This window comes from Edaphobacter sp. HDX4, assembly GCF_036877565.1.
Classification (GTDB): Bacteria; Acidobacteriota; Terriglobia; order Terriglobales; family Acidobacteriaceae; genus Edaphobacter.
Genome location: NZ_JAEDXW010000003.1, coordinates 230,686 through 288,356, shown reverse-complemented (window position 1 = coordinate 288,356; position 57,671 = coordinate 230,686). Strand labels below are relative to the sequence as shown.

At 57.6% G+C, this 57,671-nt stretch carries 49 protein-coding genes and 2 pseudogenes (2 of these 51 only partly in view); 25 read left to right on the top strand and 26 right to left on the bottom strand.

Annotation, left to right across the window (positions count from 1 at the left end; all coding sequences use genetic code 11):
• The 5 genes from JAO29_RS23430 to JAO29_RS05395 all read left to right on the top strand — a co-directional run.
• Positions 1-169, top strand: partial view of an ATP-binding protein gene (locus tag JAO29_RS23430; protein ID WP_442886313.1) — the 3' end only. It extends 713 nt beyond the left edge of the window; 169 of the gene's 882 nt are visible here — the last part of the coding sequence; its start codon lies beyond the left edge, outside the window; its stop codon occupies positions 167-169.
• Positions 170-249: 80 nt separating this feature from the next.
• Positions 250-1,803: a sigma-54-dependent transcriptional regulator gene (locus JAO29_RS05410; protein WP_334267164.1), complete on the top strand. Its 1,554-nt coding sequence runs from the start codon at positions 250-252 to the stop codon at positions 1,801-1,803.
• A 141-nt stretch (positions 1,804-1,944) separates the two neighbouring features.
• Complete coding sequence (locus tag JAO29_RS05405; protein WP_334267163.1) at positions 1,945-4,275, top strand: DUF1800 family protein; 2,331 nt, start codon at positions 1,945-1,947, stop codon at positions 4,273-4,275.
• Between the two features lie 9 nt (positions 4,276-4,284).
• Positions 4,285-5,631 (top strand): DUF1501 domain-containing protein, encoded by a 1,347-nt coding sequence (locus tag JAO29_RS05400; protein ID WP_334267162.1) that lies wholly within the window; start codon positions 4,285-4,287, stop codon positions 5,629-5,631.
• 871 nt (positions 5,632-6,502) lie between these two features.
• Positions 6,503-7,972 carry a pyocin knob domain-containing protein gene (locus JAO29_RS05395; protein WP_334267161.1) on the top strand — a complete coding sequence of 490 codons (1,470 nt, stop codon included), beginning with the start codon at positions 6,503-6,505 and terminating at the stop codon, positions 7,970-7,972.
• On the opposite strand, the gene JAO29_RS05390 is transcribed toward JAO29_RS05395, so the two are convergent.
• Both JAO29_RS05390 and JAO29_RS05385 read right to left on the bottom strand, forming a co-directional pair.
• Complete coding sequence (locus tag JAO29_RS05390; protein WP_334267160.1) at positions 7,932-11,360, bottom strand: TonB-dependent receptor; 3,429 nt, start codon at positions 11,358-11,360, stop codon at positions 7,932-7,934. The genes JAO29_RS05395 and JAO29_RS05390 overlap by 41 nt on opposite strands.
• A 293-nt stretch (positions 11,361-11,653) precedes the next feature.
• Positions 11,654-12,016 (bottom strand): DUF2237 family protein, encoded by a 363-nt coding sequence (locus JAO29_RS05385; RefSeq protein WP_334267159.1) that lies wholly within the window; start codon positions 12,014-12,016, stop codon positions 11,654-11,656.
• 194 nt (positions 12,017-12,210) lie between these two features.
• On the opposite strand from JAO29_RS05385, the gene JAO29_RS05380 reads away from it, so the two are divergent.
• The 3 genes from JAO29_RS05380 to JAO29_RS05370 all read left to right on the top strand — a co-directional run bounded on the left by JAO29_RS05380 (position 12,211) and on the right by JAO29_RS05370 (position 14,335).
• Positions 12,211-13,317, top strand: coding sequence for a Gfo/Idh/MocA family protein (locus tag JAO29_RS05380; protein ID WP_334267158.1), 1,107 nt, complete (start codon positions 12,211-12,213; stop codon positions 13,315-13,317).
• On the top strand, positions 13,314-13,946 hold the full coding sequence (locus JAO29_RS05375) for an NAD-dependent epimerase/dehydratase family protein (RefSeq protein WP_334267157.1): 633 nt from the start codon (positions 13,314-13,316) through the stop codon (positions 13,944-13,946). Before JAO29_RS05380 ends, JAO29_RS05375 begins: the two co-directional genes overlap by 4 nt.
• A 74-nt stretch (positions 13,947-14,020) precedes the next feature.
• Complete coding sequence (locus JAO29_RS05370; protein ID WP_334267156.1) at positions 14,021-14,335, top strand: hypothetical protein; 315 nt, start codon at positions 14,021-14,023, stop codon at positions 14,333-14,335.
• Positions 14,336-14,377: 42 nt separating this feature from the next.
• Here the strand turns inward: JAO29_RS05370 and rocD are convergent, their stop codons facing one another.
• From rocD to JAO29_RS05330, 8 genes are all read right to left on the bottom strand, one after another.
• On the bottom strand, positions 14,378-15,631 hold the full coding sequence (gene rocD / locus JAO29_RS05365) for an ornithine--oxo-acid transaminase (protein ID WP_334267155.1): 1,254 nt from the start codon (positions 15,629-15,631) through the stop codon (positions 14,378-14,380).
• A 111-nt stretch (positions 15,632-15,742) separates the two neighbouring features.
• Positions 15,743-16,930, bottom strand: a complete 1,188-nt coding sequence (locus JAO29_RS05360; RefSeq protein WP_334267154.1) for an acyltransferase family protein — start codon at positions 16,928-16,930, stop codon at positions 15,743-15,745.
• 128 nt (positions 16,931-17,058) lie between these two features.
• Positions 17,059-18,696, bottom strand: coding sequence for an ABC-F family ATP-binding cassette domain-containing protein (locus tag JAO29_RS05355; protein WP_334267153.1), 1,638 nt, complete (start codon positions 18,694-18,696; stop codon positions 17,059-17,061).
• 393 nt (positions 18,697-19,089) lie between these two features.
• Positions 19,090-20,607, bottom strand: a complete 1,518-nt coding sequence (locus tag JAO29_RS05350; RefSeq protein WP_334267152.1) for a DEAD/DEAH box helicase — start codon at positions 20,605-20,607, stop codon at positions 19,090-19,092.
• A gap of 500 nt (positions 20,608-21,107) precedes the next feature.
• Positions 21,108-21,584: a peptide-methionine (S)-S-oxide reductase MsrA gene (gene msrA, locus JAO29_RS05345; protein ID WP_334267151.1), complete on the bottom strand. Its 477-nt coding sequence runs from the start codon at positions 21,582-21,584 to the stop codon at positions 21,108-21,110.
• Positions 21,585-21,847: 263 nt separating this feature from the next.
• On the bottom strand, positions 21,848-22,747 hold the full coding sequence (locus tag JAO29_RS05340; RefSeq protein ID WP_334267150.1) for a pseudouridine synthase: 900 nt from the start codon (positions 22,745-22,747) through the stop codon (positions 21,848-21,850).
• A 67-nt stretch (positions 22,748-22,814) separates the two neighbouring features.
• The gene (gene scpB, locus JAO29_RS05335; RefSeq protein WP_334267149.1) at positions 22,815-23,903 is read right to left on the bottom strand and encodes an SMC-Scp complex subunit ScpB; all 1,089 of its coding nucleotides are present in this window, start codon (positions 23,901-23,903) and stop codon (positions 22,815-22,817) included.
• A gap of 138 nt (positions 23,904-24,041) precedes the next feature.
• The gene (locus tag JAO29_RS05330; RefSeq protein ID WP_334267148.1) at positions 24,042-25,646 is read right to left on the bottom strand and encodes an inorganic phosphate transporter; all 1,605 of its coding nucleotides are present in this window, start codon (positions 25,644-25,646) and stop codon (positions 24,042-24,044) included.
• A 258-nt stretch (positions 25,647-25,904) separates the two neighbouring features.
• On the opposite strand from JAO29_RS05330, the gene JAO29_RS05325 reads away from it, so the two are divergent.
• The gene (locus JAO29_RS05325; protein WP_334267147.1) at positions 25,905-26,915 is read left to right on the top strand and encodes a choice-of-anchor A family protein; all 1,011 of its coding nucleotides are present in this window, start codon (positions 25,905-25,907) and stop codon (positions 26,913-26,915) included.
• Between the two features lie 115 nt (positions 26,916-27,030).
• Here JAO29_RS05325 and JAO29_RS05320 read toward each other — a convergent pair whose 3' ends face one another.
• From JAO29_RS05320 to JAO29_RS05290, 7 genes are all read right to left on the bottom strand, one after another.
• Positions 27,031-28,020 carry a segregation and condensation protein A gene (locus tag JAO29_RS05320; RefSeq protein ID WP_334267146.1) on the bottom strand — a complete coding sequence of 330 codons (990 nt, stop codon included), beginning with the start codon at positions 28,018-28,020 and terminating at the stop codon, positions 27,031-27,033.
• On the bottom strand, positions 28,017-29,147 hold the full coding sequence (gene trpS, locus JAO29_RS05315; protein WP_442886312.1) for a tryptophan--tRNA ligase: 1,131 nt from the start codon (positions 29,145-29,147) through the stop codon (positions 28,017-28,019). The genes JAO29_RS05320 and trpS overlap by 4 nt, the downstream gene beginning before the upstream one ends.
• 83 nt (positions 29,148-29,230) lie before the next feature.
• On the bottom strand, positions 29,231-29,932 hold the full coding sequence (locus tag JAO29_RS05310; RefSeq protein ID WP_334267144.1) for a site-2 protease family protein: 702 nt from the start codon (positions 29,930-29,932) through the stop codon (positions 29,231-29,233).
• 67 nt (positions 29,933-29,999) lie between these two features.
• The gene (locus tag JAO29_RS05305) at positions 30,000-30,683 is read right to left on the bottom strand and encodes a DUF4396 domain-containing protein (RefSeq protein WP_334267143.1); all 684 of its coding nucleotides are present in this window, start codon (positions 30,681-30,683) and stop codon (positions 30,000-30,002) included.
• A 63-nt stretch (positions 30,684-30,746) separates the two neighbouring features.
• Positions 30,747-31,541, bottom strand: coding sequence for an acyltransferase (locus JAO29_RS05300; protein WP_334267142.1), 795 nt, complete (start codon positions 31,539-31,541; stop codon positions 30,747-30,749).
• A gap of 48 nt (positions 31,542-31,589) precedes the next feature.
• Positions 31,590-32,318: an SIMPL domain-containing protein gene (locus JAO29_RS05295; RefSeq protein WP_334267141.1), complete on the bottom strand. Its 729-nt coding sequence runs from the start codon at positions 32,316-32,318 to the stop codon at positions 31,590-31,592.
• A 2-nt stretch (positions 32,319-32,320) separates the two neighbouring features.
• Complete coding sequence (locus JAO29_RS05290; RefSeq protein WP_334267140.1) at positions 32,321-32,497, bottom strand: hypothetical protein; 177 nt, start codon at positions 32,495-32,497, stop codon at positions 32,321-32,323.
• A 143-nt stretch (positions 32,498-32,640) separates the two neighbouring features.
• Between JAO29_RS05290 and JAO29_RS05285 the strand changes: the two genes are divergently transcribed.
• The 7 genes from JAO29_RS05285 to JAO29_RS05255 all read left to right on the top strand — a co-directional run bounded on the left by JAO29_RS05285 (position 32,641) and on the right by JAO29_RS05255 (position 39,746).
• Positions 32,641-32,913 carry a hypothetical protein gene (locus JAO29_RS05285; RefSeq protein ID WP_334267139.1) on the top strand — a complete coding sequence of 91 codons (273 nt, stop codon included), beginning with the start codon at positions 32,641-32,643 and terminating at the stop codon, positions 32,911-32,913.
• A gap of 238 nt (positions 32,914-33,151) precedes the next feature.
• Positions 33,152-33,436, top strand: a complete 285-nt coding sequence (locus tag JAO29_RS05280; protein ID WP_334267138.1) for a hypothetical protein — start codon at positions 33,152-33,154, stop codon at positions 33,434-33,436.
• Positions 33,437-33,518: 82 nt separating this feature from the next.
• The gene (locus tag JAO29_RS05275; protein WP_334267137.1) at positions 33,519-35,546 is read left to right on the top strand and encodes a (Fe-S)-binding protein; all 2,028 of its coding nucleotides are present in this window, start codon (positions 33,519-33,521) and stop codon (positions 35,544-35,546) included.
• A complete protein-coding gene (locus JAO29_RS05270) occupies positions 35,543-36,310 on the top strand; it encodes an electron transfer flavoprotein subunit beta/FixA family protein (RefSeq protein WP_334267136.1) in 768 nt (255 codons plus the stop codon). The genes JAO29_RS05275 and JAO29_RS05270 overlap by 4 nt, the downstream gene beginning before the upstream one ends.
• Positions 36,307-37,296 carry an electron transfer flavoprotein subunit alpha/FixB family protein gene (locus JAO29_RS05265; RefSeq protein WP_334267135.1) on the top strand — a complete coding sequence of 330 codons (990 nt, stop codon included), beginning with the start codon at positions 36,307-36,309 and terminating at the stop codon, positions 37,294-37,296. The genes JAO29_RS05270 and JAO29_RS05265 overlap by 4 nt, the downstream gene beginning before the upstream one ends.
• Positions 37,297-37,461: 165 nt before the next feature.
• Positions 37,462-38,556: a GTP 3',8-cyclase MoaA gene (gene moaA / locus JAO29_RS05260; protein WP_334267134.1), complete on the top strand. Its 1,095-nt coding sequence runs from the start codon at positions 37,462-37,464 to the stop codon at positions 38,554-38,556.
• A gap of 83 nt (positions 38,557-38,639) precedes the next feature.
• The gene (locus JAO29_RS05255; RefSeq protein ID WP_334267133.1) at positions 38,640-39,746 is read left to right on the top strand and encodes a sensor domain-containing diguanylate cyclase; all 1,107 of its coding nucleotides are present in this window, start codon (positions 38,640-38,642) and stop codon (positions 39,744-39,746) included.
• A 2-nt stretch (positions 39,747-39,748) separates the two neighbouring features.
• On the opposite strand, the gene JAO29_RS05250 is transcribed toward JAO29_RS05255, so the two are convergent.
• Positions 39,749-40,945 carry a hypothetical protein gene (locus JAO29_RS05250; protein ID WP_334267132.1) on the bottom strand — a complete coding sequence of 399 codons (1,197 nt, stop codon included), beginning with the start codon at positions 40,943-40,945 and terminating at the stop codon, positions 39,749-39,751.
• On the opposite strand from JAO29_RS05250, the gene JAO29_RS05245 reads away from it, so the two are divergent.
• From JAO29_RS05245 to JAO29_RS05225, 5 genes and pseudogenes are all read left to right on the top strand, one after another.
• A complete protein-coding gene (locus JAO29_RS05245) occupies positions 40,944-41,297 on the top strand; it encodes a hypothetical protein (protein ID WP_334267131.1) in 354 nt (117 codons plus the stop codon). The genes JAO29_RS05250 and JAO29_RS05245 overlap by 2 nt on opposite strands.
• Positions 41,298-41,416: 119 nt before the next feature.
• Positions 41,417-41,674, top strand: a pseudogene (locus JAO29_RS05240) (carboxypeptidase-like regulatory domain-containing protein); the annotation flags it as partial.
• A pseudogene (locus JAO29_RS05235) lies at positions 41,653-42,033 on the top strand (hypothetical protein); the annotation flags it as partial. The pseudogenes JAO29_RS05240 and JAO29_RS05235, both read left to right, overlap by 22 nt.
• 21 nt (positions 42,034-42,054) lie before the next feature.
• Positions 42,055-44,136, top strand: a complete 2,082-nt coding sequence (locus JAO29_RS05230) for a hypothetical protein (protein WP_334267130.1) — start codon at positions 42,055-42,057, stop codon at positions 44,134-44,136.
• Between the two features lie 82 nt (positions 44,137-44,218).
• Positions 44,219-44,665 (top strand): MerC domain-containing protein, encoded by a 447-nt coding sequence (locus JAO29_RS05225; RefSeq protein ID WP_334267129.1) that lies wholly within the window; start codon positions 44,219-44,221, stop codon positions 44,663-44,665.
• Between the two features lie 40 nt (positions 44,666-44,705).
• Here the strand turns inward: JAO29_RS05225 and pqqE are convergent, their stop codons facing one another.
• From pqqE to tsaD, 7 genes are all read right to left on the bottom strand, one after another.
• On the bottom strand, positions 44,706-45,791 hold the full coding sequence (gene pqqE / locus JAO29_RS05220) for a pyrroloquinoline quinone biosynthesis protein PqqE (RefSeq protein WP_334267128.1): 1,086 nt from the start codon (positions 45,789-45,791) through the stop codon (positions 44,706-44,708).
• A 1-nt stretch (position 45,792) separates the two neighbouring features.
• Positions 45,793-46,053: a pyrroloquinoline quinone biosynthesis peptide chaperone PqqD gene (gene pqqD / locus JAO29_RS05215; RefSeq protein WP_334267127.1), complete on the bottom strand. Its 261-nt coding sequence runs from the start codon at positions 46,051-46,053 to the stop codon at positions 45,793-45,795.
• Between the two features lie 20 nt (positions 46,054-46,073).
• On the bottom strand, positions 46,074-46,829 hold the full coding sequence (gene pqqC, locus JAO29_RS05210; protein WP_334267126.1) for a pyrroloquinoline-quinone synthase PqqC: 756 nt from the start codon (positions 46,827-46,829) through the stop codon (positions 46,074-46,076).
• Positions 46,826-47,737 (bottom strand): pyrroloquinoline quinone biosynthesis protein PqqB, encoded by a 912-nt coding sequence (pqqB, locus tag JAO29_RS05205; protein ID WP_334267125.1) that lies wholly within the window; start codon positions 47,735-47,737, stop codon positions 46,826-46,828. Before pqqB ends, pqqC begins: the two co-directional genes overlap by 4 nt.
• Positions 47,738-47,740: 3 nt before the next feature.
• Positions 47,741-47,821, bottom strand: a complete 81-nt coding sequence (gene pqqA, locus JAO29_RS23425; protein WP_442886318.1) for a pyrroloquinoline quinone precursor peptide PqqA — start codon at positions 47,819-47,821, stop codon at positions 47,741-47,743.
• A 142-nt stretch (positions 47,822-47,963) separates the two neighbouring features.
• A complete protein-coding gene (gene cysS, locus JAO29_RS05200) occupies positions 47,964-49,436 on the bottom strand; it encodes a cysteine--tRNA ligase (protein WP_334267209.1) in 1,473 nt (490 codons plus the stop codon).
• Positions 49,437-49,558: 122 nt separating this feature from the next.
• A complete protein-coding gene (gene tsaD, locus JAO29_RS05195; protein WP_334267124.1) occupies positions 49,559-50,767 on the bottom strand; it encodes a tRNA (adenosine(37)-N6)-threonylcarbamoyltransferase complex transferase subunit TsaD in 1,209 nt (402 codons plus the stop codon).
• Positions 50,768-50,789: 22 nt separating this feature from the next.
• Between tsaD and JAO29_RS05190 the strand changes: the two genes are divergently transcribed.
• Genes JAO29_RS05190 through JAO29_RS05180 form a run of 3 tightly spaced genes read left to right on the top strand, consistent with a single transcriptional unit; the run spans position 50,790 to position 54,815 of the window.
• The gene (locus JAO29_RS05190) at positions 50,790-52,175 is read left to right on the top strand and encodes a CCA tRNA nucleotidyltransferase (RefSeq protein ID WP_334267123.1); all 1,386 of its coding nucleotides are present in this window, start codon (positions 50,790-50,792) and stop codon (positions 52,173-52,175) included.
• 46 nt (positions 52,176-52,221) lie between these two features.
• Complete coding sequence (pelA, locus tag JAO29_RS05185; protein ID WP_334267122.1) at positions 52,222-53,541, top strand: pectate lyase; 1,320 nt, start codon at positions 52,222-52,224, stop codon at positions 53,539-53,541.
• Positions 53,538-54,815, top strand: coding sequence for a flavin monoamine oxidase family protein (locus JAO29_RS05180; protein ID WP_334267121.1), 1,278 nt, complete (start codon positions 53,538-53,540; stop codon positions 54,813-54,815). Before pelA ends, JAO29_RS05180 begins: the two co-directional genes overlap by 4 nt.
• Here the strand turns inward: JAO29_RS05180 and JAO29_RS05175 are convergent.
• Complete coding sequence (locus tag JAO29_RS05175) at positions 54,804-55,715, bottom strand: DUF72 domain-containing protein (RefSeq protein WP_334267120.1); 912 nt, start codon at positions 55,713-55,715, stop codon at positions 54,804-54,806. The two genes, JAO29_RS05180 and JAO29_RS05175, sit on opposite strands and share 12 nt — an antisense overlap.
• 105 nt (positions 55,716-55,820) lie before the next feature.
• Between JAO29_RS05175 and fdhF the strand changes: the two genes are divergently transcribed.
• A protein-coding gene (gene fdhF, locus JAO29_RS05170; RefSeq protein ID WP_334267119.1) for a formate dehydrogenase subunit alpha crosses the window boundary here: on the top strand, positions 55,821-57,671 show its 5' portion. Its footprint extends 1,188 nt past the window's final position; only the first 1,851 of its 3,039 coding nucleotides appear in the window; it begins with the start codon at positions 55,821-55,823; its stop codon lies beyond the right edge, outside the window.

The window sequence follows — 57,671 nt, the reverse complement described above, 5'->3', positions numbered from 1 at the left end:
TGTTGTTCAAGCTGCGCCGATATCCAACAGGGAAGGAAGAGGTCTTGGACTGCAGATCGTTCGCGAGTTGGTTGCAAAATCCGGAGGTCTCCTCGCAATTCAGAGCTATCCCGGTCGTGGCACGACGGTTTCAGTTAAGTGGTTTACTGCACGTGTGGAAGCAGCATAGCAGCCATCCGTTAGACCGTTATCGCGTGGAGAGCGGGATAAGCTTGAGTTTAGATAGCAGAATACGAGGAACGCTAGGGAATGCACACGATTGATGCTGAAGATCTGGAGTTAGATATCAATACACTCTCGAAGGTCTTTTTCGATGTCCAAGCGAAAGGTATTGCACCAGCGGAGCGTGAACAAATAAAAAGGCCACTCACAGAAGGAGAAAGGCTGCACGTCTTAGTCGTCGATGACGACCCCCAGGTCCGTAGAGCTTGTCATCAGATATTGAAAACCAAAGGTGCTCAAGTATCTGACGCTGGGACCCTAAAGGAGGCTGAACTGCTACTGCAAAAGCAGAGTGTCGATCTTCTCTTGTTAGATCTGAAGCTCCCGGATGGCGGGGGACTGACCCTCCTCGAAAAAACGAAGGTGCTTTTTCCGAATACCGCAGTAGTGGTCATGACAGCCTTCGCGACGGTTTCGTCTGCGGTAGAAGCGATGCGGATAGGCGCACGCGATTATTTAACGAAACCATTTGCTTTGCAAGAGTTGACCACCGTGCTAGAGCGGGCGGGCCAGCGGGCGCATTTTGATCAACAAAGCAGGTTACTGCGAGAGAAACTGGGTTCGCGGAATGAACCGAATGCTCTCATAGGTAACTCAGTAGAGATGGGGAAGCTCCATCGCATTATTTCCAGAGTTACTTTTTCAACACATCCAGTCTTGATTGTCGGTGAAAGTGGAACGGGTAAAGAGGCGGTAGCGCGAGCGATCCACTTCAATGGACCAAATGCGGCGAAACCCTTTGTCTGTGTGGAGTGCCGCCCAGCAACTCAAAACATCATCGATGAAGACCTATTCGGTCGCACGGAAACCACAATTGCGGGTAGAAGTGTCGGAAAACCCGGACTGCTGGCGTCGTCGGAAGGAGGCACTTTATTCATTGATGAAATCAGCGAGCTTTCGATGCAATCACAGGCAAAACTTGTGCGTGCTCTACAGGAAAAAGAAATTAACTTAGCGGGCGCCACTGCACCCTTCACCGTACGTGTGCTCGCGGCAACCAGTTGTGATCTATCTGCAATGGTAGAACTAGGCAGATTTAGAAGAGATCTTTTTTTTCGTTTGAATGTAGTCAATCTTAGAATTCCACCTCTACGCGAGCGAAGAGAGGATATCGCATTGCTTGCAACGCACTTCTTAGCAAAGGCTGAGCAACAAACGAAAGTGCAGCGCACCCTTTCCGATGACACGTTGAATGCAATGTTTGGATACGAATGGCCCGGCAACATACGAGAGCTGGCGGGTGCGATTGAGCGAGCCTGTGCGCTGTCTGAAGAGCCGGTACTGGACTTGGGTTATATGCCATCACCGCTCCAGGAGTTCAGGCTGTCGCGAACCGCAAAGGAGCAAATCGAATCCGAACCGAACGAGATCCAAAGTAGAGAGAACGAAAAAAAAAGCACAAACGAAGATGAGATCATCACCATCTCGGAGCTGGAGAAACAAGCAATTCTCGGGACTATTCACCGGCTCAACGGCGACAAGCTGTTAGCTGCTAAATTGTTGGGCATCGGGAAGACCACTCTGTACCGAAAGCTCCGGGAATATGGAATAGAAGGATTAATTGAAAACTCGGCCGTCTGAGCACGATTTGTTACGTCGCCTTTACAACTGTACGTATCATTCCTCTCGCTGGAGAACAGGCCTCCGGGGTAGCACGTCCGTAATCAAAACGCCACAAGGAAGCACTACTACTTCCATATAGCACAGTCGATATGTCCCTACATGTGGACTCATATCGGCAAAGTTGCAGCGAAGATCCGGCGGGAAAAAAAGCACATCGGTTCGGCATCGCTTTGTATTGTCCTACACGCTGCGTTTTCGGCGATATTGAGCGGATGCGCTGGCGGCAGTGCGTCTCATTCCTCTTCCCTTACCGTTTCGGCGAGTAGCGAAACAGTGCGTGCGGGCGACACGATCTCTTTTTCTGCACAAGGGGAAAGTTCCGGGGCAGGACAATGGAAAGTTCTTGGAGCGGTGACAAACGGCACCATTGACGGAAGCGGATTGTTTCACGCACCTGATGCGGTGCCACGGCCCGCGACAATCACCGTAAGCTATTCAGTGGGAGACAGGACAGCGACTCACGCTATCCAAGTTATCAATCCGACCCCAGCCATAACCGGTGTCTCACCCAATACCCTCAGGATGGCATTTAGTAACGTCGGCATCACGGGCCACAAATTCGTTGCGGGCGCGCAGGTATTCGTCAATGGATTGGCCGTACCAACTACCTTCGTCAATTCTGCCAGTCTTCAGGCTACAATCGCTATTTCGAGCTCGTCATCGCAGCTCAGCCTAACGGTGAAGAACCCCGAACCGGGGTCCAGCACGAGTCCCCCTATCCTATTACCTGCCGCTCCCCAGTCGGTAACGATCTCTCCATCTGTAGTCACCGGGGGGGCTGTAGCACTGACTATTTCGGGGATTGGATTCTCAGCTGATCTAGCGGCAACTCTCGATGATCGGCCTCTCGTTTTAGCCTCCTCTTCTGATTCCACTGTCGCTGCAACAGGTTATCTTCCTCCATGGCACACAGGGACATCAATCGCCAGAATTTATTCCAAAAGCACAGGAATCGAAGTTGCAACGATCCAACTTCCAATCGTTCCAACAGCTGTCTCTTTCGATGTGGCGTCTCGCTTCTTAACGCAGGCTGGGTTTGGACCGCGACCAGATCTTGTTCAACATATTCAGGCAGTTGGGCTGAGCGCCTTCATCTCTGAACAGCAGTCCATGCCTCCACAGCCATATGCGTGGTCAGATCCAGGAGTGATAACGATCATCGAGCATTCAGTGCTCGGACCGAACCCTCTGCGCCTGCGCGTGGCTTGGGCTCTACAGAGCTTTTTAGTCAGAAGTGGCATCTCTCAGCAGGGAACGAACTACCCGTTCGAACAAAAAATGGAAGCAGATTCCACAGGGAACTTCCGGGATTTATTGACCGATGTCGCGTCCGATACTTCGATAGCACAGATGCTCACCTTAGCCGGCAATGTTGCCCCAAAGGATCCAGCCCAGCACCCGAATCAGAACTTCGCGCGAGAGCTTCTCCAGCTCTTCACCATTGGACCGTCCTTACTAAACGAAGACGGCACAATCCAAACAAATCCAGACGGCTCACCGATTCCTGCCTATGACGAAGCCACAATCCTTGACCTAAGTAGAATTTTTACGGGCTGGAACTATGGGCCCTCGGTCGATCCTCACTATACGTTCTACGGGATAGACTGGAGCGCTCCTCTTGTAGCGAATGATAGCCAACATGACAAAGGTCAAAAAACGCTCTTTGGCAATATCACCATTCCTGCAGGCCAATCAACCACCCAGGATCGGGAACTGGCACTAGATGCAATATTCGCGCACCCAAACCTTCCACCATTTATAAGCCGAATCCTTATTCAGCGCCTGGTCAAAGACGATCCGTCCCCCCAATACGTAAAGCGAGTGGTAGGTGTTTTCAAGGATAACGGACACGGAGTTCGTGGAGATTTAGCGTCAGTCGTAAGGGCAATCCTGCTCGATCCTGAAGCTCGCGCTGGAGACGGCGATCCATCTCCCTCTGACGGATTCCTCCAAGAGCCTTATCTCTTCCAGCTATTCGTCATGAACATCACTGGCTGGACAAGCTCGGATGCACAGGCAGCCTACTTACCCTGCAAATTGGACGAGTGCATCTTCAATCCCAAAACCGTCTTTGGATTTTACAGTCCCTCATACCGGATTCCGGGAACGTCTATCAACAGCCCAGAGTTCCAACTGTTGAATGACGTGACGATTATCAATCGAAGCCAAACCTTGTGGGCAATTCTGACAGGGCAGCAGGGCGGGTTCAGGCGAATTTCTAACTCTGTTTGGTTGACCCAAAACTTCCCTAAGATTCCAGATCTGGTGGATGCCCTGAATCACTTGGCCTATCACGGACAAATGTCGATAGAGGAACAGCAGCTTATTGTGAGTTACTGCAATCAGCTTCAAACGACTGATCCTCTTCTTCCGATTGAGTCGGCTATATTTCTGGCGCTAAATGCCGATAATTTCAGCGTGAGTCACTAGGAGCCAACCATGATTACGCGTAGAGGTTTTATCAAGCTCGGTACACGCGCGGGAATCACCGCTGCAACGATGCCACTGTGGTCCAACGAGATATCTGCGAGGGCTTTTGCTCAATTGCCTTCAGCTCAGTACAAAGCTGTCGTCGTTGTCCACCTGAACGGGGGTAACGATGGAAATAATACAATCGTGCCAATTTCGTCCGCGACCTATAATCAGTATTCACTGCTGAGGGGTAAGGTCTCTCTACCTCAATCGTCTCTTATCCCACTCGACGGGACAGGCAACTCTGGATTTGGCCAGGTTGGGATGCATCCTTCATTGATCAATATTGCAAAACGCTTCAATCAGAGACAGGCCGTTGTTGTTGCGAATGTGGGCCCCATGGTTAAGAAATTGACGAAAGCCGATCTGCTAGGCAGCATCTCTCTTCAACCCCAAGCACTTTTCTCACATCCCGCCGGTTCTGCCCAATGGCAAAGCGCTACAACATTGAGTCTTCCCGAGACTGGCTGGGGAGGGCGCATAGCGGACATTTACTCGGGTCAATCAGGGTATCTTCCACCAGCCTTTACCGCTTCGGGGAGCTCTATTTTCACCGTCGGTCGGACCGTGCAAGGAGTTGCGATTCAAGCACAAGCGAAGAGTGCTAGTGGCGCGGTCGCAATTCCCGCCGCTCTCCAAGCCGCGGTTCGAACTCTTGCTCAGACTGACATGCAAAGTGAGAATCTGATGGTCGCTCAAGTGGCACGTTTGCGTGAATCATCGATGGCCGAGCAGGCTCTCTTGTTACAGGCATCCGAATATGGTTCCCAGCTCACTCCAACATTCTCCACAACTGCGCTCGGAGCGAGCATGAAGATGATTGCTCAAATCATCAATGGGCGCAGCATCATTGGCCCATCTCGACAGTTGTTCTACTGTGTTCAAGAAGGCTATGACACTCATCAGCAGTTGGTCGCGAATCAGGCTGCTAACCTTGCGGATCTCGATGAGAACATGGGAGCATTCATGGACGCTCTGGACGAGATGGGACTAACGAATCAGGTTCTCATCTGTACCCATTCAGACTTCAACCGAACGATGCAAAGCAACATCAACTTAGGATCCGATCATGGCTGGGGCAACCACCAAATTCTTCTAGGCGGAGGAATCTCCGGTGGCCGCGTTCTTGGTGATTTCCCCGATCTGGAATTGGGAGGCAATTCCGACTTTGGAACTCAAGGATTGTGGATCCCTACAACCTCCGTTACGCAAATGACTGCGGGTATTGGCTCCTGGATGGGCCTCACCGACGCTCAATTGAGTTCGGTCTTTCCAGACCTCTCCAATTTCTCGGGTCATTTGCAGTTTCAATGAGTACTCGCCCGCGGCGATGAAGAAGAGGGAGTACATCAGCCATCCGGGTAAGAAGGTCTATTCGCCGTGCACGGAATTAGTGTCACCGATGCGTATGCACCTGTTCCAAGGCCGGGCAGGAGGATGAGGTCACTATCCCCAAACATCATACGGCCGTTTGGCAAAGCGACTAGACACATTTCTTCCAAATTCGACAATAGTTTTCTGAAGTTACCAATCCCTAACCCTATCGCGTTGGAAGCTGGCCAAATACCAACTCTTGGGAGTGCCTCCGTAGGTAGATAGTCTCAATCTCGCAAGTCTCCGCGCAGTGTCTATCCACTCGTGTGTCGCGATTTCACGAGTTGAGCAGGAGCCGGACGCACAGTCGGGAAAATTCTCCACATCTCAAGCAACAATCGGGACCGTGGATTGGGTGCAGCGCTGAAAGGAGCAAAATCGGCCGAGAGCCGGTCTGCGAGCTTAGGCAGTCCCTCCATACTGGTGTCCAAAATCGGATTGCTGCCAGCGTGGGTGCAAACGAGGGTGCAGTATGGGTGCAATAAGCGTTGTCACGGGTTGTTTCCCGTTCCATGACGCATTGCTAAATCAGGCTAAGCTGCCGGAATTCCGTAATGAGGGCATCCTCCGAAGCTGTAGGTCAGAAGTTCGAATCTTCTCGGGCGCACCATTTCTTCCCTTTGATGCCTCCGGCCAGGGCTGTCCTGAGGGATCCTCCCCCAAATAGCAATGTAAGAAGCGAAATCTCGGTCGCACGGTCGGCCAGTTCCAAAGACATCTGGCAGATTCTGGCAGCGCTCGGGTTGCGGTTCACTGTTATGTGTGTAAATAGGTCAGAGATTCACATGATCGTCGCAGGAGTATTTGTCTTATGAACACATTCTTAGCGGGCCTCCTTCTTCTCCTCTTCTCGCAAATTATGTATGGCCAGAGTCAGTTAGCTGGTCAGCGGACTCAGCAGTCTGAGTTGGCATCTTCCAAAGCCTCTCCGGACAATGTCCGCTATGCTTCGAGTTGTCCCGGGACAGATATAGGAGCGAGGATCAACGCCTGTGTTGCGCTGCTTCCTGCGGACGCCAAGGGACATAAGACAGGAACGATCATTCTGCCGAATACCAATGCTGATACCTCATACGCAAAGTGGAGCACCGAGGCACGCATTGGACCGGGTGTTTCTCTGATTGGACAGGGAGTCTACGTCTCGCACTTCGACTGCACGGCCCAAATCTGCCTTCTAGGAGATGCCAGCGATCCCGATGGAGAGTATGGGTTCACGGTGTCCACATCAGACTACTGGACCGGGTTTTCGATTACGGGCGCCGGGAACAAGATTGCTGGACAGGAGATTATCGCCCTCTATGACCGGATCAATCTCACCGTCATGAACGTCTGGGCGGATGGTAGTTACAGCCGTACGGGTTCCTGCATCCATCTCAGGACGAAGAACTATTGGACGGAGAGAAACACCTTTATCTCAGTGGCCACATACTACGGTTGCAAGATCGGCTGGAGATTTACAGCGGACGCCACAAACCCGAACCCTCTACCCTCTTTCGGGTACAACCGGTTTCTTGATATACGTGCCAATCCCAATGATGTGGTGGATCCCTCTGGCGAGACGGCCGTCTCGATCGAGGACAACGCTTACTTCTACAATTCAACGGTGAGGCTCACGGTAAACGTGGATACTCACGGCGGCCCTCGCAACTCGATCGTTGTGCACCTTCAGGACACCGCGAAGTTCTTAGCCAACGAACTTCATCTGTCCGGTGAGGGCCCCGCGAAGTACCTGATTGATCTCTCTTCCTCCCACAACGCATTTGTCTACTACGGACAAATCAATTTCGCCAATGCAACCAATCGATTTACAGCCGGCTCGGTGGTGACGCATTATCTCGATGACGGGGGAAATGGACCGGCGGTCCCGATCACATCCTGGAATGGGATTGAGTCGCTCCAGCCGGTAGAGCTTCCCTCTGGAACGAATCTGGACACGGTCAGTTCCTGCGGGTACTTCACAGGAACCAATCTGCAGAATGCACCCTCCGTTGTTGGGTCGCACCATCTCCGCATGGAGACAATCTGCGGCGGAAATCCGAATACCTACCGCACCCAAATCGCTTACCAGATGGAGAATACGGACGGGAAGCCCAGGGTGTGGCAGAGAGTAGAGGATGCGGGCAAGTGGGGAGCATGGAGGGAGCAGGCCTGGATGGACCAGCAATGGGACTCTCCACCGAAGGTGAACCATACCGTCTGCGTAAAGAATGCTGGACCTCCAGTTGCGTTGGGCTACTGCTCTACGCAGCCGGACGGGTCTGGGGCCTGCAGGTGCAACTAGATCTTCGAATGATCAGAGCAAGAAAAGAGGCTCCCCATGATAGGAGCCTCTTTTCTGTTTTGAAGACGCAGTTAGAAGAAGAGCTTGGCTGCGAACTGGAACTGGCGAGGCCCATAGAGAGTACCCGACGTCTGGGTGGAGCTCCGAAGGGAGTAGCAGTGTAAGGAACGATCCTTGCATTGCCACCTGCCACGGCAGGAGCGGCGAACGAATAAGCTGTCGAGTTGACGCCGAGTATCTGGCGCTTATTGGCCGCGTTGAAGGCCTCCATCAACACCTGGAGCTTGATCGCCTCATGGATGGGGAAGTCCCTCGACAGGCGAGCATCGACATTACGCAGGCCGCCGTAGACATAGGCGTTCCGGGGAACGAACGGTGCGCGGCCGAAGGCTGAGCCGGGCGAGTTGTTGAGGTTGACGGCAAGACCGGTGGCGGAGCCATCCAGACCTCCATAGGCTGCGCCTGCCGATGACGGATTATTCGACATGAACGCTGTCAGGGGGATGCCGGACTGCGCAGTGAATGTACCGGAGAGGGTCCATCCGTTTACGAAGGGCCGCGCATACATGGGCACCGTGAAGTTCGAGGTCGCCACCACGCTGCCTACGAAGCGCGAGCGCATATCAAGATCGGATCTCGCATATTCGCGAGTCAGGTTGATGCCGCTCGAGTAGTTGTTCTTCAGATTGAAAGGATCAAGAATGACGTTGGTTCCGTTGAACGTGCCGTTGACTCCGGAGACCTGGCCGTTATCCATGGCCTTGGCCCAGGTGTAGTTGATGAGAAGCTCGACACCATGCGCCATGGGCTTGCGGATCGAGACGGCCATGGAGTGGTACCAGGAGTTGAGTCCGCTGAAGCCGGCGAGAATGCTGCCGTCGTTGGGTGACGGACGCGGTGAACTGGCGGGCGAGAAGGGTACCGTGACCTGCTGGGCCAGGGTTCCAGCGGCGGTGTAGACATCGTAGGTGCGAGTCGTCGTCGGGGCTGGCTGGTTTACGTCGATGAAGTAAGGCAACCGGAGACCGCGGGTTCCAACGTACGAGATAGACAGGGAGGAGTGGAGAGGAAGCTCCTGCTCGACGCCAAGGTCCATCGAGTGTGTGAAAGGGTTAGAGAAGGTGGGGCTGAGACCGCGGAAGGAGATCGTCGGCAGTGCGGCGTTTCCGAGACCGACGGCTTGCGGAGTTGCTGCTCCAGCGAAGGGTGCAGCCAGCGCCGGACCGGGAGGCGTGAACAGAACGTTTGGTGCAGCAGGAGCACCTGCGGCAGTTGCACTGGAGAAGTTGTACTGCTGCTGGAAGACGCCGTTTTCTACGCGCAGAGCATAGAAAGTGGAGTTTGAGGTCAGGCCATAGAACATGCCATAGCCGCCGCGGAAGACGGTTCCGGCCTGAGGGGACCAGGAGAAGCCTACGCGGGGCTGAACCATCTTGTAGTTGATGTTGATGGTGTTGGTGTAGAACTGGCCGAGCGGGCTGGGCTGTCCGTTTGCGCTGGTGATGTAAGGACGAGGCGGCTGTGGGACAAGCTGCGTGTCGTAACGAACGCCCGCAGTCAAAGTGAACGACGGCGCGAGCTTCCAGCTGTCCTCGGCGAAGACCGACAGATCCTTGTTCCAGAAGTCGTCGCTGCCGGGAACCTTGCTTAGCAGGTCGGCGACCTGGGTGAAGTTCTGATAGTGACGGGCACCGTTAACTCCGTAGACGTCCTGCACCCAGTCGGTGAAGTTGGTGGCGGCTGCAGTAGCACCTGAGCCGCGGGAGTAGGTGTAGTTGCCGTTGCCCTGGAAGAGATTGGCGATGTACTCGTGGATAAAGTTGAGGTCGACACCGGCCTTGAGCGAGTGCTTGCCCCTGGTGACAGAGTAGACATCCGCTATCTGCCAGCGATGCTCATCCGGGAAGGCAGGACGAGGCAGCGCTAGATTGCCGCCATAACTGAAGAGGCCACTGATAGTCGTCGCGGGACCAGGCGCGTTCGAGCCCGTTGTCTCCAGATCGCGCGACCACTGGAAGTGAAGCGCATTGGCTGAGTTCGAGCTTACGACAGACTCCCAGTTGGCGACGAAGAAGCGCTCGTGGAAGTCATTGCGGCCGTTGGAGGTGTTGGAGTCGTTGTTGCGGGTGTTGTCAGTACGATAGCCGTTCGGAAGCTTGAAGTTCTGCCAGTTGAAGCTGGCCGACAGGTGGTTGCGATCGTTGAGCTGATAGTCGAGGCGCGGGAAGAAGATGTCCTGCGTGGTCGTGCGCGGAAACGCAGTCAGACTGTTGGTGATGTACTGAGCCGCAGCGGTGCACTGTCCGATGGAGAGAGGAGCGGGGCACGTATTGACCGGCGCACCGTTCGCCGTATAGGTGTTGCTTCCGTACTGCAGAATCGTCGCGCTGGGGATGGACGAGGTGAAGAGAATCGGGTTCACCTTGCGGAAGCCGTCATAGGTGAAGAAGTAGAAGAGCTTGTCCTTGATGATGGGACCGCCAACCGAACCGCCAAACTGCTGCTGCTGGTGGACCGTCGGCTGCAGAAGGAAAGGCTGTTTGTTCTGCCTGCCGGTGAACTTCGCGAATGGATCGAGCGCGTTCAGCGAAGGATAACGAAGATAGTAGAAGAGGTCTCCGTGGGTGACATTGGTGCCGGACTTGGTGATCGCGTTGATCTGTCCACCGGCAGCCTGGCCGAACTCTGCCGAATAGCCGGAGGCAGAAGACTGGAACTCCTTAATGGAGTCCTGAGAGAAGACGTAGGGCGCGCCGAGCGAACGTCCGCGAGCCTCGGAGAAGAAGGCTTGCTGGTTATTGGTTCCGTCCACCAGGTTGGTGTTGTAGAGTCCGGAGACACCGCGATAGGAGATGAGACCGGTATTGCCGTCGGGGACGACATTGGGGGTCAGGAGTACAAAGTTGTCCCACCGGCGCCCGTTGACGGGAAGGTTGGAGACCAGCTGGGTTCCCACGGTCTGGGAGACTTCGGACCGCTCGGTGTCGATGAGCGGAGAGGCGTCTGTGACGGTGATCTCAGATGACGCCTGTGCTGCAGGAAGCGCAGCATCGACCGATAACGTCTGACCGACGGTCAGGACGAGGTTCTTACGGTCGATCTTTCCAAAGCCGGGGCCGCTGAAGATGATCTCGTAGTGGCCGGGCTGCAGAAAGGCGGAGGTGAAGTCTCCATTGCCGCCGGTGGTGAGCGTACGCGTGGCACCGGTGTCGTTGTTCATGATGGTGACGGTTGCGCCGGGAACAGCAGCTCCGCTGGGATCGGTGACGGTGCCGGTGATGTTTCCGACCGCAGAGGTCTGCGCCGCAAGGGGGAGGGCGGCAGACAACGCGAGGGCGGCCGTGGCCGCCAGAGAGAGAAGGCGTTTACACGCAGGGGAATAGCTCATTTGAGTTACTGGCTCCTTGAAAACGACACCTCTGAAAAGCGGTGTGTGAAAAGAGAATTTGCCTCTGCCGAACGGCTGTACGATCTGCCGAAGTTGCGGTACAGATATGGCCCAATCCTGAAAACTTGTAATACTTCTACGGTCAAGCCTTAAAGGGTCGGCTGTCAAGTCGATACGCACGCAATTAGCAGCGTCCGGAGTATTCCCTCCAGGTGACACCTCGGTTCGGGAGCGACTGAGCGAATCCTGAGCTATGGCCCTAAATTCTGAAACTACGGTCTTGCGGGAGACAATTAGTGCAGTGTTTCCGGGATCACGGCGTAGCGAATGAGAATCTCAAACGGAACGACCGTCAGGGTAGCCTCGTGGGTCGCCTCGAGGACGATGGGACACGCTGCGCCCGCCTGCTCAACCTGAAGCCATCGGGCCGCGCAGACGCACCAGCGGTCGCCGGGTTTGAGGCCAGCGAATCCGTACTGAGGCATGGGCGTGCTGAGGTCGTTCCCAAGGAGCTTTGAGACGCGCAGAAAGTCTTCGTTGACAATGCAGCAGATGGTGTGGACGCCGAGGTCTTCCGGCCCCGTCTCGCAGCATCCGCTGCGATAGAATCCGGTCACCGGCTGGCTGCCACAAATCTCGAGAGGCTGTCCGAGCACATTTCTGCCTCTGTCTCTGGTCCGTTCTTCGGTAGGTTCAGTCCCTGGCATCGATGCATATGGATCCGAGCCGCTGTTCTAAAAAGGATCCATCCAAAGTATCCCATGTTTAGCGCGTGACGGGAATCTTCGTTTTTGTATGGAATGGTAAATGCATGCCATACAGCGGCAGGAAGTTCGATAGGCTAGGGTAAATGGCGGAATTGAGAAAGTTACGGGTTGGGATTGTCGGCTGCGGAAAGATTGCGGATGGGCACGCCGAAGTAGTCAAGTATCTTGCGGGAGCTGATCTGGCGGCGGTCTGCGACCGCGAGCCTCTGCTCGCCGAACAGCTTGCGGTGCGCATGGGCGTGCCCTCCTGGTATGGGGACATGGGAGAGATGTTGGCACGGGAGAGGCTGGATGTCGTTCACATTACAACCCCTCCGGCAGTGCACCTTCCCCTGACCCGGCAGTGCGTTGACGCCGGTGCGCATGTCTTCCTGGAAAAGCCGCTGGCCCTGACAGCTCCGGAAGCCAGAGAGCTGATCGACGTAGTCGTTACCGGGGGACGGCAGATGACCATCAACTACTGGCCCAACTTCGACCCTCCTGCCATGCAGTTCAAGCAGATGCTGGCGAACGGCGAGCTGGGAGATCCAGTGCATGTCGAGGCTTTCATTGGCTATGACCTGGCCGGACCCTACGGACAGGTCTTGATGAGCGATCCGAACTACTGGGTACACAAGCTTCCGGGCAAACTCTTCCACAACATGATCGACCATGTGTTTAACCGGATTGTTCCCTTCTTCCCTGACCTCGAGCCGGAGATTCACGCCTTCGCCTTCAAACGTCGCGAAGGGGTGCGGAACAATGCGACGGATGCGATGCTCGACGAACTTCGAGTTTATCTGAGGGGTGGAACTGTTTCGGCCTATGGCAGTCTGTGCTCCCACGCCCGGCCGGTGGCGAACACGCTGAAGGTATACGGAACCAAGGCGACTATAGAGGTGGACTATAACAACCGCACAGTAGTGAACACGACTTCACAACGCTACCCAAGTGCACTCGGCCGGCTGGCGCCGCCCCTGCAGATGGCGGGAAGATATCTGGCTGAGGGCAAAAAGAACATTGGGCAGTTCCGGCGCAGCGAGTTCCATTTCTTTGCAGGAATGTCGAAGCTGCTGGAGCTGTTCTATGAGGGGATTCGCACCGGCGGAGCGCCTCCGATTCCCTACTCTGAGATCATGCGCGTCTGCGAGGTGATGGATCGAGTGATCCAGCAGGTTTATCCCGGAACGATGTCCGAGGTGGCGCGATGAAGATCCTTGTCACCGGGGCGGGCGGATTTCTGGGGAAAGCTATCGTGGAACGGCTGCTGGCCCACGGCCAGACCGACATTCGTTGCATGCTGCGCGATCCATCGAAGGCTGGTGGACTGGAGGCGATTGCCGCCCGGCACCCGCAGGCGCAGCTGGAGTTTGTCAGAGCGAATCTTCGCAACTTGGTTGAGATTGCACCTGCGGTTGCGGATTGCGGGATGGTGATTCACGCAGCGGCAGCCCTCAAGGGATCGCCCGCCGAGATGTTCATGGACTCAGTGGTGGCCTCACGCAACCTGTTGGAGGCCGTCGTCAATGAGCTGAGACCGATGCGGGTGGTCCTGGTGAGCTCGTTCGGGGCGATGGGTGTGCCGGAACTGCCTCGCGGCGCCATGGTCGATGAGAACACTCCACTGGAGCAGCATCCTGAAAGACGGGATGTGTACTCGCACGCGAAGCTGCGACAGGAACAACTTTTCTGGGAGTACAGCGCCAAGTATGGCTTCGATCTCGTCGTTCTGCGGCCGGGTGTGATCTACGGTCCCGGAGGTGGACACTTCTCCAACCGCGTAGGGCTAAGTCTCTTCGGCCGCTTTCTACACCTGGGGGGAAAAATCTGCTTCCTCTGACCTATGTCGATAACTGCGCCGAAGCGATCGTCGTCGCAGCACTGTCTCCGACCGCTAGTGGACAGGTCTACAACGTGGTCGATGACGACCTGGTCACCTCGAAGCAGTACCTTGCCTTGTACAAGAGCGAGGTTCGCAAAGTCCGTTCGATCCCGATTCCCTACCCTGTGCTGATGTGGGGCTCACAGATGATAGAACGCTATCACCAGAAGTCGCGAGGGCAGCTTCCGGCGATCTTCACGCCCTATAAGACACGCTCCATGTGGGGCGGCAATCAGTTCAGCAATGCAAAGCTGAAGAGCATCGGCTGGAGGCCGATCCTGTCGACCCGCGAAGGACTGTCGCGTGCATTTGCGGCGTTCCGCAGTGAGCCGGAGAAGACCAAGTAGAACGGCCTGTCTTCGATCTTTGAGGACAGGCCGTAAGGTCGACTACTTCTTGGATTCGAGAACCGCCTGGATGCGGTCGCAGGCCCACAGCAGGTCTTCTCGCTTGATGGTCAGGGGTGGCGCAAGGCGAATGACATTGTCGTGCGTCTCTTTGCAGAGCAGGCCTTCGCGCATCAGAGCCTCGCAGATAGGACGGGCCGGGCCGTTCAGTTCAACAGCAACCCACAGACCGCGTCCGCGAACCTCACGAATCTGCGGGCTGCAGATCTGCCGGATGCGGTCCATCAGCAGTGCGCCCAGCTCCGCTGAGCGCTCGACGAGTTTTTCCTCCACGATGACATGAAGAGAAGCCCTTGCGATGGCGCAGGCCATCGGGTTTCCTCCGAAGGTGCTTCCGTGATCGCCGGGGTGAAGGACGCCGAGGATCTCGCGCGAGGCCAGTACCGCAGAGACCGGGTAGAAGCCTCCGGCCAGCGCCTTCCCGACGATAAGAACATCCGGAGTTACATTCTCATGCTCGCAGGCGAAGAGCTTGCCGGTGCGTCCCAGGCCTGACTGGATCTCGTCGGCGATGAAGAGGACGTTGTTCTCGCGGCAGGCTGCTGCAGCCTCAGCCAGAAAGCCATCGGGCGGAATAAGAACGCCTGCCTCTCCCTGGATGGGCTCAACGAGGAAGGCCGCGGTATTCGGCGTGATGGCTTCGCGCAATGCTTTGGCATCGCCGAAAGGGATGACCTTGAAGCCGGACAGATAAGGGCCGAATCCATCGCGATACTGCTCCTCGGTAGAGAAGCTGATGATCGAGATCGTGCGCCCGTGGAAGTTGTTGGCGCAGACGATGATCTCTGCTTTGCCCTCGGGGATTCCCTTGATCTTGTAGCCCCACTTGCGTGCGATCTTGAGGGCTGACTCTACCGCCTCGGTCCCGGAGTTCATGGGCAGGACCATCTCAAAACCCGTAAGCTCCGTAAGCTCCTTGTAGAAGAGCGGGAGTTGGTCGTTGCGAAAGGCGCGCGAGGTGAGGGTGACGCGCTGCGCCTGCTCCTGCATGGCGGCGAGGATGCGAGGGTGGCAGTGGCCCTGGTTGACCGCCGAATAAGCTGCGAGGAAGTCGAGGTAACGCCGGCCTTCGACGTCATAGATCCAGACGTCGGAAGCCCGCTCGACGACCACATCCAGGGGCTTGTAGTTGTGGGCGCCGTACTTATCCTCAAGCGCAATGAGGTGGGTAGAGGGGTGTCTGCTGACTTGATTGGAATCGTCGATCATGTCGTGCTGAAGAACGGAGACAGCCATAAGGATCGCCTTTTGAGTAAGAGAGGCCCGATTGCCCTAGTTTCCCTATTATTTCACGACGCCGTCCCATCGTGGAACTTCTCTATCCGGGAGTGCCTTCTGTATTCCGACTCAAACGTCGATAGAGACAGTCTTCTCTTCGGGTTGGAATGAGATCGTATCCTTCTGCGGCGAGTTACCTTCCTTGGCGAGCTTCGCCCTCCGGCGAAGAAATGGTTCCTCAAAAAAGCGGCGGGAGAGCCATGCAACGAAGATGGCTGCGGAGCCAGCCAGGAGAAGACGGAGAAACGCACCTTGCAGTACTGGCTGAAACGAGCCGGAGGTGCGCTGCACGCACCAGTCATATGCATTGAAGATCAGAAGATGTATGAGGTAGAGACCGTAACTAATGTAGCCCAGGAAGCGCATCGGCGCGGCATACTTCGAGCTGTACCATGGGCTTTGGCGTGCAAGCAAAAATATCAGCAGACCTGCGAAAAAGAAGTTCCATGGCGTGGTCTGAAGGGCCGCGCCCAAAGTGGTCGTGCGATGCAGGATGCCAAAAGGAAAACCCACCAGAAGGATCAGAAATCCTGCAGCCATTGTGAATAGTCCCAATCTGAGGCCGTTGCGGAGAGTCCCGTAAGAAGACCGCGCAAAGATGGCCAGCAGCGCTCCAATGGCGAGGTTGTCCGCTATCAGGGGAGTGCTGGAATGGATGTCACCCAGGAAGTGGATCCTCCCCGAGGCCACGAGCCACCGGAGAGCAGGATCGACAAAACAGATCGCAATCGCGATCGTCGTAAAGACACGGACGTTGACCTTGGCCACCAGCATCGGCCAGAGAAGGTAAAACTGCTCTTCCACGGACAGAGACCAAAAAGGACCGTAGTTCGTTGTGAGGGGGAGGAATTGGGTGTAGTTCGCAAGGAACAGGAGTGAGACCAGAATAGAGCCCGGAGTGAGGTAGTGAAACAGATACAGCACAACGATGACTGCCAGATACGCCGGGAGAATACGCTGAACTCTTCGAAGGTAAAACCGGCGGAAATAGTCTGGTCTTCCCTTTGTGTCCAGCAGAATTCCGGTGATCAGGAATCCAGAGAGCACGAAGAAGAGGTTAACTCCCAGCCAGCCGAAGACGCTCGCATTGATGATGAGCTTCGAAAGCTTCCCGGAAGCATGGCCGCCGTCCCAATAGAGACCGTGATAGAGCACAACGGAAAGGATGGCTAATCCTCGGAGCACGTCCAGCTCAGGCATGTGCTTTCGCAAAAGCGGGCGTTCGAACTCTACTTTGTCGACTCTAAGTTCTGGCATCGTAACTCTCCGAGCTTATACCGAATGATCCTCTTGAGGAGAACTCATACCGCCCTGCGTTCGTGAGCCAAAGTGCCAGGGCGGTGCGGTTGAATTTCCGACAGCATGAACTGTGCAGCAACAGAGAACTACTTCGCTGTAAGCGCTACCTGCTGTTGATACTCCTCGTAAGGTCCCTTGTGATCGGTAATGCGGAAGTCTGCGGGGCCGCCTTCGAAGTGCCAGATGCGGGTACCGACTTCGTCGATAAGGTCTTCGTCGTGGGTGACGAGGAAGACCGTGCCTTCGTACTTCTGCAGCGCCTGGTTGAGAGCGTTGATACTCTCGAGATCCAGGTGGTTGGTGGGCTCGTCGAGGACGAGAATGTTCGGCTTCTGCAGCATGAGCTTGCAGAAGAGCAGACGAGCAGCCTCTCCGCCGGAGAGCGCATCGGTCTTCTTGTTGCCCTCTTCACCACGGAAGAGCATCTGCCCAAGGATGCCGCGGATGTCCTCGCGACTGGCCTGGGGATCGAACTGATGCAGCCACTCGGCAGCTGTCGTTCCAAGCTGGATGGAGCCCTTGTGGTCCTGCGCGAAATAACCGATCTGCGCCTCGTGTCCCCACTTCACCGTCCCTGAATCCAGAGCCGTCGGATCGGACTCCTCCAGTCCGGCATTGGCCAGCAGGGCCTTGAGCATCGTGGTCTTACCCTGACCGTTACGGCCGATGAGCACGATCTTGTCCCCGCGCATGACAGCACCCGAGAAGTTGTTGATGACGTGCTCGGTCTTGCCGTCAGGCTGAGTGTAGGACTTATTGAGATTTTCGAGTTCAAGAACGTGCTTGCCCGACGGACGGATCAGATCAAAGCGGATATAGGGACGCTGGATGTTCGACCGTGCGAGCTCAGTGGTCGCAAGGCGCTCGACTTCCTTCTTACGCGAATTCACCTGCGAGGAACGGGTTCCTGCCGAGAAGCGCGCGATGAAGTCATTCAGTTGCGCGATCTTCTTTTCGCGCTGCTCATTCTGAGATTCGATCCGTGCACGGACCTGTGTCTTCTGCAGGACCATGTCATCGTAGCCACCGGTATAAGTGATGATGGTCTCGTAGTCGATATCGGCGATGTGCGTGCAGATCGAGTTGAGGAAGTGCCGGTCGTGCGAGATGGTAATGACGGTGCCGTTATAGCGCAGCAGGAAGTTTTCGAGCCAGTGAATGGAGTCGAGGTCAAGGTAGTTTGTAGGCTCGTCGAGGAGCAGCGCCTCGGGATTTCCGAAGAGGGCCTGTGCGAGGAGAACCCGAACCTTCTGGCCTCCCTGCAGCTCACTCATCTTGCGTTCATGAACCTCGTCGGGGATGTCGAGCCCCTGAAGGAGCACAGCAGCATTGGACTCAGCCTCATAGCCATCTTCGTCGCCGACGATGCCCTCAAGCTCACCGAGGCGCGAACCGTCTTCATCGGTCAGTTCGGGCTTCTCATAGATGCGTTCACGCTCTTCAAGAGCGGCCCACAGACCCTTGTTGCCCATGATGACCGTGTCGATGACGCGAAAGGCGTCGAACTCATACTGATCCTGCTTGAGGACACCGATCTTCTTGGGGCGGACGACGGTTCCCTTCTGGGCGTCGATTTCGCCCGTGAGCACCTTCATGAAGGTGGACTTGCCGGCACCATTGGGACCGGTCAGGCCGTAGCGACGGCCAGTGGTGAAGGTGACGGAAACATCCTCAAAAAGGAGCTTCGAGCCATAGCGCATTGTGACGTTGGATACGGAGATCATCCCCTTAATTCTCTCATGGCAGCACCACGGACATACTAGGCCGCCGCTGGGTTAATCGAGTGAATTGACCGCGAATTCGCGGATTTTCGATGTGAAACTCCCGGTTAGCCCAGCGGGTCGCCGCCCCTCGGTGCAGGCTTCGATTGGACCTCCGGACAAGGCCCTTTAAATCATATGGATGTAGATGGTAAGTTTTGCGAATCCAGGTCTATGAGGCCGCGATGGCCTGTTTGCATTCAAAAACTTCGACCGCCGTCTGAGAAACGCGTGTCGAAGAATTGGAAGGGTAGCTGCCAGCACCAACAAAGGTCATCGAATGTCGGATGGCGCTGACCCGCAAAAAAAAGAGCCCGCAGCTGGCTGATTGGCCAGCTGCGGGCTGATAGGTGGGGTCTAACGACCGCGGTTTTTGCGGCCTGAACGGGATCCGCCACTCTCAGAGCGCGGGTGGGAGGAGTTTCTCCCCGGGTGGGCGCTGTTTGCACCACCACGATGTCCGCCGGATCTGCCTTCCGCACCAGGCCCCTTGCGACGGCCGCGGAAAGCGGGTCGTCCATTGTTGGCAGGTGCACCGGACTGTCCGTCCGACTCCCCTCGCCAGGAACGGGTCTCGAGAGCCAGCAGAGCATCCAGAGCCTCGACCTGCCGTCCGGTTGTTGCGGACGGAACAATCGAGTTCAGATCGACGGGCTTGTTGCGCTCCTCTTTCTCAAGATTCTTATCGGCTTCTTTCCAGGCAAACTTGATCTTCAGTTCGCGTTCGAGCTTACGAGCATCATGGCGCTCCTGCGGCATCACGAAGGTCGTTGCGACACCTTTCGCTCCTGCGCGACCGGTGCGTCCGATGCGGTGCACGAAGTCTTCGCTCGCATTGGGAAGGTCGAAGTTAACAACATGGGCAATGTCGGAGATATCGATGCCGCGGGCAGCGACGTCGGTCGCAACCAGGACACGATGCTTTCCGGAAGCAAAGCCTTTGAGAGCGGAGCTTCGCTGCGATTGCGAACGATCTCCGTGGATTGCATTCGTCCAGTGACCAAGCTTCTCGAGCTTCTTCGAGATGCGGTCTGCGCCGTGCTTGGTGCGGGAGAAGACCAGGAAGCTACCCTTTTCTTCGCCGAGCATCTGGTTCAGCAGTCCAAGTTTCTGATCCTGCATGACCGTGTAGGCGCGCAGCTCCACTCGGTCCGAGGGCTTGGAGGTATTGCCGATTTCGATGCGAACAGGATCCTTCACGTAGTCGCGAACGATCTCCTGGATGTTGGCGTCGAGTGTCGCGGAGTAGCACATCGTCTGGCGTCCACGGGGAACGGCCGTAACGATGCGGCGGATCGCCGGCAGGAAGCCCATGTCGAGCATGCGATCCACCTCGTCCAGAACAAACATCTGCACGTTAGAGAGATCGATCTGCCGACGACGGAGGAAGTCCTCGAGACGTCCAGGGGTCGCGACGATAAGGCGCGGACCGCGATCGAGATTGTCGAACTGGGTGTTCTCGGACAAACCACCGCAGATGAGAACAGCGTCGTGCTTCGCGCCGGGCATCAGCTTCCAGTAGTTTTCCAGAACCTGCATGGCGAGCTCTCGCGTCGGCAGCAGGATCAGGGCGCGAGCAGGGCTGCGTTTCCCTCGTGTGCTGGGAACCGAGGTTGCGTCGAGCCTTTCGAGAATAGGTACGAGAAAGCTGAGCGTCTTACCGGTACCGGTAGAGGCAGTGGCTAGAATGTCCCGGCCCTCAAGCGCGGGGGGAATGGCTCCAGCCTGGACGGGTGTTGGAGTGACGAAACCAGCAGCAGTCAAACGCTGCTTGAGTGGCTCTGAGAGGTTGAAGCTGGTGAAAACTGGTGAATCGGCGTGGCTGGTTCCAATCGTGGAATCCAGCTGTTCGGGTGCTTCTAAAGTTGTGGTCAAGATAGTCCTTCGGTAAATGCCGCATTCATTGCGGCGCCTTTGAGATGCAGAACGATGCGGGACGCACCATGGATTCCGAGGTATCAGCTTGCCCTACATCGGGCTTACGCTGCTGCACGGCGAGAAAGGTCACCTTTGACCTTCCATCAGAGCCAGAGCAACCAGCGCCTTGGATGACTGAATGAAATCAGCAGAGCGCGGGAGGTTATAAGCTTCTGCGGTCTCTGGCCACCCCGAACCCATCCGGGGGCTCCCGCGAAGCAGGACATCAATCAACAGATCGATGCCTTGTACCAAGGATAACACAGGATGGGAGTTCCAGGCTTTGGAAGCGGCTTTCCGGTCTCAAGGTACCTCCCCGATCAACTTCCCGACCCATCCATTCAAGGCGAGCCCTCGGTTCTTTGACCTAAGGCCCGAAGCAGGCCGCCTGCAAAAAGATATGGAGCCGGACCTGTTCGGCCGCGACTCCATTCTCTTCTCCCGAACTTCTGATCACTTCAGATGTGGCAACTCACCATGCCGCGCTTTTCAAGGTAGCGCTGATGGTATTCCTCTGCCTTCCAGAAAGCCCTGGTCGGTGAAATTTCGGTCGCAATGGGATCCCGATAGGTGCCGGAGGCGTTCAACTCTGCCTTTTTAGCCGACGCCTCAGCAGCCTGACGTTCATTATGAGTGAAGATAACGCTCCGGTACTGTGCTCCCAGATCTGGGCCCTGCCGATTGACCTGAGTGGGATCATGCAGTGCGAAGAACGCATCCAGAAGCTTCTCGTAGCTGGTACGTGAGTTATCAAATGTAACCTGGACGACCTCGGCGTGACCGGTGCGGCCGTTACAGACATCCTGGTAAGTGGGCTGCTCGAGGTCTCCGCCTTCGTACCCTACGGTCGTATCAATCACTCCGATGATCTCGTTGAACTTTGCTTCTACACCCCAGAAGCATCCTGCTCCAAATGTAGCTTTTTCGATTGCCACTTTTTACTCCTTTGCTGCTCTGCAACGTGCTTGCGGCGGTTAACGCCGGGCCTGGGACCTACTATGAAACGACACTTATTTGATGCTCTTCCGTATAGCTTTGTCTTCATCGGAAGATGAACAGCGGGAGTATTCTGTGCGTGCGAATCGAGCGCTGTCAATAAGCCAGACGATATCTTTCGATGCTCCAAAAGACACGGTCCCCCATCAGCCAGGAGAGCTGTGGGAGGTGAGTGCAGTTACAGGCCGGTCAGGGGTGCTTTTCAGCCCCTGCGATGATCGCCCGGTACCCGGCGTCGCGCCTTTTTGGGGGGAACTGGCTTCTTGAGCTGTGCAAACTCAGGGAGTCTTTGCTTGGGAGTGACCTTCAGGCCCTTGGCTGCTCTTCCCAGAGCCATAACCTCACCCGCGGTCAGCTCCCGGAAGTCGCCCGGCGAGACGTCCAGCCTCAGAGCTCCGTAGCCGATGCGGCGGATCTTCTCGACGTGATGTCCGATCTCCTCAAACATCTTGCGGATCTGACGGTTGCGGCCTTCGATCAGAGTGAGCTCAAACCAGGGGTTATCGCCACCCCTTACCTGCTCGATCTTTGCCGGAGCGGTTACCACGCGATCACGGCGACCGCTACGCGCCTCATTGAGGCGGCCTCGGTCGATCATGATTCCGCGACGCAGCTGATCGATGCTCTCGGCCGAGGGGACCCCGGCGACCTTCACCAGATAGGTCTTTTCGACTCCCGCCGCTGCCTTGGAGAGCTGATTCGCAAGATTACCGTCGTTGGTCATCAATAGAAGGCCTTCAGAGAGGTAATCCAGGCGGCCTACCGGGTATAAACGTGCAGATTCAGCATGCGGTCCTCGCTTCTTTGCCATCAGGTCAGCGACTGTTGGGCGCTTCTCCGGGTCGGAGAGCGTTGTGACATATCCACGCGGCTTGTTGAGCATGTAGTAGCGGTGCTGCTCGCGACCGCGCAGCAGCTTGCCATCGACGCGGATATGGTCCCGGTCGGGATCCGCGCGCGTGCCCAGCTCGGTGACGACCTGGCCGTTTACCTGAACATGGCCCTCGAGGATGAGACCCTCAGCCTTGCGGCGACTGGAGACGCCTGCTGCCGCGAGAATCTTCTGGAGGCGCTCGCCCCTGTTTTCCTTCGGTTCGGTCATCTGGTAATTATCGCCCGAACCGGACAAGTTCGCCCGCAGCGGCGCTCAGATCTTCGAAAGAACAGGACTAGGACTTAGGTTCCTCCATTAACTGACCGGCATCCTCGCTCCCGGCATCTTCGCTCCCTGCTTCATCGCTCTCGGGCTCTGACGGCGCTTCGGTTGCGGATTCTGGCTTCTCTTCGACGAATTGATCGTCCAGAGGGTCGTCGACCGGGTCAGGGCTTCCGTCGGCCTGCGGCAGGTGGGTGTGGCGTTCTGGTTCAAGCTCCGCAGGAGTCTCCGGGGCATGGTGTTCCGCCGTCGAGTGCTCCATGGGGATCTCCTCCTGTTCGGCGAGCTCTCCCGCCATCTTTTCGAATTCCTCAATGGACGGGAGCTCATTGACATCTTTAAGCCCGAAGCGAAGCAGAAAGTCCTTGGTGGTCTTGTAGAGAATGGGACGCCCGATGACCTGTTTGCGGCCCGCAGTCGTCACCAGCTTGCGTGTCATCAGGGAGCCGAGGACGCCACCGGAGTCGACGCCGCGAATCTCGGAGACCTCGGGCGCGGTGATGGGCTGCTTGTACGCTACGACCGCCAGGGTCTCGAGGGCCTGCAGCGACAGCTTGAGGGGCGGCTTAAGCGATTTCACGAAACCGCGCACGGCATCGTGGTACTCCGGCTTGGTCGCCATCCGATAACCGCTGGCCACCTCGCGGATCTCCAGACCGCGATCTCCGTTCGAGTAGTCGCTGATCAGCTGGTCGAGCAGGGAACGGAAATACTCCCGGAGCCGGCGATTTCTCTCCTTCTCCTCTTTCGCCTCGCGTGCAGATTGCCGTTCCGGGACCTCGCCTGCTGCCTCCTCCGGCAAGGGCTCTGTCGCTTCGGAGACTGCCTGGGCGTCCTCTACGGGTTCAGAAGCGGCAGGAGCTGCCTGTTCCACTTCAGCGATTTCTTCACTGTTCAGGCTGTCCACAGCCCGATCGCCCGCCTGCTGGGCCTCCGCATTGCCACTCTCTTCTTCTGCTTCAAGCGCAAGTGCCTGCTGCGCCTCTGCGAGCTGGTCCAGCTCAGCCTGGGCCTCGTGGCCGAGCAGGCCCATCAACTGGGAGAGGGTCACCGGTTCTTCGGACGCGTAGATGACAGCTTCGATCTTTCCTTTGAGGCTCATTGCCTACGAGTGTATAAGAACGCTCCCTGAAGAGAGCAGTCGTCAAAGGTGTGATTCGGGACGTGTTTTGCACAGCAGAAAGGAGGTGGAATGCGATCTTCCACCCTCCGAAGACGAAGAGTATGAGGAGCTTGTGAACTACCTCACCATCATGTTGAAGAGCCAGTACAGAACTCCCGACAGGATAGCCGCGGCAGGAAGGGTGAAGACCCAGGCAAGTGCTATGTCGCGCAGAGTTGCGACTTGCAGACCGCTCCTGCTCGCAGCCATCGTTCCCGCCACTCCGGAGGACAATACATGGGTCGTACTGACAGGAAGGCCGTACCCGTCCGCGGCAAGAATCGTCATCATCGCCATCAGCTCAGCCGAGGCTCCCTGCGCATAGGTCAGGTGAGTCTTGCCGATCTTCTCCCCGACGGTGATCACAATGCGCTTCCATCCCACCATCGTTCCCAGCCCCAGCGCGAGCGCAACCGCGACCTTGACCCAGGAGGGAATGAACTTGGTCGAGCGATCCAGGAATCCCTTGTAGTTTCCGAAGACTTTTTTGTCGTCATCTGAGACACCAGGACCATACTTCGGCAGCAGGCGCATGGTCTCGCTTACGAGGTACATCTGGTTACGAACGTTCGCCTGCATATTGGCGGGAACGCGATTGAGAGCACCGTACCGCGTGACCTCGTTCTGGATGTCATTGACCATCTGCCGCATTGCCAGCATCGTGCTCCCGCTGAACTGATGGGACGAGACGAAGTGTTCCAGCTCCTGACCGGAGTCGGCGACTACCGCGTTGGGATCGACATACCGCGAGAGTGTGTCTGAGGTCTGACGCGAGACTGCCGTGAAGGTCTCCACCTGGGAACGGGTGACCGCGTGGTTCAGCGCATAGGCCGTCGGAACCGTACCCACCAGGATGAGCATAATGAGTCCCATCCCCTTCTGGCCGTCATTTGAGCCATGGGCGAAGCTAACCCCTGTGCAGGTAAGAACCAGCAGAGCGCGAATATAAAAGGGCGGCGGTTCTGTTCCTTTGGGCGCTTCGTAGAGTCGAGGATCGCGAAGCAGGAGCTTGAACAATCCAAACAGCACGGCAGCACCGACAAATCCGACGACCGGCGAGAAGAGAAGAGCTTTGAATACCTTCGTGACCTGCTCCCAGTCGACTCCGCTCACTCCGCTGGCACCGTGAAGGAGCTGATTGGTGATACCGACACCGATGATAGAGCCGATCATCGTGTGCGAGCTGGAGGCCGGGAGACCACGCCACCAGGTCGCCAGGTTCCATAGAATCGCCGCTACCAGCAGGGCAAAGACCATAGCGAAACCCGCCCCCTTGCTGACCTTCAGAATCAACTCCACAGGCAGCAGCGTGATGACCGAATAGGCCACAGCGCCCGAGCTGGTCAGCACCCCAACGAAGTTCCAGAGCCCTGACCAGACCACCGCGATATGCGGCTCCAGCGAGTGCGTATAGATCACCGTCGCCACGGCGTTCGCTGTGTCGTGGAAGCCATTCACGAACTCGAAACCCAGGGCAATCAGCAGGGCGACTCCCAACAGGAAGTAGGGAAAGATGGAACCCGTGTGGACAAAGGTGAGATCGAGGGAGAGCTGTCGAGCGATGTAACCCACTCCGCCCACCAGCAGGAGGGAAAAGACGGCTATCCCAATCTTGCCTGGCGAGGATTTCTTTAGCTTTTCGTCGAGAAGAGAGCCGGAGGGGAGAGTAGCTGGCGTTGCCATCGATGGTCACCTATGCGTGGATTGGGCCCGGGTCAGTCACGATCACGATAGGCGTCGTTTGCGAACGGAATGTGAACAGCAGGTGAAGAAACACCGGACTAAGGAAGGGAAATAGTTTTCCTCATCCGCAGGAAAAAATAAGCATATATGCAAAAAAGTTCCGTTGAGGACGCACCAGCACCGCGAAAATCGCCGACGCCTGGGCCCCGGGGGTTCTTTTTTGGATTTGGCCGCCCACTTGCAATAGGTCTTTCCATAATGAAGATCAAGTACCTTTCTCTTTTGGCAGTAAGCCTTGTTGTTCTCCCAGGTCTGTGCAAAGCCGACGGTGTGGCCCCCTTCGGCGTAGCAAGTGCATACAATCTAGTGGCCCTTGGAACGGTTGACTCCCACGGCAATACCGTCATCGCAGGCAATATCTCAACCACAGCAGACATTACAGGACGGGTCGCCGCAGCCGGAATGGTAACGAGTGGAACGACGATCGGAAGTAATCTCTACAGCGATCCATGGGGCTCGCTGGCGCATTTCGATCTTGTGTCAACGGGAGGGCTCAACTCCGGAGAGCAGTTCAACATCAACAGCCATGGAAACGTCTTTGCTCCGGGGAGCAATGGCAACTTCAACTTCAACGGAGGCGGACATCGCGTAAGCACTGGCTCGTCGGGGATTGATTTCGACAGCCTGCGCACTACGCTGGACAACAAGTCGCTGGCATTAGCTGCACTGAGTGCGAACGGCGAGGTTCTGGGAACAAATCACTCGTCTGTGAATCCGTCCTTCTTCGTCTTGAAGGGAACCAGTTCAATCCTGAATATCTTCAACATCACTGCCGCCCAGTTTGGCGACACGAACCATCCACTCGACATCATCGCACCCGCTGGCTCGACCATCATCATCAACGTCGATGGCAAGAACGTCGCTCTGGGGACCGGGATCTACTATAACGACCAACAGAATTCAGGCGACAGCAGCGCGAATTCCAACATCCTGTTCAATTTCTCTGACGCTGATACCGTAACCATCAATGGTCAATTCACCGCTTCGGCGCTCGCTCCGTTTGCGATCCTGAGCGGCAACTCCCAGATGTCCGGCACATTCATTGCCGCTGCCATCGGCCAGACCGGCGAGGTTCACAACCAGGAGTTCACCGGAACGCTTCCGCCAACGGTGCCAACGAGCGTTGCTCCCGAACCAGCTTCGCTGGCGTTGATGGGAACAGGCATGGCAGCACTCGCCGGATTGATTCGGAAGCGGAAGAAGCAGTAAACATCCGCGCTCGTCTCATTTCGAGCGAGGCTTAGATTCAGACTTGATCTTCAGTGAAATCCTCACCTGCGAGCATAAGTGTCGCTCACAGGTGAGGATCACAGTTGTGACGGGATTATCGCCAGTCGTCGCGAGCCTGTTGCTGATCCGCGAAGACCTGATCGAAGTTATCGGTCTTCTTGATCAGGATGTCTCCCTCGGAGATAGGCTGGTGCAGCAGAACCGCCTGTAGGCGAACAAGCTCAAGCATCGCAAGGAACATGCAGATCAGGGCCCGCTCGGTGTGGGTGTTGTGCAGCAGGCGTCGAAGAGAGACAGGCTTGTCTTCCATGACGAGGCGGCGCTTCACATAGTCGATCATCTGAGCCACGGTCACAGACTCTTCGTCGACATCCAGCACCGGCCTTTGCCGCAATCGGCCCAGAATGTCCTGAAAGACGCGGACAAGATCGACGGTATCGGCCGCGATCTCACGCTCCGCATCTGCGGAGTCACGGAAATCCCGTATGCCAGGATTGCTCCAGGTAGCTTCCTCAATCTGCTGCTTCTGCATCAGCATCTGCGCAGCCGCCTTGAAGCGTTCGTGCTCGAGCAGACGCTCTACCAGTTCGCGGCGTGGATCTTCCGAGTCGGTTCCTGTGACATCGCTGGGGTCGCGAGGCAGAAGCATCTTTGACTTGATGTGGATGAGGAGCGAGGCCATATAGATGAACTCGCCGGCAGCATCGACGTCGGTCTGCTGCAGCTTGTGGGTGTAATCCAGGAACTGCTCGGTGATGCGGGCAATAGGAATGTCGTAGATGTCGATGTTCTGCTTGCGAATGAGGTCGAGCAGAAGGTCGAGCGGGCCGTCATAGACCAGGCCGACAGTTACGGAAAAGGGCGACTGCGACGCCTCCTCTTTATCCCTTTTGTCTTTCTCCCTGTCCTTCGCTGATGCACGCCTGGGCTCCAGGGCGGGAGCAGGCACAGGATGCTTGAGGGCGAACGGCTCAGCGACTTCGCCGTTCTCGATCGCTTCAGGTGGGGAGGCCGGGGCCGCAGCCTCGGGATTCTCTTCGGTTTGGAGAGTCGGGTCCTGTGGATTGATGGTTTCGTCGCTCATAGAGATGAAAGACCTACAGCATAGCGGACTTCCTGCATCGTCTGGTTCGCTCGAGCTGCGGCACGAACCGCGCCCTGACGCAGGATCTCTTCTACTTCCACGAAGTTTGATTCATAGTAGCGTCGCCGCTCCTGGATAGGTGCAAGATGCGCTACAACGGCATCTGCCAGCCAGCTCTTGCACTGGATACACCCGATTCCGGCGGTAGTACACCCGATGCGCGCCTCCTGCTGCGTCTCTTCCGAAGAGAAGACCTTGTGCAGGTCGAAGACGGGACATACGTCCGGGTTCCCTGGATCCTCCCGTCGCACACGCGCCGGATCGGTCACCATAGTCTTGAGCTTTGTCCGCACCTCCGACTCCGGGTCGGACAGCAGAATGGTGTTGCGGTAGCTCTTGGACATCTTTCGTCCATCGGTTCCCGGCAGCTTGGGAGAGGGAGTCAGGAGGACATCCGGTTCTGGCAGCACCTCCGTGCGACCGAATCCCTCCGTGATCTTCTTCGTCTGGTGCGCAGCTTCATAGAGCTCATGTGCGGAGAAGGCAGACTTTGCCTTATCGCCGGCAAGCTTTCGCGCCTTCTCCTGGATGGCTCCCATCTCCCATGGAGCCGCATCGGAGGCGAGGTGAAAATCGCCAGGGAAGAACTGATTGAAGCGCCGCGCGATCTCACGCGTCAGCTCGACGTGCGCGACCTGATCTGCGCCCACAGGCACGTAACGCGGCTTGTAGAGCAGGATGTCCGCGCTCTGCAGCAGTGGATAGCCGAGAAAACCATACGTGGCCAGATCCTTCTCTTTCAGCTGCTCCTGCTGGTCCTTATAGGTCGGCACACGCTCCAGCCAGCTCAGCGGAGTGATCATGCTGAACAATGCATGCAACTCGAAATGTGCTTTGACGTCACTCTGAATGAAGAGCGTGGAGATCTCAGGATCGAGACCGGCGGCGAGGAAATCAAGGATCACCTCGCGGATATTCTCACGAAGATTCGATGTGTTGGCGTAGTCCGTTGTCAGTGCGTGATAGTCAGCGATGAAAAAGTAGCACTCATAGTCATGCTGCAGCTTTACCCAATTGAAGAGCGCACCCATATAGTTTCCCAGGTGCAGCTTGCCTGTGGGCCGCATACCGCTCAAGATTCTTGGACGTGCTGAAGAAGAAGATAAATCGGTCATGATGCTCAAATTGAGATGATACGGGAAGCGCTGCCCTAGAGAGCCGCAAGGATGGAGTCGAAGGCCGACTGGAGTGGATAGAGAAAGACGCGGAAGATGAATCCTCCAGCCACGAGCATGAAGATCCACAACGCCAGCATACCCATCCGGTCATAAATCCGCAGAGCGTTGTATGGCAGAAAGTGACGGAGAATTCGGCTGCCATCAAGCGGAGGAAAGGGCACCAGATTGAAGACGAACAGAAGAAGATTGATCAGAATGATGAAGTAAAGCAGAAGCGCGACGGGAAAGAGGGCGGGAAGGTTTTCAGTTGAAACCCCGGGAAGATGCATCGCAAGTGCCATTGCCGTAAATACAGCCAGGGTTCCGCCAGGCACCAGGTGCTTGATGATCAACAGCAGGATGAGCGCACCGGTGGCCAGCAGAAGATTACTGGCAGGGCCGGCCAGGGTCACCATGATGTCGTCTCTCTTATAGTTTTTGAAGTTGCGCGCGGTGACTGGAGTGGGTTTTGCCCAGCCAATCAAAGGCCAGTGGTAGACAAGGGCGATAAGAGGCATCAGAACCGAACCAAACAGATCCAGGTGTTTCAAGGGATTCAAGGTAACTCGACCCAGCATGCGGGCCGTTGGATCGCCCAACCGCCACGCCATCCACGCATGAGCGCACTCGTGCACACTGAAGGCGAGGATCAGCGCAAATACCTGGAAGACTATGAGAACGACGTTCTGATTCATCCTATTAGCCTAAAGGATGAATCATTCCTTGGGAAAACGGAGGGCAGACTGCCTCCTAGACCCCTGCCTATCCCATCTTTTCTTTCAACCCAGCCTCAACCAGCCACCGATTCATAGGGTAAGAGGTCAGAAAGCCGCAGATCATTCCAATCTGCATCATCAGCCAGTATTCAGGCTGTATCGGCTCCAGGTGAGGCGAAGGAAACAGCTTGAAGTAGACGAGAGCCATCCAGGCGTACATTCCCACCTGGAAAGCGAGGATGGAGAGGGTATCCGCCTTGACGGCCGCCACAATGCCCTCTTTCACCGACAGGTTGCGCATCGGCTTTATGGAAAAGTATTGAATGATGACGCCCAGAAGCCACGCGGCCGCCAGGTCCCATGCGAAGCTGGCCCACAGCTTTGAACCGAGAAGTGTGACACCCAGCCCAAAAAGCGTGAACTCCGTCAGTACGTCGGCGATAGTGCAACCTGCTCCACAATGACTGGTGGCAAGGGCGACCTGATTCCACGTAACAGGCTTCTCCTTCTCCTGGTGACCGCCTTCCTTGTGGGGCATCGCGGGGCCCTTCCTCGCGCGTCCGAACTGCAGGTATGCCCAGACAGCTATGGGACCAAAGTAAAGGGCAGTGATGGGCCAAACGAGATTCATGACGCTCATCGGCTGTGGACGGCGGCTGATGTCGAGTGCGATCCCGACGGCACACAGGCCAGCAACGATGAGGCTGACTACGGATAATAAATGCAGCAAACAGCCCCCTTCTGTCCGTAGGATGCATGGAAGCGGCGGCAGAGACCTTGGCTGCAGGACTAGCTAGGCGGGTGGATTCTTTTCGCGCTTAACCTTTGCCGGGATGCCGACCGACACGACACCCGGCGGCACCGGCTTGGTCGCCAGCGCCATGGCGCCAAGCATGGAGTTTTCACCCACGCCCGCTCCCGCCAGAACGGTGGCGTGATAGGTTACCCGCGCCTTGGGACCTATCTCCGTCGGTTTGTTGGTTACATCCGCCTGAACATTGATGTCGTGGGTGTGGGAGTAGATATTGGCGTAATCCGAGACACTCGTCCCTTGGCGCAGAATCAATCCGCCCCGATCATCCAACATGACGTTCCTGTGAATGGTGCAGTTGTCTTCGATGGTGAGGTTGTACCCGTAGGTGAACTCCACGTTGTGAAAGATCTTCACTCCCTTGCCCAGAGACTGGAAGATGTGGTGCCCCAACATGCAGCGGAAGCGGAAGCCGAGCCAATGATTCAGACCCAGTGGAGAGCGATCGAACATCTGCCAGAACCAGATAAGAGGCTTACGAACGGCGTACTTCTCAGCATCGATGTCGCCATAGTACTCAGGCTCGAGCGTCACGTTGCGTGGGTCAAAGCACTCTGTGAGTGTGTGGCTTGCCAACTCACTGGTCAGCGTAACCGGAGTTCGCCCCCCGTGAGGTTTTCCGAGATACATCTGGTAGAGCTCATCGCGCACGATCTCCGACCGGCGATCGACAGAATCGTGCCGGGTGAACTCATCATTGAGCTGTGAAAGCCAGCGCCGGTAGGTGGATTCCGCTTCGGGAGTAGGCTTCAGTTCGCGATAGGTGTACTGGGGCATCAGTCTTCTCTCTTTACATGTACGTTCGAGTTGCCCGCACTGTTTCGCCTATTCGATGGCGAAGACAGCATAGACGGTCGCAGACTTTTCTACCTCTCTCGGGTTGATCGCCAGCGGCTGTACCTTCTCCATCGCCGGTGCCGCTGCCATCGCGCGGAACATCGGACGAGGCCCGCTGGGCTGCACCTCGTTGCTGGCGTACAGAAGCGAGCCGAGCTTCGCATTCAGGCTGGTCGCCATCTGCTGGGCCTGCGTGTGCGCACGCTGAAGCGCCTTTGCTGCAGCCTGCGTCTCAGGCGCATTCTCATCCTTGAAGTCCCAGTCAATCTGTCCCGACTGATTCGCCCCCGCCTTCACGGCAAGATCCAGAGCCTTCGCGGCATCCGCCGCTTCCATCTTGATAGTCCAGCTCTGCGTAACCTGGAACTGCCGCTGGGCCTTCTGAGCCTCGGTGAGCTTGTCGAGCTGATAATTCTGTACAGGGGCGATCTGCTGGTTCTCGCTCTGGATGGAATCCTTCGGAATGCCACTATCGGTCAACGCATTGACGATCGAATTCGAGAGCTTCGAGCCATTCGCGTACGCAGTATTGCTATCGGGACCATAGGCGATGAAACCGACATGCAGAGTGGCCTGGTCTGCCAGCGCGGTCACCTTGTCGGTCGCGGTAATGGCAATCGTGCGATTCTCTTTATTCACCTGAATGGTCTGGGCTGCGCCCGAGAGGGCCATCCCGGCTACAAGCAGGCTCAGTGCAGCAGAGCGAAAACGTATCATCCTTATTCTCCTGTCCTGTTGATGAGATCGGCGAGGGTCTCTTTGTGTTTTTCCTTCGCGCCGCGCTTCTGTTTCGGATCGAGCAGCACACGCTCAGACGGTGGTTGGCCAACGCGTTCACGGGCATTTGCCTTAACGGCTTTTACAGCAGAAAAAATCTTCTTCTTCGTCTTACTCATCTGCGTGCCCCGGGGGCTCTCGATCCGACGGCTGCGAGTCCCTCTGCGATTATGCAATACTCTTGTACTTATGGTCCGGTAGCCGCTGGACCGCACGAGGGTGCGGCTTCCAAACAAAACAGCCGCAGACCGAGAGGTGCTGGATGGAAGAACGCGATTTTTTCGACGAGCGTCCGGAGCAGCGGACCCACACCATGACCTGCCCGCACTGCGGACAACAGGGCGAGTATGAGCTTGGCTGGATCGTACGAAGAAAGAAGAACCAGCTTCCCCGAGGAGCTGACGACCGCGACCGGGCGCGATTTGCCAAAGCCCAGAGCTATATGGTGCGTCGCGATGACATGGTTGGCTGCAAAAATGTCCGCTGCCGAAAGCGGTTCGAGGTGGCAGGCATACAGTCAGTAGCGTTTCTGTAGCCCGGAGTTCCCAGGACCTATCAGGGGCCCTCCTGAGGGCAAATCGAATCTCTTCCGCTGTCTTTACGAATGAATGGCCGTTCAGTTATGCTTCCGGCGCTGGACGAATACCGTTCTCTGCTGTTCGCAAAGTGTCGAAGTGTCATCGTGAGCTATGCTTTAATGGAAAAGAAAGTTGCCGCCGCTCGGGATGCTTTCCTCGAACCGCAACGAAACGCAGGGAGACAAGAAAAGACTCATGGCTAACACGCTGCTGCCCATCGAAGAACGAAATCTGACCCCCGATGAAGTCGAACTTCTGGACAGGCGCCGCCGCCGCGGTCAGCTCTGCCTGGTCATCGGCTTTCAGTGCCTCATCGTCTTCACGCTGGTGACTCTGTGGGCTGGTCAGGACTTCACGGTTTCGCCGGGACTGGCACATCCCATGGTCTACTGGGACGCAATTACAGGAACTCTGGCAGCAATCTTCCTGCTGGCCGGTATTCGTCTGCGCCGCGGGTCTACCGAGTTCATCAGCTACTAGCTGAGGCGCTCGACCAGACTCGGGAATTGTTCGAAAGAGTGAGCGGTACAGCCTATGCTGTCCTGCTCACGGACAGGTTCGGATGATTGCTGGGGGGCTTCAATCGGCTGCATCTCTCCGTTCCCTGACGGGAACACTTCTGCTTTCCCAGTTACCGTCCTCTCCCTTCCTCACTCTGTCTGAACCCTCGCGCTTCACCGCGATTGAGAGCGGATTGCTCGCCGTCAGCATCGGCCTGTCGTGCGGTCTCTTCTTCTGGCGCTTCGGCCCCATCCTGGGTACCATCCTCCGTTCGCGGAAGGATCCTGGACTGACACTTCACCCACTCGGCCGCCGCACCTGGGACTTCGTTTGGGAGGTGCTCTGCCAGGCGAAGGTCATACGCCAGCGACCGCTTCCCGGACTGGCCCATGCCTTTGTCTTCTGGGGATTCCTCGCCTTCGCCCTCGTCAGCCTCAACCACCTGGCCGTCGGCTTCGGGCTGGGCTTTCTCTCTCCCTCAAGTACTGCAGGCCGCTTCTACTTTTATTTCGCAGCCCTCTGGGCTCTACTGGTGGCCATCTCTATCACGGGCCTGTTCGTCAGGCGATTTTTTGTGCGACCCGTCTGGCTCGGTCAAAAGGTCTCTTACGAATCTGGCGTGATCGCCTTCCTTATCTTTTTGCTGATGCTGAGCTATCTCGGATCGTTCTTCGTCACGGGTGAGGGCGCGGCGATTCGCCTGCTCTGGTGGACGCATACGCTCACGCTGCTTCTCTTTCTTCCGCTGATCCCCCATACAAAGCATCTCCATCTCGTCCTCAGCCCGGTGACCGTATTCCTCAAGCGCCCGGGATTCTCGGATATTCCCCCGCTTCGCGAAGATGAGGATTTCGGCCTGGTCGCGGGCAAGGATGTGACCCAGCTGATCTCCCTGCAGACCTACAGCTGCGTGGAATGTGGTCGATGCACGGAGCACTGCCCTGCTGCGACAACCGGCAAGGTTCTGAACCCGAAAGAGATCATCCTTGGCTTTAGAAGCTATCTGAATGAGTTTGGACCCTCGTCTGACGTGCCACTGCTTACCGAGTCGCGAATCGCTTCCCCCGACAATCCGCCGGCAAAGTTTCTGAGCATGGAGGCAGCCTTCCAATGCACCACCTGTGGAGGCTGCGAGTTCCAGTGTCCGGTCGGAATCCAGCACGTTCCCATCATCGTCGGCCTGCGTCGCGGGGCAACCAATACCGGGGCATGGGAGGACGACTACGGCACCAAACTCTTTCTGGCGCTTGAGAAGAACGGCAATGCACTGGGCCTTGGTACAGCCGAGCGCGACAAGTTCATTCAGAAGCAGGCGTTTCCAATCTTTGATGGCTCTCAGGAGTATTGCCTCTGGATGGGCTGCATGGGAGGATACGATCCTAAGGGCCGGGAGATCATTGCCGATTTCGCAAAAGTCATGCAGCATCTCGGAACAACCTTCGGAGTCCTGAAGAAGGAAAAGTGTACCGGCGACCCAGCACGACGACTTGGCAACGATCTCGTGTTTCAGACGTTAGCCGAGACGGGACTGAAGACCTTAGAGACCGCGAAGGTCAAGAAGATCGTTGCGATATGTCCGCACTGCGTCCGCACCATTGCGACCGATTGGAAAGACTTCGGTGTTGCACCGGAGATTGAACATCACTCCGAGTTCATGGCCCGCCACATAGACCGGCTGCCTAAGCAGAACTCCGGAAGCATTGTTTATCACGACCCCTGCTATCTCGGACGCTATCAAAACATCTATGAGGAGCCGCGAACGGTTGTAGAGCACGCAGGCACACTCCTGGAGGCGCCACGTTCCCATGAGCGCAGCTTCTGCTGTGGCGCGGGCGGCGGCCTGGCCTTTCTGGGAGAGGAGCAGGGTGATCGCGTCAGCCATGTTCGCGCTCGTGAACTGGCGGCTACAGGAGCGCAGATTGTCGGGACGGCCTGCCCTTTCTGCAATACGATGTTCCGCGATGCTCTGACAGCCGTGAGCGATGCTCCCCCGCAGCTGCTCGATATCGCACAGTTGACCGTGCGCGCCTTGTCCGCACCGCAGGATCCAAAGCCGTCCGGCCTAACAGAATCAGGAGGAGCGCAGTGAAGATTGTCGTAGCCATCAAGCAGGTCCCGGAGCGAGATGCCCCAGTCCACATCGCGGCAGATGGCAGATGGATTGACGAAAGCGACCTGAACTACACCATCAACGAGCCGGATGCTTACGCACTCGAAGAGGCGCTCCAGCTGAAAGAAAAGGGCGGAGATGGGGAGGTGGTGGTGGTCTGCGCAGGTCCGGATCGGGTGCAGAGCACCCTGCGCGAAGCCCTGGCCAAGGGTGCGGACCGTGCCATCCACATCGAATGCGACGATCTCGGCTCGCGGGACACTCTCGGAATTGCCAGGATTCTCGCGGAGGCAATCAAAGAAGAGGCGCCGGACCTCATCTTGACAGGACTGCAGTCTGACGATCTCGGTCTGGGCCAGACCGGCGTCGTTCTCGCGGAGCTGCTCGGAATCCCGCACGCGACCATCATCATGCAGGTCGAACTCCTCGGATCGGGATTGAAGGTGAAGCGCGAGTTGGAAGACGGTTGGTTTCAGCATGTCGAGATGCCGCTTCCGGCGCTGCTCACCATCCAGTCGGGAGGGAACAAGCTGCGTTATGCCACGTTGATGGGAATCAAAAAAGCGAAGAGCAAGGAGATGAAGACTGTCGCTGCTTTCCCCGCTACAGCTGCTCCGGCGGTCGAGTTGGAGCGTGTCTTTCTACCGGAGAAGCAAAAGAAGACCGAGATGTTTACCGGCTCGCCTGCAGAGATTGCGGCAAAGATCGTCGAGAAGCTGAAATTCGAAGTGAGGGTGCTATGAGCGGTGTGCTTGTCATGATGGAGCAGCGAAACGGCGCCTGGAACCGGATGAGCTTCGAGGCTCTTGCTGCCGGTCAGCAATTGGCGGAACATCTCGGAACCGAATGCTCAGCCGTAGTGGTGGGGCGAAACTCTGGTTCGCTGTCCCAGGAACTGGCGTCCAAAAAGCTGAAAAAGGTATATGCCATCGATCACGAACTTCTGGCGAGCTACACCGCGGATGGTTATCTTGCGGCTCTGGAACAATTCGTGAAGCAGGAAGCGCCGGACTATGTCCTCTTCCCTCACACGTATCGGGTCCGCGATTTCGCGCCGGCGTTGGCGACCCGGTTCAGCCAGGTCCTCATCAGCGACGTCATTACGATCCGCTACGGTTCTGGCAGTACGGGCAGCCCGATGTTTGTCCGGCAGCTGTTGCAGGGCAAGTTGAACGCGGATTACCGTCATACCTCCCAGGGACCCTGTTTCGTCTCCGTTCAGGCTGGTACCTTCCGGTCCGATGCGGTACAGGAAGGCACAGCCTCGGTCGAGACCTTCACGCCGCAACTCCTGCCGGACCAGATCCGCAGCAAACCCGGCGAGCCTTTTCGTGAGTCTTCCCAATCCGTCGATCTATCTTCTGCGCCCCTGATCGTCTCCGTCGGCCGCGGGATCGGAGAACAGGACAGCCTCTCACTGGTCGAAGAACTAGCCCAGGCTTTGGGGGCAGAGCTTGCCGCTTCGCGCCCGATCTGCGACAACGGATGGCTTCCGATGGAACGGCAGGTAGGAAGCTCGGGTCAGACTGTCTCCCCAAAGCTCTATGTGGCTGTGGGGATCTCTGGAGCCATTCAACATCTTGTCGGCATGAAAGGCTCAAAAGCGGTACTTGCCATCAATAAGGACGAAAATGCCCCGATCTTCGAGATTGCCGACTATGGCGTGGTGGGAGATCTCTTTGAGATCGTTCCGGAGCTCACCAAGGCCGTTCTTGCCGCAAAGGGCTGAGAAGCAGCGTCGCGGTGCCAAAGAATCCATTCCGAAGCGTCGGGGATCCTGCCTCCGAAGAAGACATCGTAGGCTTTTCGAAGAACGCGCTCTATACTGTAACCTCTGCTTCATTTGTTTCACTTCTACGGCCACGCGCATCGAATCGTATTAAAGAAGAAGCCCATGGCAACTATCTCCCCATTGCTGCCGATCAGAGATGACGCTGGAACTCTCGTGATAGAGGACCGCTCGCAACCGGAGCGGCTGCGTGATCGTTTTGGTCGCGCCATCACCGACCTGCGCCTTTCGGTCACGGACCGGTGCAACTACCGCTGCGTCTACTGTCGGACCGGCAACGATGGCGCCCAATACAGTGAGCTTGCAATCGAAGACTATCTCCGCATGGTGCGCATCCTGGTGTCTCTGGGGATAGAGAAAGTTCGCCTGACAGGTGGGGAACCTCTACTGCGCTCGGGCCTGGTCGAGATGGTTCGCGAGCTGGCAAAACTCAGGACAGCTTTTCTCCCCAATGGGGAGCCGACCGCATCGGGTGCTCCGTTGGACCTCGCTCTCACAACCAACGGACATCTCCTGGAGAAGCTTGCGCTACCCTTGGCAGAAGCCGGTCTCAGCCGCGTCACCGTGAGCATGGACGCCGTTGACTCCGAGACCTTCACCAGGATCACGCGAGTGCCTAGAAGCTTTGATCGCGTCCTGGCCGGTGTCAGAAAAGCAATGGATGTGGGGTTGGGTCCGGTGAAGGTCAACTGTGTTCTGCTTCGGGGCTTCAACGACAACCAGATCGAAGCTTTCGCGGAATTTTCCCGCCGCGAGGGTGTGATCGTGAGATTCATCGAGTTCATGCCGCTGGAAGAGGACCGCAGCTGGAAGCCGGAGACGGTCGTCCCCATGAGCGAGATCCTGGATCGGCTGCGTGGCTATCGTCCCTTAGTCGAACTTCCGCAAAAGGCGGCAAGCGAAACTGCACGACGGTTTACCTTCGATGACGGGCTCGGAGAGATCGGCATTATCGCTCCGGTCTCGCGTCCCTTCTGCGGACACTGCAGCCGGATTCGGCTTACCTCCGATGGGAAGCTACGAACCTGTCTCTTCTCACAAACCGATCATGATCTCTATGGCCGAATGCTGCACCACGGAACCGATGAGGAACTCTCCGCGTACATACGCAAAGTTGTCCTTTCCAAAGAAGAACGCCATCACATCGGTGAACCAGGCTTTGAGAAACCTTCGCGAAGTATGGTTCACATTGGAGGCTAGAGAATTGCTTGGTGCCTCTCTGGTCCGGACGAAAACCAGTCATTTCTACTGCTTGAGAAATTCAATCGCAGGGATAGCAGTAAATGTTTGATTTCAAGGGGCCTTCATTGAAAGATCGGCGCCCGTTCGAAGTAATCGACAGCCGCCAGATGGATCACCTCAGGGTGTTCCACGATGTAGCGCGCGCCCTTACGGCAAGCCTTGAACTGGAAGAGATTCTCAGCGCCATCATGAACAAGATGGCGCAATTCTTTGGACCGGAGCGCTGGTCCATGCTGATGGTGGACCAGAAGACGAACGAGCTCTACTACGCGATTGCAGTGGGAGAGAATGCTGAAAGCCTCCGCGGCCTCCGCGTCCCCATCGGAGAAGGCGTTGCCGGGTGGGTTGCTGCCACCGGCAACCCGCTTGTCGTGCCGGATGTGAGGCTCGATCCGCACTGGGCCGCCTTCTCAGCCAAGCATCCCGAACTGAACATCCAGTCAATCGCCTGTGTTCCTGTGCGCTCCGGCGATAAAACGCTGGGTGTCATCCAGCTTCTCAACAGCAAGCTCGACCTGCTGTCGGAGTATTCCATCTCGTTCCTGCGAATCCTCTGCGACTATGCTGCGATCGCTATTCAGAATGCGCGATCCATGACGCTGATTCAGGAACTCACCATCACCGACGACTGCACCGGGCTCTTCAACGCACGCCATCTCTACACAATGCTCGAAGAACAGGTCTCCAGGCGTGGAGAGTTCAGCCTGATGTTTGTCGATCTTGACCGCTTCAAAAGCGTCAATGACACCCATGGCCATCTGATCGGCAGCAGATTGCTCGCGGAGGTGGGTAACCTCATGCGGCGCTCTCTGGGACCCGCCAACTCCGCGTTTCGGTATGGTGGCGACGAATTCGTCGCCATGCTGCCGGGAATGGGTAAGGCCGCCGCCATTGGAACTACAAAAGCTCTATGGGAAGATCTGCGCCGCACCCCCTTCCTCGAAGGAGCAGGTCTGTCGCTCAGTCTGTCCGGAAGCTTCGGGTTGGCGACCTATCCGGAAGATGGCAATACCGTTCAGGCGATCCTGCGGTCCGCCGACGAGATGATGTACGAGGCCAAGACCACGCGCGACAACGTCGCAGTCGCGGGCCGCGGACTCCTGATGGAACGCGCGAAGCTCCCGACCGCCATCCGGTCTTCCCGCTAACTCTATTGATCCGGACGCCTTGGCGAGAGCGCAAAGGGCCGCTTGGGCTGGGGAAGAATAGCATCGCGATTTGCCGGCGCCATAGGATGAACGCCGAAGTCCCACACTCCAAGATTTACTTCTCGATCCGACAACACCTCCATCAGGGCATACTCGCCAAAGGTGAGTGACTGCTTTGGCGTCAGCTTCATCCAGTGACCTCCAGGAAGGACCTCCAAAGTCGTCTGCACGACATCTTCAATCGGCTCGCCACCCCCAAGCAGACCGATTTTGAAGGAAGCCACCACCCGTGTGCCTGTTCGCACATCCGCCCTAACAATAACGAAACGACTCGTGCTGGCATCGTGGTGAGGATCGTCCTTCATCGCAGTCGAAGCCCCATGCGTATCGACCGTCAGGGGCGTATTGCCGTCCGGCACGATCGCCTCGCCAATCCGGATGTAGAGGACTGGGTTGTCGACGTGCAGTTGCACCATGGAGCGCTCCCCCTTCAACTGGACAAGTTGGTGAGGACTTGAAAGCGGATTGACCACGGCCTTCAGGATGTTATGAGCAGTATTGTGGTTCAGCTCGCCGTCGGACTGGGGAAGCGGAACCAGCTGCGGCTGCCCCTGGAACGTATCCAGAACCAGCACATTATCCAGCTCAGGCAATCGCAGGTCAGGAGCGACCTCCGGAGTCATCGCCGCGCGATCCGCTTCTTCCTTCAGCAGTTCGGGGTCGATCGGTGGGGCCTCTCCCTTTTGCGAATCCTCGGGCTCCGCATGGCTTCGTTCCCATTTCTGGGTGGCATCGATGTCCACCAGCGCAGCCGGAATCTCCTCCTGCACCCCGCCACGTTCGGCGGAGATGTAGCGGACTCGATCGCCAATCACCTCATAACTCATCACAATCTGGTAGCTGCCGTCTTTGAGAATCAGGCGAGTACGGTGCGGTGACGAACTATCGGCTGCCGGCAGAGACTTCCTCTGCGCCGACTGCCCTTCCCCATTGCTGACAACAGTAAGGGGCAAGAGCCCCGCAAGAAGTAACATTCCGAGGAACTTTGTATGAACTCGCTTCGTCTTACCCATAGACCTGATTCCCACAGTTTTCTGCCAGCGCTTCATTAGACGTGCGTCGAATGTCGAGACGTGCAGGATGTCTGCGATTTTGGCATTCCCCTCAGGCTGTGCTAAACCAAAAGAGTACACTTCCATGCGCTTATTCTCTCAACTCGGACGGCAGGAGCAGCAGCCTATCTGGCTTCAGGTGCTTGCACTCGTCTGCGTTTTTGCAGTCTGCGCGATGAGTACGGCCCAGGTCTCTCACACTCACGCTGAGTTTTCCGCGCTGAAGCAGCAGGGCACCCATCACAATGGTCCTGCGCCGGACGACCACTGCCCGCTCTGCGTGGCAATGCACTCTACGCTGGCGGTCCCGGATCACTACGCCCCTGAGCCGATGGTCTCGATGTTGCGGTTTGACTCCGTCGCGGCTGAGGCGGCTCGCATCTTCCGGTGGCGCTTTGAGATGGCCAGCCGACCTCCACCTGCACAGAACTACGCCTAGTTCCTGCAGGTATTCGACATCTCTGGACCCTCTCCGGACGGCTTTGCTTACCTGTCACGCAGTTCTGCATTTTCTGAATTGCTTCTCTTCCTTCTCAGGTTCGACAGGAGTTCTTTTCCATGGGTAAGTCTGTTCTACGCGTCCTGTGCGCATCTTTTCTCGTCCTCGCCGGTCTGGTTTCTTTCGGTTACGCCCAAAGCAACTCCGGAACCGTATCCGGTACTGTCACTGACCCCAGCGGTGCTGTAGTTCCCGGTGCCAAGGTGCAGATCGCCAATCACGTGACCGGTTACAGCAGAACCGCCACCAGCGACGCCTCCGGGCAGTTTCACTTCTACAACGTTCCCTTCAATCCATATCGCGTCAGCACTACAGCAGAAGGCTTCGACCCCGCGACGAAGTCCGTCGACGTAAACGCTGTCGTTCCGATCACTCTTCCTCTTCGGCTGGCAATTGCCGGTTCTTCGACGTCGTCACCGTCGAAGGGGGTTCCGATCTCATCGAAAATGACTCCACCTTCCACACAGACGTTGACCGCAACGTTATCGATCGCCTTCCGGTTGAGAGCCAGTCCTCTTCGCTCAGCTCCATCGTTACGCTCTCTTCTCCGGGCGTGTCAGCCGATTCGAACGGACTATTTCACGGACTTGGAGATCATGCGGAGAACTCCTTTTCTGTCGATGGCCAGCCGATTACAGATCAGCAGAGCAAAGTCTTCTCCAATCAGCTTCCCGCCGACGCCGTTCAATCGTTAGAGGTGATCGGCGGAGCTCCGACAGCTGAATACGGCGATAAAACCAGCCTCATCATCAAGGCCACCACCCGCTCCGGCCAGGGAGTCACAACTCCCCACGGCAGCATCGCTCTGGACTATGGAACCTTCGGCACCACCAGCGTCGACGGCAACGTTGCCTATGGAGGTCAGCGATGGGGCAACTTCGTTGCTGTTAATGGAATGAACTCCGGCCGCTTCCTCGACGGTCCCGAGTTTCAGACGCTGCACGACAAGGGTAACCAGCAGAACATCTTCGATCGTGTCGACTTTCAGTTCAAGGATCAGGATTCGCTCCACACCAATCTGCAGTACACGCGCTCCTGGTTCCAGACCCCGAACTCCTTTGACACGATGAGCGTCAACGACCAGTTCGGGAATCCCGTGGGAGAGACCGATCAGCGATCGAAGATCGAGACCTTCAATATCGCTCCCACATGGACACACATCCTGAACCAGCAGACCGTACTCAATCTTGGCGCCTATGTCCGTCGCGATGCGTACAACTACTACCCCAGCAACAATCCACTCGCCGACCTTGGGCCCATCCAGCAGGAGACGGTCCAGCAGTATCGAACCCTGACGAACACTGGCGTTCACTCCGACGTCTCATGGGTGAAAGGTATCCACAATGTGAAGGTTGGAGGCATGTACCAGCAGACCTTCCTTCGTGAGAATCTCAGCACCGGCCTCATCGACCCTCTCCTGAACTCGCCCTGCGTCGACGCTCAGGGCGATCCGGTCAACGGCTTCCTTGATCCTTCCCAGTGCCCTGGAGCAGGGCTTCAGCCCAGCCTGACGTTCAATCCTGTACTTCTCCCACACGACCTCACGAGAGGCGGAACGAACTACGCATGGCACGGACGTACCGACGTCAAGCAGCTGGCGCTCTATGCTCAGGACCAGATCACCAAAGGTCCCTGGCTTCTCAACCTGGGTATCCGCGGCGACCTCTACAACGGTCTCTCCGTCCAGCGTCAGGCCGAACCGCGCGTCGGCATCTCCTATAACATCAAGCGCACGAATACTGTCCTTCGCATCTCTTACGCACGCACCCAGGAGACGCCGTTCAACGAAAACCTCGTACTCTCCACCAAAGGCTGCTACGACCCTGTTATTCAGGGAATCTTCCTGACACTTGGAACCTGCACGCCCACGCCCTTCGATCCCGGCTTCCGCAACGAGTTTCACGCAGGCCTTCAGCAGGCCTTCGGAAAACATCTCGTCGTCAGCGGAGAGTACATCTGGAAGTACACTCACAACGCGTTCGACTTCAGCGTATTCGGCGCCACCCCCATTACCTTCCCGATCGCGTGGCATAACTCCAAGATTCCCGGCTTTGCCCTGCGCGCAAACGTACCCGAGACCCACGGCTTCACCGCCTTCGTGGTCATGTCGTCGGTCGCTGCCCGCTTCTTCAATCCCCAGATCGGCGGCGTCGGCGCAACCGTGGGTTCACCGGGAGGCTATCCCTTCCGCATCGACCACGACGAGCGCTTCAACCAGACCACGCACCTGCAGTACACCCTGCCATTCCGCAAGAGCACATGGGTGGGCTTCAACTGGCGCTTCGACAGCGGACAGGTCGCAGGCGCGACCCCCTGCTACAACACGACCGACCCCAACAGCGGCTGCGCAGACTTCTCTTTCGGCAGCGACGGCAATCCCCTCACGATCGGCGGACAGCCCGCCGTCGACCTGAGCAGCCTCACAGCAGACCAGCAGTTTCAGGCGGGTCTGGCCTGCAATGGAGTTAGCGCCACCCCAACCAGCGGCCTGCCCGATCTCTGCCTTGCATCGCAGCTAACCTCTTCTCTCCTTCACATCCCTGCAGCGAACACTGGTAACGACGACCACAACCCACCCCGCGTCCAGCCGCGCAATCTGTTCGATATCGCACTCGGTGAAGATAACCTCTTCCACGGCGATAAACACAGAGTCGGCTTGCGCGTCACAGCCGTGAATGTAACCAACAAGTACGCCCTCTACAACTTCTTATCAACGTTCTCCGGAACGCACTACGTTACTCCACGTGCGATCACCGGAGAGATCAGTTACAACTTCTAAGCTCAACCGCAGGGCGATCATGAACCCATGGTCGCCCTGCTCTTCCTCCGATTAGAAGCGAACACGCGATAGAAAGCTAACAATGAACTTTATCTTGAGGGCGTCGCAGGTACATGTGCGCCGCCATGCTGACTTGGCTGGTGCCGCCGCATCCGGCATCTGTCTCATCCACTGTCTACTGGTGCCGGTTCTGGTGAGCTGTATTCCAGGGTTCGTCGCATACATCCCAGGAGACGCCGGGTTTCATCACGCCCTCGCCGTCGTAGTTGTCCTCCTTGGGACTGCAGCATTTGTTCCCGGCTATCGGCTTCACCGGCGCAAAACGCTCCTTGCACTCGTTACCGCCGGAATCTCGCTGGTCCTTATCGTTGCCTGGTCTGGCGAGACCCTCAACCCTGCCCTCGAACTCATCATCAGCCTTGCAGGGTCCTCCATGCTGATCGGAGCCCACCTGCTCAACCGCAGCTTCTGCAGACAGTGCCTCGACTGCAAGGAAGCGGAGAGCTGCAGCGCGACGAAGATAAATTGACTGGATCGCCTGCTGCCCACTTCAGGTTAGCGGTTGTTGTTCAGCCTCGCCAGATGGGCAGAAGTTCAGGCTCGGAGACCCGAAGATCTTTCAGAAGATCATGATGCGGGCTGAAGCTGCAGACCGGATCGATCGCGTTCGGGTCTCCTGTCAAAAGAAACGCCTGGCATCGGCAACCGCCGAAGTCACGCTCTTTTCTCGGACATGCCAGGCAGGTCGGAGACATCCACGCGTCTCCCCGGAAGCGCTGGAATGCGGAGGACGACTCCCATATCCACTTCAGGTCATGCTCGCGAACGTTATCGAAGGTCATTCCGGGGATGATCGCCGCAGAGTGACATGGCAGCGCCTGGCCCGCTGGATCGATCAGCATCGTCTGGCGGCCCCAGCCGCCGACACATGCTTTGGGGAAGCTTCCGAAGTAGTCCGGGAACACAGCCTCGAGATGAATCCTCCCCTTGAGCCGCTCCTTCGCCGCTTCCACAATCGGCAGGGAACGCTGTACCTGCTCCTCGGTGGGCATCAGCAACGAACGATTCTTCAGAGCCCAGCCGTAGTACTGGACATGCGCGATCTCAAGTCGATCGGGCTGGAGATCTTCCGCCAGTGCAATAAACTCCTCCAGACGATCCAGATTCATCCGGTGAACGACCAGATTGATCGTGAAGGCGAGATGAAACCGCTTGAGCACGGGAACCAGTGCGAGCTTGATGGCATGTGCCCGGGTGCCTGCAATATGGTTGGCCGAAGCCTCTTCCAGATCCTGAAAGCTCAATTGCAGGTGTTCCAGACCCGCCTCGACCAGGGTCGCGAGACGATCTTCTGTCATGCCCACGCCTGACGTGATCATGTTGACATAAAGTCCGGCATCGCGCCCGGCACGGATCAACTCCGGAAGGTCTCTTCTCGCCAGGGGCTCTCCTCCAGTCAGGTGGAGATGGAGAACTCCCATATCAGCCGCCTGCTGGAAGACTCGCTTCCAATCCTCCGTCGAAAGCTCCGACTCAGCGCGCTGCATCTCGATTGGATTCGAGCAATAGAGACAGTGCAGCGGACAACGGTGCGTCACCTCCGCAATAAGCGATAGAGGCGAACCAACCGGCGATATTGTGGCAGCCGAACTCATCTCAGGCTCGTATCACTCCTCGCTGCTGCAGGCGATTCAACAGGTCCAGAACGTCTTTCTGAACTTCGATCTCGTCCGCGCCTTCATACTGATGCAGCAGATCTCCAACCACGGCACTCACGTTGCGGGTACCATCCAGCATCGTAAGAATCTCTCGTGTCGGTCCCGTAAGATTGAGCGTCCCCTCCGGAATCAGCAGTACGCTCTCAGTTGGATGCAGGCGGCATCCTGGCGCCAGCCGCGGAATTGAATTCAGTTCCATCGATCAACCTTCCATAGCTTTCAGTCGCACTCCGGGACAAACGCACCCGGTGGAATATTGCCGGGTACGACATAGGCGTAATCAATCGCATCGAGCTGTGCCCAAAGGATGGCGCACTTCGCCTCGAGAGCACCGATCACCTGCTCCTGCTCCGCCCGAGTTGTGGCATGCGTTGCGACATAGTCGAAAGCAAACGTTGCGTCCTCTGGAGCCTGCGTCAGTCGCCCTACGAAGTAGGCGAGCCCCGGCACAAGAAACGGGTAATGAAGACGCATCTGATCCATGCGCAGCGAGATCAGGTCGCGTGAGAACAGTTCCGTCAGGGACGATGCAACTGCCACCAGCAGCGAGCTGTCGCGAACCAGCGCGAGATAAGCATCGACGGCATAACGCACGCCGGGAAGAACTCCTGTGCAGGGAATAACCTGCTCCCGTCGAAGTCCCGACGCCTCGGCCAGCTGGATCCATTTCTCCACGCCGCCGTAACCATCCTGATCTCCGTCATGGTCGAGAATGCGCTTTCTCCACGCACGCCGAAAGGCGGGATCTTCACTCTTGGCCAGCAGGAGCGAATCCTTGATCGGAATCCGGCTCTGGTAGTAGTACCGGTTCAACGCCCAGGCCTGCAGTTGCCCGCGAGTCAGTTCCCCTTGATGCATGCGCAGGTGAAAAGGGTGACGATGGTGGTATCGGCTGTCTCCCACCGCCTGCAGCCTCTCGCGCAACTCCTGCCGCGTAAGCAGCGTTGTCTCGTCAGATATCGTCGTTGTCATCATTGATCCAGTTGCCACCCGTCGTGAGCCACCTGCCAACCTGCATCCATCACCGCCCTATGCTCCGGGCTGCTGGCGTCGAGAATCGGATTGGTGTTGTTGATATGGACGAAGATCCTGCGTGGAAAGTCGAGATCGGCCAGCAGTGCAATCGTCCCGTCTTCGCCGCTCAAAGGCACATGCCCGATGGATCGGGCGAGCGGTGTTCCTGCATGGGTGCGGTTCAGCTCCGCATCGCTCCAGAAGGTTCCATCCGCCAGCACGGTATCGCATGTACGATAGATCTCCCGCAGCTCCTTCGTAATCTCAGGAAGAGACGGCGTATAGGCGATTCTGCGTCCGTCCTTCTCCAGCAGAAGCCCAAGGCTCGCCTGGCCCGGTTCGCCCGTATCCAGCTCACGCGCATAGAACGGAAGCGATCCTTCCAGCGGAATCGGTGTGCAGTAGATTCCTGACTCGCCCAGCGAAAACTTCTTCCCCGGCACAATCTCTACCCAGGTCAACTGGTTCGGGACGCGTTCCAGCATGCGGAAGAACGAGTTCGCCTCCAGGGTCTTGCGCACGAGGGCGGTCGCATAAATCGTAAGGGGCTGGAACTCCCTCAGCAGCAATACTCCCAGAACCTGGTCGAGATCGGCCGTAGTCAGCACAATGCCGGTGATCGGGGTATTGCGTCTTCCCAACCCGGGAGAGGGTTGAAGCTCGGAATTCGCCTCGATCTGGATACGCAGATCGGGAGATGCGTTCAGCAGGAACCAGGCTTTGCCATCTCCTGAGAGAGCTGCCTGAAGCTGGAGTCGCGGGGCGACATTTTGAGGTGAAGTCCTGCAGCGATCACAGAACTGGCAGGCGCAGTTCCACTGGGGAACGCCGCCACCGGCAGCAGTCCCCAGCATCTTGAAGAAAAACATTCTCTAGCGTTCTGCAGGGGCGTAGCAGTTAATCTCACAAGCGAGGTTGACTTCCTGGAAATCGGGACGGATCCATGTCTTCATTCGCGGTTTTCTCCTGTTTCTTTTGGATAAAATCCGGGGAGTTCGATACCCTTCCCTCACCCACCGGAATCGTATCCGGAATTGTACCTAATCTTAAGGACGACTGGGAATGAAAGACGTTAGCTGGTCTGACAACCGGACCCTATTTCCTTCTCCATCGGACTCCGTCCTTGGAATCTTCGATCAATATCCCCTTTGCCAGCAATTCGTTACGAATTCCGTCCGCTCTCGCGAAATTTCGAACCTTTTTGGCGTGGGTGCGCTCCGCAACCAGCTTTTCGATCTCCTCATCGGGCATCGACAGCTTGGTGACCAGCTCAGGAGACGCCTCTGCAAGTCTCCCCTCGTGCTCCGCCCAAACCAGTGCAGCGCGGGTGATCTCCGCGTCGTTGTCCTTGAGGACGGCAAACACGCCGTCAAACAGGTCCAGGACCCGGAGAATCTCTGTGACGTTGCCCGACCGAAGCGTGCCCGCATCCGCAGCAGAGTTCGCCGCCCTCACCAGCTCAAAGATCGCCGCCCGGGCCTCAGCCGTATTCAGGTCATCCGTCAGTGAAGCCGTATAGCCCTCTTCCGCCTTCGCGGTCGCTGCCGCAAGAGCCTCGTCGCGACCCTCAGCGAACCCACCCTTCAGCATTCGTTGATGGAAGGTTCGCAGCCGGTCGATCGCATTGGTCGACTCCAGCAGCGACTCGAACGTGAAGTTCATCTGGTGCCGGTACGGAACCGAGATCAGCAGAAAGCGTATAGCCGAAGCGCGATACCCCTTCAGCAGCAAGTCCCGCAGGGTGTAGAAGTTCCCCTCCGACTTCGACATCTTGCGGCCTTCCACCAGGAGAAAACGGACATGCATCCAGTGCCGCGCAAAGGTATGCCCCGAAGCGGCCTCCGACTGTGCAATCTCGTTTTCATGGTGCGGGAACATCAGATCTTCACCGCCGCAGTGCAGGTCAAGCGACTCCCCCAGGAACTTGGTCGCCATTGCGGAGCACTCGATATGCCACCCCGGCCGTCCGCACCCAAGATCCGTGTCCCAGCTCTGCTCGCCAGCCTTGCACGCCTTCCAAAGGGCGAAGTCGCGGGCCGCGTCCTTCTCGTACTCATCGACATCGACGCGGGCGCCGTCTTCGATCCCATCGAAGTCCTTCCGCGAGAGCTTCCCGTACTCCGGAAAGCGCGCGATGCGGAAGTACCAGCTGCCATCCTCCGCCCGGTACGCAATGTCCTCGGCGGCCAGCTTCTGGATCATTCCCACCATGTCCGGGATGCAGCTGGTCGCATGCGCCACAATCTCAGGGCGCAAAATCCCAAGCGCATCCGAGTCCTCAAAGAACGCTCGCTCGTACTTCTCCGTGTACTCCGCAATGGGCTTACCTGCGGCAGACGCATTTCGGATGATCTTGTCGTCGACATCCGTGATATTCATCACGAACTTGAGCGCCATCCCCTGCTGCCGCAGAAAACGCCGCAGGACATCGACATGCAGGAACGTCCGGAAGTTGCCGATGTGGCCGTAGTCATACACCGTCGGTCCGCAGCAGTACATTCGCAGTTCGGCAGCGCCGACCGGCTCCAGCGTCTCAACTTTGCCACCCAAAGTGTTGAACAGTTCCATCTTTGCCACGTGCGATTTTGTCCTGGCGCAGCCGAGCACGTAGCGCGGGTGCAGACCTCTCCCGTTTGGAGTTTTCTTGTCGATTCTAGCTGACTTCCTCGTTAACGATGGCGGAACAGACCTCAGACTGCCCCAAGCCGAAGCTGCGGCGTCGCTCCCAGCGTCTCGTCCGCAAACTCTCGCGCCATAAACTTCGGCCATGCCGCCGCTGCAATCATCGCAGCATTGTCGGTCGACAACGCCAGTGACGGAAAAGCGACCGGCAATCCCCGCTTATCCGCCTCCGCCTGAAAACGGCGACGCAGTTCGCTGTTCGCCGCAACCCCGCCCGAGACGACGATTCCGCGGGCTCCAAACGCCTCCGCGGCGGCGAAGCTCTGGCGGAGCAGATTTCCTACGACTGCATGCTGAAACGACGCGATAAGATCCAGAGTCTGCCTATCGCACAGCGCAACCGCCTCTTCAGAGTGCGGATCCCACTCCGGGTGTTCCGCCAGGGCCCTGCGGCGGGCCTCTACTGCCTCCCGCATCCCATGGGTCTCGATGTATCGCAGGACCGCCGTCTTGATTCCACTGAAGGAAAAGTCAAAATTTGTCCGCCCAGCAGAGTTCCCGATAGCGGCTTTGCCCTCGATCGAGCTTTCCTGCCGATCTGTGCGCGTCTTGATAGGTCCGAAACGGAAAGGCACGGCCAGCGGATCTCCTCGCCTTGCCAGCACATCGATCCATGGACCTCCCGGATAACCCAGCCCCAGCAGCTTGGCGACCTTGTCGTATGCCTCACCCGCGGCATCATCCACAGTGCGACCCACGTTCCGATAACGCCACGCACCTTCCGCCTGCTGCTCCGCAAGATAGAGGTGGGTATGCCCTCCAGAGACCACCAGAGCAAGCAGTGGCAGCTCCATCTGGACGCCGCCATGCTGCCGGGCCTCCATCAGGACGGCGTGAATATGGCCTTCGAGATGATTGACCCCGATCAGAGGCTTCCCCGCTCCAAAGCTCAGCGCCTTCGCATAGGTAATCCCTACCAGCAACGCGCCAGCCAGCCCAGGACCCTCTGTCACTGCGATCGCGTCGAGATCCTCAAACGAGACCCCTGCCCTCTCCATGGCAGCCCGAACCACCGGAACCACATTCCGGAGATGTTCCCGGGATGCGAGCTCGGGAACCACGCCCCCATAATTGGCATGCAGGTTCATCTGCGACGCCACGATATTGGACAGCGCCTCATCTCCTGCACGGACGACCGCCGCTGCCGTCTCATCGCAGGAGCTCTCGATGCCCAGAATCAGCCCGGTCCCCTTAACGCTGTGGTCGTTCTCGCGCATCTCTTTATCATAGGGGACCAGGATGCCCGCCTCAGAGAACCCGAAGTACGCCGCTGCCCGTGATATCGCCAACACGCTTCGTGCCGCAGGCTATCAGGCCTATCTCGCGGGAGGCTGTGTTCGCGATCTTCTGCTCGGGGTCACGCCGAAGGATTACGACGTAGCCACCTCTGCACCCCCAGGCGATGTTCTCTCTCTCTTTCCCGAGAGAAAGACTCTGACCGTCGGTGCCCACTTCGGTGTCGTCCTCGTCTGCGATCCCGATGGCACCGCCACAGAGGTCGCAACCTTTCGCAACGACGGCGTATACAGCGACGGCCGCCGACCCGACTCCGTGCGCTTCTCCTCCGACGCCAGAGAGGACGTCCTCCGTCGCGACTTCACCATCAATGGCATGCTGCTTGACCCGGAGATCTACGACCGGACGGGAGACCCGGCCGAGTCCACCCTGGATTTCGTCGGTGGTCGCGAAGATCTTGCAGCTGGCCTTGTGCGCGCCATCGGTGATCCTTCGCTGCGCTTCAGCGAAGATAAATTGCGCATGCTTCGAGGCGTTCGCTTCGCAGCGCGACTCGGCTTCGCCATCGAGCCCGCAACCGCAGCCGCCATTCAGCGGCTCGCCGGCACCGTCACCGTTGTAAGCCCCGAGCGCATTCGCGACGAGCTCACCCTCATCCTTACCGAGGGCAATGCGCGAGTCGGATTCGAGCTGCTCGACCAGGTTGGATTACTGCCCTACATCCTGCCCGAGGTGAAGAAACTGCAAGGGGTCCAGCAGCCGCCGGAGTATCACCCCGAAGGCGACGTCTGGCTCCATACCCTGCTCCTTCTGGAGAAGCTGCCCCCCGGAGCATCCCCTACCCTTGCCTGGGGAGCGCTGCTGCACGACATCGGCAAGCCTGCAACCTTCCGTGCGCCTGACCCCAACGACCCGAAAGACCGCATTCGCTTCAACGGTCACGTCGAGGTGGGAGTACGCATCGCGGAGGAGATCCTCTCCCGCCTTCGCTTCTCCAACGAAGACATCGCCCAGATCACGGCGCTCGTGAAAAACCACATGCGATTCGCAGACGTGCTTCACATGCGCGAATCAACGCTCAAGCGCTTCCTTCGGCTGGAGCGCTTCAACGAGCATCTCGCTCTGCACCGCATGGACTGTCTCTCTTCGCATGGCGATCTCAGCCTCTATGACTTCGCCCGTGAGAAATACGAGACGGTCCCCTCGGAAGCCATACACCCCAGCCCTCTCATCACCGGACGCGATCTGATTGCAGCCGGGTACGCCCCGGGTCCTCGCTTCAAAAAGATGCTCGAGGCAGCGGAAGATGCGCAGCTCGAAGGAGCGATCACCACCTCCGCACAGGCTCTCCGCTTCGTGCAGAATCGTTTCGGTTCTCCCACGAAATAGCGGAGGCGCGTCTTCTCTGCGCCGGGTTCCGTCCATCACTTCAGATATGCGCCTCTCCTTCAACGTCTTCGCCCTTGGATTCGTACTCATCCCTTCTCTCAATGCTGCGGTCGTCGGGACCAGTAAACCTGCCGAATCCATCACGGAGGCCCGCATCGCGCAGCTTCCACCGGCCCAACGCACACGCTGGACCGCATATCTCAAGCATTCCCAGCAACAGCAGAAGGCCGATCGGGCTGCGCTCTCATCGGAGCGCCTGCCGGGAGCACCTGTCCCGCCGCTGCCTGCGGAGGCCTCCTCCGCCCGAAGCATGCCTCTCAACCGGCCGTCTTCCTGGTACTCCTCTGCGGAGGCTCAGCATATTGCTGACGTCATCGTCAGCTTTCAAACACCTGCAGGCGGCTGGAGCAAGAATCTCGATATGACCGGAGCAGCGCGTCTCAAGGGCCAGAGCTACGCTCCGGACAACCTCAACAAGCATCCCTCCGCCGACGACTTCGACACTCCGAAGGACCCCGATTGGAACTACGTCGGAACCCTCGACAACGATGCCACCACGACGGAGATTCGTTTTCTGGCGCTCGTCGCAGCTGAAAAGCCTGAACACAGAGCGACCTATCAGGCCAGCATCGTGAACGGAATCCGCTACCTGCTATCGGCCCAGTTTCCGAATGGAGGATGGCCGCAGGTTTGGCCGCTGGAGGGCAGATATCACGACGCCATCACCTACAACGACAACGCCGTCACCGAGGCCGCTCAAGTTCTCACAGAGGTGTCCGAGAACGATGCAACCTACGCCTTCGTTCCGAAACAGCTCCGCGTACAGTCCGCCACTGCAGCGAAGCACGCAGTCGACTGCATTCTCGCAACCCAGGTCCGCATCCACGGACAGTTGACCATCTGGGCGCAACAGCACGATGCACTCACCCTCGAGCCCACCACTGCGCGCAACTACGAGCCTGCCGCTCTGGCCACAGGGGAGAGTGCGGATCTGCTGTTGTACCTCATGCATCTGCCGCATCCGTCTCCACAGGTCGTAGCCGCCGTTCAGGCTGGCGTGGGCTGGTTCAAATCCGAAGCCATCTACGGTCAGCAGTGGGCCGGAGGCCGCGACACTCCCGGCGGGCGCCACCTCTCACCCGTCGCCGGTGCCGGTCCCATCTGGGCCCGGGTCTACTCCATCCCCGAGGAAAAGCCCATCTTCGGCGACCGCGACAAGACCATCCACGACAACGTCGCGGACCTCTCGCCCGAGCGGCGAAACGGATATCAGTGGTATACCGGTAACCCCCAAAGCGCCCTCGACGCGTACCTATCCTGGAGCAACGCTCATACTCCAGTCACCCGTGCATCTAATCGCCGATGACCGATACCGATATTCTCATCATCGGGGCTGGCATGGCTGGCCTCACCGCAGCACGAGCGCTTGCGGAAGCCGGCCTCAAAGTAACGGTCGTTGAAGCTCGCGACCGTGTTGGCGGAAGAATCCTCACCCGCCATGTAGATGGCCATGCGATCGAGCTGGGCGCTGAGTTCATTCACGGACGTCCCGCGGAGCTCTGGGCTCTCATCACCGAAGCAGGCGTTCAACCGTATGAGCGCGATGGCTCCAGCGCCTGCTATCGCAATGGTTCCCTCGAGCGCTGCGATGAGCAGGGAGGAGCATTCGACCTCCTGGAACAGCTTGAGGACCCGACGGGGCCGGACACCAACTTCGCCCAGTACCTCTCCGGGGTTGAAGCAACCGAATCCGAAAAACAGTCCCTCCGCAGCTTCGTCGAAGGCTTCAACGCTGCCGACGCCGGCCAGATCAGCGTCGCCTCTCTGGGAGCGCAGCAAAAGGCCGAAGACTCCATCCAGGGCGATCTCGCATCTTCACTGCCCGGCGGATACGATCGGCTCGCAGAGTACCTCGCCGAATCCATTCGCGAACACGGCGGCCAGATCCACCTCAACCTCCCCGTTCGTGAGGTCCGCTGGAGCCCATCTGCCGTTCAGGTCACCGCAGGCGAGCAGCTCTTCAACGCACCCCGCGTCATCGTGACCGTCCCTCTGGGAGTCCTCCAGTCCGGAGGGCTCGTCATTCATCCGCATCCCGGGGGGACCCTCCTCGCCGCTTCGCAACTGCGCATGGGTCATGCCATCCGCTTCACCCTGCAGTTCCGGGAGCCCTTATGGAAGAGAATGCCCGCGACACCCATCCAGGACCTCAGCTTTCTCTTCAGCTTTGAGGAGATGCCTCCTGTCTGGTGGACCACGCATCCGCATCCCAGTTCCCTGCTCACGGGCTGGGTCGGCGGTCCGCGATCCAAGGCGCTCGCAGGGCTCGGCCCGGAAGAACTTGCAGCGCAAGCATGCTCTGTTCTCGCGCGCATCTTTTCTGTCGATACATCCACGATCCGCGATCTTCTCCTCGACTGCCACACCCATGACTGGAGCGCCGATCCCTACTCTGTCGGCGCCTACAGCTATGTCGCTGCCGGAGGGATCGATGCTCCACGGCAGCTCTCCGAGCCTGTCGCCAACACTCTCTTCTTCGCCGGAGAGCACACCGACACGACCGCGCACTGGGGAACGGTACACGCTGCCATACGCTCCGGTCTCCGCGTCGCGCAGCAGATTCTCAACTCACCTGACTGAGGGCATCTGCAGCATGCTGTCGACTCGCTTGCGCAGCCCCTTCGCATCGAAGGGAGCCCGTACCTTCGCATCGTTATCGAAGTACACGTAAACATCGCGCGGTGTAACACAGGCGCTCGTGCCATGCGCACAGCGGCCCTCCGGCTGTTCTCCGCGCGCCCAGCGCACGACGCGCCCCGCCCACTCGTCCAGAGCAACATCCTCATACCCGCTCGTGTACAGCTGCTCTGAACCATGCAGCCGACAGTAGACAAAGTCTGAGCTCACATCCATCAGCAACGGCCACTCCACCGTATCGGCAACTACCAGGCCGATATCGTACCTCCTCAACAGGTCGATAAACTCCGGCACCGCAAAGCTCTCATCGCGAATCTCGACGCAGTGGCGGAGAGGATAATCCTTCTTCACCCTGAAACCTGCGTCTTCCGTCATGCGATCCGCATGCTTTCGCATCAGCGAAGCCGCCTCTCGATGCGAGCGCGGCAGCAACTTGAAGAAGGTCTCGAAACGCGCGACATCGAACCGCATCTGTGGCGCGAACTGCCACAACAGTGGTCCGAACTTCGGTCCCAGGCGCAGCAGGCCGCTCCCGAAGAAGTTCGCCAGAGGAACGCGAGCCTCACGCAGCTTCAGCATATGCGTGATGAATCGGGAGCCTTTCACCGCAAACACAAAGTCGTCCGGCGTCTGGCTGGACCACGCCGTAAAACTGTCCGGCCTCTGTAGCGAATAGAACGTTCCGTTGATCTCGATCGAATCGAAGTTCTGCGCCGCAAACTCCAGCTCTCTGCGCTGCGGAAGTCCCTTCGGATAAAAGACGCCCCTCCATCCCGCATAGCGCCAACCCGAGATCCCAATACGGATACGCCCCGACTTTTCCGCCGCCGCCGTCTCGCTCATACCCTGCTTGGATGATTCCCTCGCAGGCGAAGCCCATATATTTCACGAAGATTACTCCGGCAGATTTCCAGCAACGTGCATCTGAGGCGTAGCATCTGAGGCTATATGGCCGTCCCACGCCCGCTCCTCAATACCCCCCACGATCCCACTCCCGACACCCAGATCACGGTGGACGGAGTCAGTGTGCCAGTTCGGAATGGCGATCTTCTCGTCGATATCATCAACATCTATCGAGAGAATCAGCACCAGAAGCCCCTCCCGCAGGTGTGCTACCTGCCGCAGATGGGTCCCATCGAAAGCTGCGACACCTGCATGATCCAAGTCGATGGACGACTCGTACGCGCCTGTGGAACCCCCGCTGCTGCCGGAATGAACGTCGTCACCGTCGGAAGCGCCGTTGACATCGCGCAGCGGGAAGCCTTCGACCGCATCATTCAAAATCACGATCTCTATTGCACGGTCTGCGACAACAATAACCAGAACTGTACGATTCACAACACAACCGCGGTTCTCGACGTTAAACATCAGAGCCGGCCATTCACCCGCAAGCCTTATCCGCAGGACCACTCCAACGCCTTCTATCGCTACGATCCCGACCAGTGCATCCTCTGTGGCCGCTGCGTGGAAGCCTGCCAGAACGTGCAGGTTAACGAGACCCTCACCATCAACTGGGAGAGCGAACACCCGCGCGTGCTGTGGGACGGCGGCGAAAAGATCGATGGCTCCTCCTGCGTCTCCTGCGGCCACTGCGTCAACGTCTGCCCCTGCAATGCGCTGATGGAAAAGTCCATGCTCGGGCACGCTGGCTACCTCACCAACCTCCCCACAGCCGTACTCGACAAGATGATCGACGTGGTCAAGGCGATCGAGCCTCCCATCGGATACGGCCCCATTCTTGCTCTCTCCGATATCGAGTCCGAGATGCGCCACGCGCGCGTCAAGCGCACTAAAACCGTCTGTACCTACTGCGCCGTCGGCTGCAGCTTCGAGGTCTGGACACGCGACCGACACATCCTCAAGATCGAGCCGACCCACGGTCCCGCCAATGGAATCTCCACCTGTATCAAGGGTAAGTTCGCGTGGGGACACATCAACTCCAAAGATCGCCTCGTAAAACCCCTCCTCCGCAAGGGCGATACCTTCGTTGAGATCTCCTGGGAAGAGGCCCTCGATCTCGTCCAGCAGAAGTTCACGGAGATCAAGCAGGCCCACGGTCCCGACGCCCTCGCCTTCATCGCCTCCTCCAAGTGCACCAACGAGGAGAGCTACCTGATGCAGAAGCTCGCCCGCGCAGTCATCGGAACCAACAACATCGACAACTGCGCTCGCTACTGCCAGAATCCGGCCACCACCGGCCTGCAGCGCACCGTCGGTTACGGCGCAGACAGCGGATCCATCGCCGACATCGAACGTGCAGGGCTCGTCCTGCTCATCGGAGCCAATGCCGCGGAGAACCACCCCGTCCTCGCCACCCGCATCAAGCGCTCGCACAAGTTCGGCCGCCAGCGCCTCATCGTCGCCGATCTCCGCAAGCACGAGATGGCCGAGCGCGCCGACATCTTCTTCCGGCCCAACCCGTCCACCGACTCCGTCTGGCTCAATGGAGTGGCCCGCTACATCATCGACAACAACCTCCATAACGTGAAGTTCATCGAGCAGTGGGTCCACCACTTCGACGAATTCAAGAAGTCCCTGGAGCCCTTCACCCTCGAGTACACCGAGCGCCTAACCGGCATCCCGCAGTCCACCCTGATCACCGTCGCCAACGAAGTCGCTGCCGCCGACGGGGTCTGCATCCTCTTCGCCATGGGAGTCACGCAGCACACCGGAGGCTCCGACACCGCCACCGCCATCTCGAATCTACTGCTGCTCACCGGCAACTACATGCGCCCTGCCGCAGGAGCCTATCCTCTGCGCGGCCACAATAACGTGCAGGGAGCCAGTGACTTCGGCTCC

Excerpts from the sequence above, each read along its gene's own strand:
- JAO29_RS05330 (WP_334267148.1), bottom strand. The coding sequence starts at position 25,646 with ATGGCAACGCCAGCTACTCTCCCCTCCGGCTCTCTTCTCGACGAAAAG.
- JAO29_RS05265 (WP_334267135.1), top strand. The coding sequence starts at position 36,307 with ATGAGCGGTGTGCTTGTCATGATGGAGCAGCGAAACGGCGCCTGGAAC.
- JAO29_RS05340 (WP_334267150.1), bottom strand. The coding sequence starts at position 22,747 with ATGACCGAACCGAAGGAAAACAGGGGCGAGCGCCTCCAGAAGATTCTC.
- JAO29_RS05390 (WP_334267160.1), bottom strand. The coding sequence starts at position 11,360 with ATGAGCTATTCCCCTGCGTGTAAACGCCTTCTCTCTCTGGCGGCCACG.
- JAO29_RS05325 (WP_334267147.1), top strand. The coding sequence starts at position 25,905 with ATGAAGATCAAGTACCTTTCTCTTTTGGCAGTAAGCCTTGTTGTTCTC.
- pqqE (WP_334267128.1), bottom strand. The coding sequence starts at position 45,791 with ATGAGTTCGGCTGCCACAATATCGCCGGTTGGTTCGCCTCTATCGCTT.
- JAO29_RS05320 (WP_334267146.1), bottom strand. The coding sequence starts at position 28,020 with ATGAGCGACGAAACCATCAATCCACAGGACCCGACTCTCCAAACCGAA.
- scpB (WP_334267149.1), bottom strand. The coding sequence starts at position 23,903 with ATGAGCCTCAAAGGAAAGATCGAAGCTGTCATCTACGCGTCCGAAGAA.
- JAO29_RS05295 (WP_334267141.1), bottom strand. The coding sequence starts at position 32,318 with ATGATACGTTTTCGCTCTGCTGCACTGAGCCTGCTTGTAGCCGGGATG.
- JAO29_RS05355 (WP_334267153.1), bottom strand. The coding sequence starts at position 18,696 with ATGATCTCCGTATCCAACGTCACAATGCGCTATGGCTCGAAGCTCCTT.
- JAO29_RS05255 (WP_334267133.1), top strand. The coding sequence starts at position 38,640 with ATGTTTGATTTCAAGGGGCCTTCATTGAAAGATCGGCGCCCGTTCGAA.
- pqqB (WP_334267125.1), bottom strand. The coding sequence starts at position 47,737 with ATGTTTTTCTTCAAGATGCTGGGGACTGCTGCCGGTGGCGGCGTTCCC.
- JAO29_RS05405 (WP_334267163.1), top strand. The coding sequence starts at position 1,945 with ATGTGGACTCATATCGGCAAAGTTGCAGCGAAGATCCGGCGGGAAAAA.
- pqqA (WP_442886318.1), bottom strand. The coding sequence starts at position 47,821 with ATGAAGACATGGATCCGTCCCGATTTCCAGGAAGTCAACCTCGCTTGT.
- JAO29_RS05380 (WP_334267158.1), top strand. The coding sequence starts at position 12,211 with ATGGCGGAATTGAGAAAGTTACGGGTTGGGATTGTCGGCTGCGGAAAG.
- JAO29_RS05410 (WP_334267164.1), top strand. The coding sequence starts at position 250 with ATGCACACGATTGATGCTGAAGATCTGGAGTTAGATATCAATACACTC.
- JAO29_RS05280 (WP_334267138.1), top strand. The coding sequence starts at position 33,152 with ATGGCTAACACGCTGCTGCCCATCGAAGAACGAAATCTGACCCCCGAT.
- JAO29_RS05360 (WP_334267154.1), bottom strand. The coding sequence starts at position 16,930 with ATGCCAGAACTTAGAGTCGACAAAGTAGAGTTCGAACGCCCGCTTTTG.
- JAO29_RS05245 (WP_334267131.1), top strand. The coding sequence starts at position 40,944 with ATGCGCTTATTCTCTCAACTCGGACGGCAGGAGCAGCAGCCTATCTGG.
- JAO29_RS05290 (WP_334267140.1), bottom strand. The coding sequence starts at position 32,497 with ATGAGTAAGACGAAGAAGAAGATTTTTTCTGCTGTAAAAGCCGTTAAG.
- cysS (WP_334267209.1), bottom strand. The coding sequence starts at position 49,436 with ATGGAACTGTTCAACACTTTGGGTGGCAAAGTTGAGACGCTGGAGCCG.
- rocD (WP_334267155.1), bottom strand. The coding sequence starts at position 15,631 with ATGGCTGTCTCCGTTCTTCAGCACGACATGATCGACGATTCCAATCAA.
- JAO29_RS05180 (WP_334267121.1), top strand. The coding sequence starts at position 53,538 with ATGACCGATACCGATATTCTCATCATCGGGGCTGGCATGGCTGGCCTC.
- JAO29_RS05190 (WP_334267123.1), top strand. The coding sequence starts at position 50,790 with ATGCCCGCCTCAGAGAACCCGAAGTACGCCGCTGCCCGTGATATCGCC.
- pqqC (WP_334267126.1), bottom strand. The coding sequence starts at position 46,829 with ATGATGACAACGACGATATCTGACGAGACAACGCTGCTTACGCGGCAG.
- pelA (WP_334267122.1), top strand. The coding sequence starts at position 52,222 with ATGCGCCTCTCCTTCAACGTCTTCGCCCTTGGATTCGTACTCATCCCT.
- JAO29_RS05400 (WP_334267162.1), top strand. The coding sequence starts at position 4,285 with ATGATTACGCGTAGAGGTTTTATCAAGCTCGGTACACGCGCGGGAATC.
- JAO29_RS05275 (WP_334267137.1), top strand. The coding sequence starts at position 33,519 with ATGATTGCTGGGGGGCTTCAATCGGCTGCATCTCTCCGTTCCCTGACG.
- JAO29_RS05375 (WP_334267157.1), top strand. The coding sequence starts at position 13,314 with ATGAAGATCCTTGTCACCGGGGCGGGCGGATTTCTGGGGAAAGCTATC.
- JAO29_RS05175 (WP_334267120.1), bottom strand. The coding sequence starts at position 55,715 with ATGAGCGAGACGGCGGCGGCGGAAAAGTCGGGGCGTATCCGTATTGGG.
- JAO29_RS05285 (WP_334267139.1), top strand. The coding sequence starts at position 32,641 with ATGGAAGAACGCGATTTTTTCGACGAGCGTCCGGAGCAGCGGACCCAC.
- pqqD (WP_334267127.1), bottom strand. The coding sequence starts at position 46,053 with ATGGAACTGAATTCAATTCCGCGGCTGGCGCCAGGATGCCGCCTGCAT.
- JAO29_RS05300 (WP_334267142.1), bottom strand. The coding sequence starts at position 31,541 with ATGCCCCAGTACACCTATCGCGAACTGAAGCCTACTCCCGAAGCGGAA.
- trpS (WP_442886312.1), bottom strand. The coding sequence starts at position 29,147 with ATGCGGCCCACAGGCAAGCTGCACCTGGGAAACTATATGGGTGCGCTC.
- JAO29_RS05225 (WP_334267129.1), top strand. The coding sequence starts at position 44,219 with ATGAACTTTATCTTGAGGGCGTCGCAGGTACATGTGCGCCGCCATGCT.
- JAO29_RS05395 (WP_334267161.1), top strand. The coding sequence starts at position 6,503 with ATGAACACATTCTTAGCGGGCCTCCTTCTTCTCCTCTTCTCGCAAATT.
- tsaD (WP_334267124.1), bottom strand. The coding sequence starts at position 50,767 with ATGCGCGAGAACGACCACAGCGTTAAGGGGACCGGGCTGATTCTGGGC.
- JAO29_RS05310 (WP_334267144.1), bottom strand. The coding sequence starts at position 29,932 with ATGAATCAGAACGTCGTTCTCATAGTCTTCCAGGTATTTGCGCTGATC.
- JAO29_RS05250 (WP_334267132.1), bottom strand. The coding sequence starts at position 40,945 with ATGGAAGTGTACTCTTTTGGTTTAGCACAGCCTGAGGGGAATGCCAAA.
- moaA (WP_334267134.1), top strand. The coding sequence starts at position 37,462 with ATGGCAACTATCTCCCCATTGCTGCCGATCAGAGATGACGCTGGAACT.